Here is a 44,196-nt window from a genome sequence, read left to right as displayed (position 1 = left end):
TGGTTTTGGAAGCCGGTTTTGCTCCTGAAGAGGCTTACCGGATGGTGACGCTTAACCCGGCAACGTATTACGGGCTTGACCAGGAACTGGGCGGTATCGCTCCCGGGCGCCTGGCTCATTTTAATGTACTGAACGGCCTGGAAAATCCCCAGCCCATCCATGTGATGGTGGACGGAGAGTGGGTGGTGCGTGAAGGTAAGCGCTTGCATGCGGTATTCGCTGAATGGCTGACGCGCTATTTCCGGCCAGTGAGCAAAAATATCAGCTTGGAGGCAGAGGACTTAAAGCGGGGACAAGGTGAGGTCGGATTGGAACTTAGCAATGAGGTGATTACCAGGCCGTATACATATCATCCTCATGATCCTTTGCACGATGATGAGGCTTACTTGTCTCTTGTAGACCGGCAGGGCAAATGGGTGCTTAACACAAGAGTGAAAGGATTTGCGGGTTCCACCTTAAGTGGGCTGGCCAGCACCTATACCTCAGTGGAACATTATCTTTTAATCGGGCGCGATCATAAGCGTATGCTGCAGGCCCTTCATCAAGCGCTCGAGCAAGGCGGAGGGATTGCAGCCTGTTTTGACGGGGGGGAAGAGCTGAACATCCCGCTGCCTCTTGGCGGAGGCATGAGTCTTGCGCCCATGTCTGAACTGAAACGCTTGAACGAGCAGTTTATGCAGAAGATGAGAGCCCACGGACATCCCTACCAGGATCCCGTCTATTCCCTGTTATTCTTTACAGCAACGCACCTGCCCTTTGTCCGGGTGACCAGTGAAGGGGTTTATTTGGTCAAAGAACAGCAAGTCGTCACCCCTGTCACACGGTTAGTATGATGTCCGGGATGCAAACTTTGATCAGGTTCGATTGAGGCCAAAAGATTGCTGAGAAGGGATGGGACATGTGAAACACGTGCAGCTTTTTTTACTGGCCTTAACCGCTTGCATTGTTTTTTCTGCTTGTAGTCAAAAGGCTGGTGATACCCAAGATTCTGCGCAGCAGCCTGAAACAAACCAAACAGAGGAACAAGCGCAACAGGAACCCCCTGAACAAGGACTGCTGGCACCGCTCACCGGCCGCCAAGTGGATGAGCCTGTGGAGCAAAGGATCGTTGGGGTCATGATTGACAACCACCCGGCGGCACGGCCCCAATCTGGGCTGGTCCATGCTGATATTGTATACGAGATTCTGGCTGAGGGCCCTATTACCCGTTATCTGGCTTTATTTCACAGTCACATCCCTGATGTGATCGGCCCTGTGCGCAGCTTGCGTCCCTATTACCTTGACATTGCCCGGGGGTATGATGCCGTTGTGGCCCATGCCGGGGGATCGCCTGCAGCCAAAGAGGAGGTTATTCGTACAGGTTACCCGTCTTTTGACGATACCCGAAATGGGGGGTTCGTGTTTTACCGGTCCGATCATCGCCAGGCACCCCATAATTTGTATACGGGAAGGGCTTTATTAGAAGAAGGAGAAGCCCGTTTCGGCTATGATGAGAATTATGAGATACCTGCCCTGCTGTTTAAACCGGAAGCTGAAGCGATGAACGGCCAAGCAGCGGAATGGCTTGAGATTGTTTACGATTCCCGGTATTACCAGGTGGCCTATGAATATGAAACAGGCAGTGGCACTTACACCCGCTACATCAATGGCGAACAGCATACAGATGCAGAAAGCGGACAACCCTTGACGGCCAGCAATGTGCTGATCATTGAGACATCTCACCGAGTGCTGGATGATGCCGGGAGGCGGGATATTAAAGTACAGGGAGAAGGGAGGGGCTACCTCTGCCAACGCGGAAAATGGCAGGAAATCACCTGGAAGTATCAGGATGGGGTGATCCGGCCGTTTGTTGATGGAGTTGCAGTGGGCTTGTATCCCGGCAACACCTGGGTTAACATTATCCCGGATAACCCGGGTTTAGAGGAAAGTGTCAGTTTGATGCCCCACAAACCATAACACTGTGGGCAGCAGAAAGGAGGAGCTGTCATGCAACTGGATAAAATTCGGGGGCGGGAGCTGGATCAGCTGTTTCAGGCCATATTAAATCTTGAGACACTGGAAGAATGTTATATTTTCTTTGACGATTTATGCACAGTTAACGAAATTAAGGCCATGGCTGTCCGTCTGGAAGTGGCCCGCATGCTGCAAGAAGGGTATACCTATCATCAGATTGAGCAGGAGACGGGAGCCAGCACAGCAACGATCTCCCGGGTCAAACGCTGTCTTAATTACGGAACGCAGGGGTATCAATTGGCGCTGGACAAGTTGAAAAAAATGAAACGATATGACAAAGCGTAGGAAAATGGTCCACAGGGGTTGCAAGAGAAAAAATACCGGTCCATAGCCTTGCTCAGGTGTTTGACCAGGCTCTTCTCAAAAGAGAAGGGCTTTTCTTTTGGTGGCGTCCATAATCTGATATAATCTCAGTGAATAACAGAAAGGGCGGAGCGAAATGATCGACAGCCAATATTGGAGCCATGTGTTTAAACTGGATCCCGACAAACCGATCTCAGACGAGGCTTTGGAAGCCATATGTGAATCAGGCACAGATGCCGTGATCATTGGGGGCACTTATGGCATTACGTATGAAAAAGTGATTGATTTATTGGGCCGCATCCGGCGTTATGCCCTGCCCTGTGTGTTGGAAGTCTCCAACCAGGACGCGATCGTCCCGGGCTTTGACCATTATTTTGTGCCTTTAGTCCTGAATGCCACCAATCCCGAATGGATCCTGAAACCCCATCAGCGGGCGATTAAGGCCTTTGGCACCATGATTCCCTGGGAGGATGTGTCTGTCGTGGGATACTGTGTGCTTAATCCCGCGTCAGCCGTTAGTGAGCTGACCCGGAGTGAGACCAATTTGAGCCTGGATGATGTGGTCGCCTACGGCCGCCTGGCAGCCCATATGCTAAAACTGCCCTATTTTTATCTCGAATACAGCGGTACAGTGGGAGAGGCCTCATTTGTGCAGGCTGTCTATCAGCAACTGAAAAAGGAGACGGACCTGCATCTCTTTTACGGAGGGGGCATTTCCAACCGCACCCAGGCGGAAACCATGCTAAATGGAGCGGATACCATTGTGGTGGGCAATGTCATCTATGAGGACCTTCGCCAGGCTTTACAAACCGTACCAGAGGGCAAAAGGTAACAGGTGTGGCAGGTTTACGCTGCACCAGTCGTGGATCTGGCAGAAAGAACCGTCAGCTGTTGGAGGCAAGCCATCATGATACAAGACGATACAAGGAGGCAATATCATGGCAGCATCGGTCACGGAACGTCTGTTGGCCGGCCTGAATGAACAGCAGCGCCAGGCCGTGCTCACAACAGAAGGGCCTGTACTCATCATGGCGGGTGCAGGGAGCGGCAAAACCCGGGTGTTGACTCACCGTATCGCCTGCCTGTTGGCGGAAAAGGCAATAGCGCCGTACAACATTTTGGCGATTACGTTTACCAATAAAGCGGCCAGGGAAATGAAAGAGCGGGTGGCCCATCTGGTCGGTCCCGTGGCGGAGGACATTTGGATTTCTACTTTTCACGCCATGTGTGTGCGCATCTTGCGACGGGATATTGACCGCATTGGCTATAACCGCCATTTTTCCATCTTGGACACCCAGGACCAGCTGGCGGTCATCAAGGAGTGCATGAAGGAACTGAATATCGACAGCAAAAAATTTGATCCCAGAGCCGTGCTGGGCACGATTTCCGCTTATAAAAACGAGCTGAAAACACCGGAGCAGGTCAGCCAGATGGCAGGGAACTATTATGACCAGATCGTGGCCACCGTTTATGAAAAATACCAGCAAACCTTGCGCTCCAACCATGCCCTCGATTTTGATGACCTGATCATGCAAACCGTGCATTTGTTTCAACAGGTGCCTGATGTACTGGACTATTACCAGCGCAAATTTCAATATATCCATGTGGATGAGTACCAGGATACGAACCGGGCCCAATATCTCCTGGTGCGCATGCTGGCTGACTTTCACCGCAATATCTGTGTGGTTGGCGATTCTGACCAGAGTATTTACAAATGGCGCGGTGCAGATATTAGCATTATCTTGTCCTTCGAAGAAGACTACCAGGACGCGACCGTGATTAAACTTGAACAGAATTACCGTTCGACCAAACGCATCCTTGAAGCAGCCAATGAAGTGATCAAGCACAACGTGCAGCGCAAAGAGAAGAAACTGTGGACGGCCAATGAACAGGGCAGCAGGATTAAATATTACCGGGCGGAGAATGAACACGATGAAGCTTACTTTGTTACCAAACAAATCCAGGAGGCGGTCAAGGCAGGCCGTAATTACAGCGACTTTGCTATTCTGTACCGGACCAATGCCCAGTCCCGCGTATTGGAGGAAGTGTTTGTCAAAGCCAATATTCCGTATCAGATGGTCGGCGGAATCAAATTCTATGAACGGAAAGAAATAAAAGACATTTTGGCTTACTTGCGGCTCATTGCCAACCCCAACGATGACATCAGTTTTCGCCGCATTGTCAACGTGCCCAAACGGGGCATTGGCCAGGCCTCCCTCGATAAACTGGCTTCCTATGCGGCTGAAAAGAATATGTCCCTGTTTGAAGCGTTGGCTGAAGTGGATTTCATCGGCTTGAACAAACGGGCAGCCAACCAGCTGGCCCGCTTTTATGAATTGATCCACAACTGGAGCAGGCATGTAGAGTATCTCTCTGTCAGCGAATTGACCGGGGATGTATTGGAGAAGACGGGATACAAAGCAGCCTTGCTGCAGGAAGGGACACTGGAGGCCAAAGGACGCTTGGAAAACGTGGAGGAATTTCTCAGTGTCACTCAAGAATTTGAAAAGAAGAACGAGGATAAATCATTGCCTGCCTTTCTGGATGAGGTGGCCTTGGTCAGCGACATCGACCAGGTGGATGAGGATCAGGAAGGCAACGCCGTCATGCTGATGACCCTTCACGCAGCCAAGGGTTTGGAATTTCCCGTTGTTTTCCTGGTCGGCATGGAAAACAATCTCTTTCCCCACAGCCGCTCGGCTTTGGACGAGGAAGAGCTGGAAGAAGAGCGCCGCCTCGCCTATGTGGGTATCACCCGGGCTGAGGAGGAGCTGTATCTGACCAATGCCAAGATGCGGACCATATTTGGGCAAACGGTGATGAATCCTGAATCCTGTTTTATCGAGGAGATTCCCGACCATCTGTTGGAACCTGTGCATGGGGAGGAAAAAGCGCCATTGCGCTTAACCTCAACTGGCCGCAAGACCCCCGGACGGTCAAGTGGCAGGCGGTTGAGCCCGGACCGTTCCCAGGCCAGCACACTCAGCTGGCAGGTGGGTGAAAAAGTGCAGCATGCCAAATGGGGTGTGGGCACCATCGTCAGCCTTAAAGGGGAGGGGGATGACCTGGAATTGACCATCGCCTTTTCGCCCCCCGTTGGTCTTAAGCGGTTGCTGGCCACCTTTGCACCTATTTCCAAACTGGAAAAGAGGGATGACGAGTGAACAAAGAAGCGGCTCAAAAACGCCTTGAAGAATTGTACGAACAGATTGAAACCCATAACTATCACTACTTTGTACTGGACGATCCCCTCATTTCTGACCAGGAATATGATGCTTTAATGCAAGAGTTAATCAAACTGGAAGAACAGTTTCCTGAGTTAAAAAAACCTAACTCCCCTTCAGAGCGGGTTGGGGGCGAGCCGCTCCCCTACTTTGTAAAAGTGGAGCATGAAATTCCCATGCTTAGCCTGGCCAATGCTTTTAGCGAACAGGACTTGCGTGATTTTGACCGCCGGGTGCGGCAAGGGCTTGCCCCTGGTGAAGAAGTGGAGTATGTGTGTGAGCTGAAAATTGACGGCTTGGCTGTTTCCCTGCGCTATGAAAACGGCCAGTTTGTGCGCGGGGCTACCCGGGGAGACGGCACCACAGGGGAAGATATCACCCAAAACTTGAAGACGATCCGTTCCATCCCCCTTAGGTTGAAAGAACCGGTTGATTTAGAAGTGCGGGGCGAGGCGTATATGCCTAAAGCGGAATTTGAACGGATTAACAAACTGCGGGCTGAACAGGGGCTGGAGCTGTTTGCCAATCCCCGCAACTCAGCGGCCGGTTCCTTGCGCCAGCTGGACCCCAAGATTGCTGCGGAACGGAAGCTGGATATCTTCCTGTATGGGATCGCCCAGATTAAAGGAATCAACGTTGAGTCCCATAGCGAAGGTTTAGCTGTTCTGGAACGGTTGGGATTGAAAACAAACAAAGAGCGGACCGTAGTCAAAACGGTAGAAGAGATGCTGGACTTTATCCAGCATTGGACCGAGAACCGGGCCAAGCTGCCCTATGAAATTGATGGCATTGTCATCAAAGTGAACCGCTATGATCAGCAGCAAAAACTGGGCACAACGGCTAAAAGCCCCCGTTGGGCCATTGCCTACAAGTTTCCCGCTGAAGAAGCGGTCACCATTTTAAAAGGGATTGAAGTGAACGTAGGCCGGACAGGGGCGGTAACCCCAACGGCCCTTCTGGAACCGGTCACTTTGGCTGGCACAATTGTCAAGCGCGCTTCCTTGCACAATGAGGATTTGATCCATGAAAAAGATATTCGCATCGGTGATCATGTCGTCGTCAAAAAAGCGGGAGACATTATACCTGAAGTGGTTCGTTCCCTTAAAGAAAAACGGACCGGAGCGGAACAAGTGTACCATATGCCTGAGTCTTGCCCCGAGTGTGGAAGTGAACTGGTCCGGCTGGACGGGGAAGTGGCTGTCCGCTGCATCAATCCCCAGTGCCCGGCCCAGATCAAAGAAGGGCTGATCCACTTTGTATCCCGGCAGGCTATGAACATTGAAGGTTTGGGTGAACGGATTATAAACCAACTGTATGAACACGGGCTGATTCGTGATGTGGCCGATTTGTATGACCTGACTAAAGCAGACTTATTGCCCCTGGAACGCATGGGGGAAAAATCGGTCGAAAACCTTTTAAAGGCCATTAACAACAGCAAACAAAATTCACTGGAGAAATTGCTGTTTGGACTGGGGATTCGCTTTGTGGGGGCTAAAGCAGCCAAACTCCTGGCCCAGCATTTTGAAACAATGGACAGGCTGATGCAGGCGACTCAGGATGAATTGGAGGCCATCGATGAAATCGGGCCCAAAATGGCCCAAAGCATTGTGGAGTATTTTGCCAAACCGGAGGTTCATGAGACAATTAACCGGTTGAAACAGGCCGGCGTTAATATGACCTATAAGGGGCCCAAACCGGTTCAGGCTGAGGAAAACGAATCGCCGTTTGCCGGCAAAACCATTGTCCTGACCGGAAAATTGGAGCAGATGACCAGAGAAGAGGCCAAAGAGAAACTGGAAGCATTAGGGGCTAAAGTCACTGGCAGCGTATCCAAAAATACCGATCTGGTGATTGCCGGCGAAAAAGCGGGCTCCAAACTGGAAAAGGCTAAGCAACTGAATATTGAAGTGATTGATGAAGCAGAATTGATGAAACGGCTGGGGATGTAATACGACATGGATGAGATAGCCCCAGAAACAAATAAAAAATATAAAATAAAGCGGACCCTAACCTGGAGCAGGTGAGTCATGGTACAGGGTCCGCTTTTCTATATTCTTCCTTAACCGCCAGTTCGAATGCTTCCGTTATTGACGAGATAAACGGACCGGTTTATAATGAAGCATATCTATAAATTCAGATTATATTTATATGAATTATATATTTACTTCCAGCTTTGTGTTTGGCAACCAGCCCTTCAGGCGGCTGAAAGGGAATGGATCGGAGGTGTCAGAGTGGCCTTACAAATCAAGGGAGTGAGTAAAACCTTTTATAAACAGGATCAGCCATTTCAAGCGCTTGACAATATAAACCTGATCGTTAAAACGGGTCAGTTTGTCTCTTTACTGGGGCCTTCCGGGTGTGGAAAATCAACCTTGCTTAATATTATTGCAGGTTTGGAACAAGCCACTGCGGGAGAGGTGGTTTTGGACGGGAAGAAGGTGGAAGGCCCCGGGCCTGAACGGGGAGTGGTCTTTCAAGAGCCGGCGTTGATGCCGTGGCTCAATGTGCTTGAAAATGTCATGTTTGCCTTAAAAGGACGGCCTAAAGAAGAGCAGAAGAAGATTGCGCTGGAGCATCTGAAACTGGTCCATTTGAGTAAATTTATCCATTCGTATCCTCACGAATTGTCCGGAGGCATGCGTCAGCGGGTCGCCATCGCCCGGGCTTTGGCCATGAATCCACAGGTGCTGTTGATGGATGAACCGTTCGGGGCCTTGGATGAACAAACCAGAATGATGCTGCACCGGGAGCTTACCTATATTTGGATGCATACCAAGAAAACGATTGTGTTCGTGACCCATAATATCCGCGAAGCGGTCCAGCTTTCAGATCGCATTGTGCTGATGGGCACGCGCCCCGGCCGGATCATTAAAGAATTTGAAGTGAATCTGCCCCGTCCCCGGCAGGGAACTGACCCCCAGGTGGCTGAGCTTGAAGAGCAAATTATGGAACTGTTGGGGGTAGAGATCGAAAAGGTGATGAGAGAGGAGATGGGGGATGACTACAATTCTCAGAAAGCTGCTCTTCTTTATGGCACTCATCGTGATATGGGAAGTCACATATAGATTAAACTTGCACTTTGAATGGATGCCCACCCGGTCTTTTCCCGATTTGATGGGGGTTTTAGAGCAGCTCTATATCGGCTTTTTCGGGGAACACAAAATCTTATTGTATGCCATCTTTACCAGTCTTAAACGCCTGTTCACCGGTTTTGCCTTGGCACTGGTGATTGGCACAGTGTTAGGGATCTTGCTGGCCCGGTATAAAGCGGTGGATGACACGCTGGGCTCGCTGATCATTGCCCTGCAGAGTGTTCCCAGCATCGTTTGGCTGCCGCTAGCCATGATTTGGTTTGGCCGCAATGATATGGCTATCATTTTTATCATTGTCCTCGGCGGCACCTGGTCCATGGCGCTGAATACACGCATGGGCTTTAAGAACGTGCAGCCGCTGTTGTTACGGGCGGCCAGAACGATGGGGTATTCGGGGTTTGAACTGTTCCGCAAAGTCACTTTTCCCGCTTCCATTCCTTACGCCTTGACCGGGGCCCGATTGGCTTGGGCGTTTAACTGGCGAGCCTTGATTGCCGCCGAGCTCTTGGCTACCGGCGGTCTGGGCAGTACCTTGCTGTTTGCTGCTGATTTCTTCAATATGAATCTGGTTGTGGCTATCATGGTGATCATTTCTGTGATGGGCATCATTATGGACCAGCTGGTTTTCCAGCGCGTGGAGCAGCGCGTACTCACCCGTTGGGGGCTGGAGAGAGTTTGAACGTTCCCGCCACTTAGATCCTCACGAATCTTGTATCGAAAGGAGAGAGTGCATATGCGCAGATGGCTTTTGCCAATCATATTCATCTTAATCGTCAGTGTGGGATTAGTGGGCTGTGGCTCATCTGAAACCGGCAGTGGCGAAGTGGAGCAAATCCGCATTGGTTACTTTCCCAATTTGGACCATGCGGCAGCCATTGTGGGCATCGAGAAAGGGTTCTTTAAAGAAGAATTGGGTGACATCGAGCCGGAGTTTGTCCATTTTCCGAACGGCAATGACTTTATCAACGCCCTGGATGCTGGGGAGCTTGATATTGGTTATGTTGGGCCTGGTCCGGCCATTAACTACTTCCTCGGCGGAGGGGATGTGGTCATTCTCTCCTCTGCTGCTAATGGCGCCACGCTGATTGTGGCCCACAAAGATTCCGGCATTCGCACGCTGGAAGATTTTGCAGGTAAAAGTTTTGGCACTCCGGGAAATGGCTGCACCCATAACGTCCAGTTGGAAGAAATGCTGTTGGAAAAGGGTTTAAAATCTAACCGGGTGGGTGGCAATGTGGAGCACCAGCCCCGCATTCCGCCAGCCAGTGTGGCCAGCCTGTTTGAGGCCGGCCAGGTAGATGCCTATGCTGCACCGGAACCGTGGGGGACCTACCTGGTTGAGGAAGGCCTGGCCCATGTCGTGGTCGAGTGGGATGAAGTAGAGTGGGGCACCACATTGTCCAGTGTGGTGTTAGTCAGCACGAAAGCGTTTGTGGAGAAACATCCAGAAGTGGTGGAAAAAGTGTTGCGCGCCCATATTAAAAGCGTCCAGTTTGCCCAGGCCAATAAAGATCAAACCCTGGAGTTAGTCAATGACCGTATCTATGCTTTAACCCAGGAGCGTCTGCCTGAAAACGTGCTGGACAAAGCATGGGAACGCATGGTCGTCACTTACGAAACCCATGCCGATGCGTTGCAGGAATGGGCAGAGTCGTCCCACCGCTTAGGCTTTATTGACACCGAACCCAACCTGGACGGATTGGTTGACACATCATTGTTGGAAAAAGTATTAAATGGTGACGTGGCTGCCAAGTAAGGGAAGAATGACCCCGTTAGCAGACACTAAACGAAGCCAGTCTCACCGTGAAGGGAGACTGGCTTTAATATTGAAAACAACGAAGCTTTATTTGCATCAAACCAAATTCATTTGCCACAAGAGATACAAGATAAAAGGCAAAACAACGATTAAAGCCAAGACGAACAAGGCATTCTTCTTGACAATCAGCCAGGGGGAAACGCCGGTTAATCCGGCTGTCATCAGCACCGATCCTGAAAAAGGGGAAAGCTGTGTAGCCAGCGTCCAAGCCGTTACAAGTAAAACAGCCATAAAACCGGGACTCGTGCCAAACAATTCCGGTTTGAGGGCGCTGCCGATACCGATGACGACAATAACCGGATGGACCCCTGCCAAGGCCAGGAGTACTGTCAGCACGATAATGATGACCGACATCATATAGACCGATTCAAACGACAGGGCCAGAATCAGCTGTGATACACTGTCACCCAGATCAGTATAAGAGAGGGACACACCAAAATAGCCGGCGCTAATAAAGATGGCCAGCTCGTTTCTCAAGCGTTCAAAGGCATGGCACACATCCTGAACAATCGTTTGGATATATTCCCGCACTGAACCGATAGCAAGAGCCCAGAAAAGGGGAAAAGTAAGGGCCAAAACAGAAACAATGGTTAACATGCTGACCTCCAGCAGTATATCTAGGGTAAAAGACAAGCTTAATAATGCCAGCATCCAACAGCTTAAGGCAGCGATTGTACGTCCTGAGCGGCTGTTGTCAGGGGCTGGCTGTCTTTGTCTGTATACGGGTTGGTCATGATCAAAGTGCAGCCGGCGAAAAAAAATAAAGTCCATGATCATGTACACCACAGCCATGATCAATCCAGGGGCGGCGATGGACGTCCAGGAAACATCAAACAACACCAGTACCAGTCCTACGTTGACAAAGTAGGGTGACCAAAGCATGCAAAAACCGAACGCGCGCAGAAGTACCATGCCCATTTTTTTACGGGTAAAACCGGAAAAACTCTCCTCCGCAATGCGGTAGGTAATGGGCAGTGTTCCCAAATTAAGAATGACGCCCATACCAGCCGTAAGCAGTGTACTGAGGCGGTAGGGATGGGGTTTGTGCTGCTTTTCGCAGTGCTGAATATAATGTTTCAAGGCGGTTAAATACCCGCCGACTGACATGATAATGCCAAAATAAGGGACCAAAAGGAACAACGTTAACAGGTTCAGGTTGCGGCCCAAACTGAGAACCATGGTCTCCCACTCTGGAGCGTGGTGCCAAAAAATGAGGGTCCCAGCCACAATCAGAAGCAGGGCGGCTATTCGGTTGCCCCATCTGACAACCCATAAGGCGGCTGCGAGGAGGAGACCGGCCAGGCTGCTGTAAATCAAAGCCAGCAGAGCAGAAGGGCGGAATGCCTCAACTAAATAGATCAAGGCAGTCACAAATAAGATTAGTCCTAAACCAGCCCGCCAGCTTTGTGGATATTCATGAGACAAGTATGGTCCTCTCCCTCTGTTTTTGTTGTCATGATTTCTTTATCTGTTATATTATACACAAAAACTCACCCCCGGTTGTGTCATATGACCGGAGGTGAGCCACTGTTGAGATGGGAAGAAGTAGAGTCAGATTTAATTTATTTTAGCAAGGGGTCACGGAGCAGGCGCTCGATTTCTATCTTATGTCTGGTTTCATCGGCTATCAGGTCTTCCAGCTCAATTTTAAGTCCGATTTCACCGGCGGCTTCGGCTTGTTCCACCCGCTGGGTGTAACGTTTGATGGTATCAATTTCGGCTTGCAGCGTGTTTTCGAGCATCTGTTTGACATCGGTGGTGTGTTTGACCGGTTTGGGTTCAACCGTGGGCGTACCGCCCAGATAGACGATTTTTTCAGCCAGGAATTGGGCGTGGCCAATTTCGTCAGTCACCTCACCTTGGAAGAAGGGCTTTAATACTTGGCCGGCCAGTCCCTGCACATTGGCTGCATAGTGGTTGTACATAATGATGGCGGCATACTCGTTAGCCAAGTCTTCATTTAAGCCATCAATTAATGCTTTTCTCTTTTCATCCATGTTCATACCTCCTTTTGCGAAATAATTCATCACACCATTTAAAATAACCTGTTTATAAACCTTCTAATCCTATTTTAACACACAGGCAGGGAAAACATAGCCATCAATTGTCAGTCTAATGACAATTTGATGACAAAACGCTGATTTTCTCATGGTTGGCTTATGTATGGATGTGCCGGCTTGGGCGGGGGCCGTTTGTGCTATGATAGAATTAAACACTAAAGGGAGTGACGCTGGTATGCGTATCGTGTCCATCTGCCCCAGTAACACCGAGTTGTTAGGGTATCTGGGATTGGAGAGCGACATCGTCGGTGTGGACAATTATTCCGATTGGCCTGAAGAGGTTCACCACTTACCGCGCCTTGGCCCTGATTTGAACATCGATATGGATGCGGTTGAAAAGTTGAAACCTGACCTGGTGGTGGCCTCCTTAAGTGTGCCGGGGATGGAAAAAAATATAGAGGCCCTCAAGGCTCGTCAGCTGCCTTATATTGTGCTCAACCCCAACAGTTTGGAAGAGATCGGTCAGGATATCTTGGAATTGGGGAAACATACACATCGGGAGCAAGAAGCGCACAAGGTCTATCATGCTTATCAAAGGGTATTGGAAGCATACCGCAAGCTAAGCCAAAGGGTGCAGTACTGGCCGGCATTGTATTGGGAATGGTGGCCCAAGCCGGTATTTACACCAGGAAAAACAAATTGGCTGACGGAGATCAGTGAACTGGCCGGAGCGAGGAATGTGTTTGACGATATGCCCCAGGCTAGTGTGCAAACGGACTGGGATGAGGTTATAAGACGCAATCCCGACTATATTTGCCTGGCTTGGGTAGGGGTGGAGAAACGGCGCATCAAACCGGAACTGGTTCGGACGAGACCGGGCTGGACGGAAATGCCGGCTGTCCGCGAAAAGCGCATTCTTGTGCTGGACGAACCGCTATTTTGCCGCCCCTCGCCCCGCCTGTTGACCGGCCTGCAAAAATTGGCGGCTTTGCTTCATCCCGGCCATTTTCCGGCTGTTCAAGAAGGACGCGATGTGCTTAAAGACCATTTGGCAAGGGGGAAATAAGCATGTATGTGCTTGGTCAGGATGATATGCGCAAGATGGACCGCTATACGATTGAACAGCTTGGTTTACCTGGAGTGGTGTTGATGGAAAATGCGGGAGCCAGGGTCACAGAAGAGATCGTCCGCCTTGTGGCTGAAAAAGGGGACAACGGGACAAGGTATCCCATCATGATCCTGGCCGGCCATGGTCATAATGGGGGAGACGGGTTTGTCGTAGCCAGAAGGTTGTCCGACTTGGGGTATAAGGTCAAACTGTGCCTGTTGGCAGCCCCGGAGAAGCTGGCAGGGGATGCTAAAGTGCATTACGAGGTGTACCGCAGGCGGAATTTACCCTTCTGGTCGGTGCAAGATGCTTCACTTGAAGAACTGTTTATCCTGTTAGAGCCGGCCCCGGTTATTGTTGATGCGATGTTGGGCACAGGAATCAAGGGAGAGGTTCGTTCCCCTTACAGGGAAGTCATTGGCTGGTTAAACCGCCATAGGCAGGACAAAACAGTTGTCGCTGTTGATCTTCCCTCAGGATTGTGCGCCGAGACAGGCAAGGTGCAAGGAGAGGCTGTTAGGGCCACGCACACCATCACCTTTGTCTGCCCTAAAAAAGGTTTTTTCTTACAGGATGGCCCTCAATACATTGGGGAGTGGAAAGCTGTTGACATTTCTGTGCCGCCGTCACTGGCAGAAACCTTGCACCTCAATGTCCCTTTGCTCATTACGGATGACGATGTTCATGAGGCCTTGCCCCGGAGGAAGTCTCATGGTCACAAGGGAAGCTTTGGGCATGCACTGGTCATCGGGGGTTCATCTGCTTATGTTGGGGCTCCCCTCTTTGCTGCCCAGGCAGCTTTAAACAGTGGAGCAGGACTGGTTACACTGGCCGTGCCGGACATCATTTATCCCCAGCTGGCTGCCCAATCACCGGCCACCATTTTCTTGCCTCTGCCAACGGAAAATGGTTACTTAGCACAGGATGCACTTCAAGTGCTGGAAAATAAGTTGGAGACATACGACACACTGGTCGTGGGGCCGGGATTGGGGCGCTGGCCGGGAGGAAGTGAGTGGCTTGCCCGGCTGTTAAAACTGGCCCACATGCCCGTTGTGGTGGATGCAGATGGCTTGGCGATGCTCAAATCCCATCTCAGTCTGCTGCGTCTGCTGCCAAAAAGGGACCGTCCCGTGATCTTGACTCCTCATCCAGGAGAAATGGCCCGGTTGCTGGGTACCACGGTCGGAGAAGTGGAAAGTGACCGGCTGGGGATTGCCCAACGTTTTGCCCAGGAGCACGGCGTGTTTTTGGTGCTTAAAGGGCACCGCACTGTACTGGCTACACCGGAAGGGAAGGTATGGATTAATCCACTCGGTCATGATGCTTTGGCTAAAGGCGGATCGGGAGATATTTTGTCTGGAATCATCGCTGCTTTTGTTGCCCAGGGTGCTGCACCCGAGCAAGCTGTCATTGCGAGTGTTTATATTCATGCCTTGGCAGCAGAACGCTGTGCCGCGGAAAAATCAAGGTACAGTGTCCTGCCAACCGATGTGCTGGAAGCGCTTGGTCCTGCCATTTTGTCCATTGTGGACCCGGCCCGATCTGGTCAGTAAAGGGGAGATTGGCGGTCTCCCCGGCCACATGTTTCGTCACGAAACGACAAAATTGAGAAAAATCTCTTGATCTTTTAGTCCTATTGTTATATATTTAAACAGCAGATATTTTTTGTAAAGGATATGAACAATGTAAATATACCAAATTAACAAACAAAACAAAAATGTCAAATTGTCCCCTGTTTATTCAGTATACGCCACAAAAAAAGCAAGCATCATACTAAATGTAACGAAAAAAAGGAGGATAGGTATGGGACAACATCGTGAACAGTGGGCGTCACGCTGGGGGTTTATGTTGGCCGCCGTGGGATCTGCGGTTGGTCTCGGCAACATTTGGCGTTTTTCTTATGTTGCTGGGGAAAACGGGGGAGCCGCATTTTTACTCGTTTACGTATTGTGTGTGCTGCTGATTGGCTTTCCGGTTATGATGGCTGAATTTATGCTGGGGCGCCGCGCGCAAAGTGATGCGGTTGAGTCCTTTACTAAACTGGCACCCGGGAAGCCCTGGTTTATCGGGGGCGGGATTGCTGTAGCCGCAGCGTTTATTATTTTGACCTTCTACGGTGTCATTGCCGGCTGGTCCTTAAAATATTTTGTGGCTTATCTGACGGGCGGGCTGTGGGATCCCCCCGCTGTAGAAGATGGTTTTGCTGGTTACTTCACCAATTTTATTACCGACCCTGTGGAACCGGTTATTTGGCAAGCCATCTTTATGGCCTTGACCATCGGCATTGTGGTTTTGGGCATTAAAAAGGGAATTGAAAAAGCGAATAAGTTGCTCATGCCAACACTGGCTGTTTTGGTGGTGTTGCTCGCTGCTTACAGCTTGACACTGGGCGGGGCCCGGCAAGGGTTAGCTTTCCTGTTTGCTCCGGATTGGAGCGCCTTGACGGAGCCTGGGGTGTATCTGGCAGCTATGGGACAAGCTTTCTTCTCCTTAAGTTTGGGCATGGGTGTGATGATTACCTACAGCAGCTATTTGGCTGAACAGCATAAATTGCCGGGTGCTGCCGGTATGATTATCGGTTTTGACACGTTGTTTGCCATCATTGCCGGTATCATGATTTTCCCTGCTGTCTTTGCTTTTGGAGGAGAGGCAAATGCTGGGCCTGGACTGGTGTTTATTACTTTGCCCGGTATTTTCGAAAGCATCGGGGGATTCGGCGTTATTGTCGGCCTGCTGTTCTTCTTCCTGTTTACGTCAGCCGCATTATCTTCGGCCATCTCCCTGCTTGAAGCACCTGTGGCTTATGTGATGCGCAGGTTTAACCTGAGTCGAAAAGCAGCCACTTGGATGGTTGGCATCCTGGTCTTTTTAGGTGGTATTCCCTCTTCTTTAGGTATGGGTGTGTTATCTGGCATTACGCCACTACCGGGACGGGATATTCTGGATTCCCTAGATTACATTTCTGGCAACATTATGTTGCCTTTGGCCGGTCTCATTACGGTCTTGTTTGTCGGCTGGGCTTGGAGCCGCACCGAGATCCTGAAGCAATCCGATTTGGGTGATACCAGCCTTGGCCGGGCATTCTTTTGGCTTTTACGCATTCCGGTGCCTATCTTTATTGCCATTGTCTTTATCTGGATGGCCTCGCAACTGTAAACTAATAAACTAACTCCATAGAGTAAGCCCTCAGTGCACAAGCTGTGTACAGAGGGCTTAGAAATAATATAGAAAAAACGAAATTCGCAAAAAAGAAGGAATATTTATTTAGAGTGTCGTATATCATGGGTATAAACAAATGTGCATGCTTTTTAATTTAATAGTCATGTGCATTTGTTTATCATAATAATCTGAAAAAGGAGGAAAAAGCATGGTGAACAATCGTGAACATTGGGCGACACGATGGGGGTTTATCCTTGCAGCAGCTGGTTCAGCCGTCGGGTTGGGTAACATTTGGCGGTTCTCCTATGTCGCAGGGGAAAACGGCGGCGCCGCTTTTTTGATTATTTATGTGTTATGCGTCATTTTCATTGGTTTTCCTGTTATGATGGCTGAATTTATGATTGGGCGGCGCGGGCAAAGCGATGCTGTTGGATCTTTTCAAAAACTGGCTCCCGGAAAACCTTGGTTTATTGCCGGTGGATTAGGTGTTGCTGCAGCATTTATTATTTTGTCCTTCTATGGTGTGATTGCCGGCTGGTCACTCAAATACTTCTTCTCCTACTTAACGGGTGGATTGTGGAGCACTCCAGCCGGTGAAGATGGTTATGCTGGATATTTTGTCAACTTTATTACCGACCCTGTGGAACCGATTATTTGGCAAGCGATCTTTATGGCCATTACCATTGGTATCGTTATATTTGGGGTTAAAAAGGGGATTGAAAAAGCCAATAACATTCTCATGCCAGCCCTGGCGATTCTGGTAGTTTTACTGGCCCTCTATAGCTTGACGCTGGGAGGTGCCCGGGAAGGATTAGCCTTTTTATTCAGCCCGGATTGGAGTGCGTTTACTGAACCAAGCGTCTATTTAGCCGCCATGGGGCAAGCGTTTTTCTCCTTAAGCCTGGGCATGGGCGCCATGATCACCTACAGCAGTTACTTGGAGCAACATCACAAACTGCCCGGTTCAGCAGGTACAATCATCGGATTTGATACTTTGTTTGCCATTTTTGCAGGCGTCATGATTTTCCCAGCTGTGTTTGCCTTCGGTGGAGAGCCCAACGCCGGACCTGGACTGGTCTTTATCACGCTGCCAGAAATTTTTGAAAGCATTGGCGGATTTGGCATTATCGTTGGTATTTTGTTTTTCTTCCTGCTCACGTCAGCTGCCTTGTCCTCTGCCCTTTCATTGCTGGAGGTTGCAGTGGCTTACTTTATCCGTAAGTTGTCCATAGACCGCCGGACCACCACTTTATTGATTGGTACGATCATCTTCCTGCTGGGAATTCCTTCTTCCCTCGGCATTGGGGTTCTTTCCGGCTTCACGCCATTGGGGGAACGTGATATATTGGACTCTCTGGACTACATTTCCGGAAATATTATGTTGCCGCTGGGCGGTCTTATCATTGCCCTGTTTGTGGGCTGGGCCTGGAGTAAGGAGGAGATTTACAAGGAATCTGACCTGGGTGACACGCCGCTGGCCAATGCCTTCCTGTGGATTTTACGGATCCCTGTTCCTATTTTCATCGCCATTGTCTTTATCTGGATGGCTTTCCAGCTGTAACGCTTTAATATTTTAAAGTATTAATGGAATAAGGATCAAAAGGCTCTTCCAAAACAAGTTCTGACTCTTTTGGAAGAGCCCTTTTTCATTTAAAATGGAGATATGCCTGAGTGAATCTAGCTCTGTTAAAATAAAAACGGGTATGTTCTGTGAGGAGAGAGAAGCGTGGCCCAAGAACGTTCGTCTCAGAAGGGAGACCAAGCGGAGCAAGTACCAGATGTTTCACAGCAAAACAAACGTCATTTGGTCCTGATTTCCATTATTTTTGCCATGTTTATGGTGGCGATTAATGCCTTGATCGTGGCCACCGCCATGCCCAGTATTGTTGGGGATTTGGGCGGTTTTTCACTGTTTACTTGGGTTTTTTCTTCTTATTTGCTGATTCAAGCGGTTACTGTTCCCATTTATGGCAAGCTGGCCGATTTGTTTGGCCGAAAGCCGGTTTTCACGTTTGGGATCGTGGTGTTCATGATTGGTTCATTGCTGTGCGGCTTCGCCCATTCCATGCTGGCGCTGATTATCTACCGTTTTATCCAGGGTTTCGGAGCTGGAGCAGTGCAACCGATTGCCACGACGATTGTGGGGGATATGTATACCTTGGAGGAACGGGCCAAAATCCAAGGTTACCTGGCCAGTGTTTGGGGGATTTCCTCAGTATTGGGGCCTTTATTAGGCGGCATTTTTGTCCAGTACATGGATTGGTCCTGGGTGTTCTGGATCAACATCCCTTTAGGGCTTCTTGCTTTGGGGGGCGTGCTGTTCTTTTTTCAGGAAAAAGTGGAACAGAAGCAACAAGCCATTGATTATACCGGGGCCATGCTGTTGTTGGTTTCTGTATCAGCCCTGATGATTGTGTTTATTCAGGGCGGTGTTTCCTGGCCCTGGACGTCTGTGCCTGTATTGGTTTTATTGGCCGTATCTGTGGCCGGGTTCATTGCTTTTTTCTATTACGAAAAGCGGGCTCCCGAACCGCTGATGCCGCTTGTGCTGTGGAAAGACCGCTTGCTGGTCACTGCCAACACAGGCGCCCTGACCACAGGCGTCGTTCTTATTGGTGTATCAACATTCTTGCCGACCTATGTGCAGGGGGTAATGGAACAATCTCCTACGGTGGCCGGACTCAGTTTGACGGTGATGTCGGTTGGCTGGCCCCTTGCCTCGACCCTGGCCGGACGGCTGGTGCTTAAGATCGGATTCCGCAACACCGCTGTGCTGGGAGGCCTGGCGTTAATGGTCGGTTCGGTGCTGTTTGTTTTGCTTGACCCAGATAAGGGGCCGCTATGGGCTGGAGCAGGCTCGTTCTTCATTGGTTTGGGTATGGGTTTTACGACCACGACTTTCATTGTTTCTGTACAAAGCCATGTCAACTGGAAAACAAGGGGAGTCGCCACTTCAGCCAACATGTTTATGAGACTGTTGGGCAGTACGATCGGGGCGGCCTTGCTCGGGGGGATACTGAACAGCCGCATGATTCGCTATCTGGAAATGCAAGAAGCGGCTGAAGCGCTGCCTGCGATGGATATTAATTTTACCAGTGTGTTGTTGAACCCGGAAGCAACTGAAGCTCTGTCACCGGAGAGCATTGCCGTGTTGCAATCCGGCTTGACCATTGCCCTGAATGATGTGTATTGGAGCGTGTCTCTTTTTGCTCTGGCCAGTTTCATCCTAGTCTTTTATCTGCCCAATAAAGTGAGGGAATGAAGTAAGAAGGGAGAGCGGTGAACATGTTGAGATTAAGGGCCTTAATAGGGATCGTGCTCCTAATGATGCTTCTTGTTGCTTTAGGTGGTTGTTTGCCAAACCAGGAGCAGGAAGAGATTACCGAACCGGACGATCCTGCTGAACAGGCGCAGCGGGTGACCCCGACTGTCCAAATTGAAGAGACCCATTACGCCGGGGTATCCCCCATGCAGGAGAGCCCGACAGCCAATTTACTAAATGATCGGCTGCAAGGGTTCCGGCTGGACCGGGACCGTTTGGAGCAGGGACTCATTGAAATCGCCAAAGAATTCTTTCCCCCTGATAACCATTTGTTTGTGGGGGGACAACTGATTTCCCGCACTGAGGGGGAAGCGTGGCTAAGTAAAGATGGACCTGAGAGTCTCAATCCTGCCGATGCCCCCAGCCCTGTTTTGCAACATATTTTGGAACACAACTATCTGGCTCTGAACGGCCAAGATTTGCAAGGGGTGGTCATTGGTGTGTCGCTGGCTTCCACATATGAGAGCAAACTGGAGGATGGAACGGAACAAACATTATATTACACGGCCGATCAATTGCGCAATTATGGGTTTGAGATCGCGGATGAACTCGCCCAGCGATTACGGGCCAAAGTACAAGATGCTCCTATTGTCATAGCGTTGTATCAGCTGGAGGAAAGACAGTCCTACCGGCCGGGAAACTTCTTGTCAGTGGGCTATGTAAAGCCCAATGCTCAAGAGGTATCTGAATGGCGGACCATTGATGAAGTTTATCTCCTGTTTCCATCCCCCGAGTTGAATCGCTTGAACAGCGAGTTATCCAGTGACTTTAGCGGTTATGTTAGACGCATTCAGGATTTCTTTCCCCGCTATGTGGGTGTCGTGGGGACTGGCCGGTTTGTCAATGAAGAGCTGGTTGAGCTTAACCTGGATATAACCACGGAATTTGCCAGCATTGCCGAAGTGATTCAGCTCACACAGTATGTGGGGTCGGAAGCGATGGAAACATTCCCTGAGGATATCTATTTAAATATTTACATTGGCAGCGTCAATGAACAAAAAGCGTTCTTTAGCCGGCCGCCTGGTCGTGAACCAGTGATGCACGTCAAGCGTTAGGCTTGTCAGGCCAAACATGTTCAGCCGGGCACCGGGCCATTGTGCTGGAAGAAGTGTAAAAGGGAGCGTCATGCTCCCTTGTTTCATTTTAGGCAACTGCCGATGTTTACCTGCCGGGAAATACAGCTTCAGAGGCTCGCCGTTTGCTTGAATCTGCCTATTTTCTCTGTTATTATCATGTTTATGGACAAACTTCCTGGGGGTGTAGCAATGAGCACGATTAGCAAACAAGAAGTGGAGCATGTGGCCCACTTGGCCCGGTTAAATTTGACGGAAGAAGAGAAGGAGCAGTTTACTAAACAGCTGGACAGTATTCTTAATTTTGCCCAAAAGTTAAACGAGTTGGATACGGAGAACGTGGAACCGACCAGCCATGTCCTGCCGCTTGTCAATGTGATGAGAGATGATGTGCCCCATGAATCCTTGCCGGTTGAAGAAGCGCTGCAAAATACGGCTGAACATCAAGATGGACAGGTGAAAGTGCCAAGCGTCTTGGAAGAATAGAGAGGGGGAAGACGATGTCCGTTTTTGATCTGCGAATTCAGGAGATTCATGAGCAATTACGCCGCAAGCAGCTGAGTGTCAGCGAGCTTGTCGATGAGTCATTCAAACGGATTAAGGAAGTAGACAGCCAGCTTAACGCTTTTATTACCCTTGACGAAGAAGGAGCACGGGCCAAAGCTGAAGAGCTGGACAACTTATCAAATACAGACGAAACTGGTCTCTTGTTTGGCTTGCCCGTGGGAATCAAGGATAATATCTCTACCAGGGGGGTCAAAACCACCTGTGCCAGCAAAATCTTGGCCAACTTTGTCCCTGTGTACAATGCCACGGTCGTGGACAAGCTGAATGAGGCCCAGGCTGTCATGGTGGGCAAGATGAACATGGACGAGTTTGCCATGGGTTCATCCAATGAAAACTCTGCCTTTAGGGCGGTGCGCAACCCGTGGAACACTGACCATGTGCCAGGCGGCTCCAGCGGCGGTTCAGCGGCCAGTGTGGCAGCGGGTGAAGTTTTCTTTGCCCTCGGTTCCGATACGGGAGGATCCATCCGCCAGCCTGCTGCCTTTTGCGGTGTAGTGGGTCTGAAGCCCACTTACGGACGCGTTTCCCGCTTCGGTTTGGTGGCTTACGCCTCCTCACTGGATCAAATCGGGCCGATCACCAAAAACGTGGAAGATGCGGCTTACGTCCTGCAAGTGATTGCCGGCTATGACCAGCATGATTCCACCTCGGCTAACGTGGATGTGCCTGATTATCTGTCTGCTTTAACCGGCGATGTCTCCGGGTTAAAAATAGCGGTACCCAAAGAATATATTGGCGAGGGTATTCACCCTGAAGTGCGTGAAAAAGTGCTGGAGGCACTCAAGGTCTTGGAAAGTCTGGGTGCCACATGGGAAGAAGTGTCCCTGCCCCATTCCGACTACGTGATTCCCGCCTATTATATTATTGCTTCATCTGAAGCTTCTTCTAATCTGGCCCGTTATGACGGTGTGCGCTATGGGGTACGGGCTGACCAGGCGGACAATTTACTCGAGATGTACAAAGAAACCCGCAGCCAAGGCTTTGGTGCCGAAGTGAAACGGCGCATTATGCTGGGTACATATTCGTTAAGCTCGGGATATTATGACGCCTATTATAAAAAAGCACAGCAAGTGCGCACCCTGATCAAGCAAGATTTTGAGCAGCTGTTTGAGAAGTACGATGTGATTATCGGTCCTACCACTCCAACCACCGCCTGGAAAATCGGGGAGAAAATTGATGATCCGCTGACCATGTATGTGGAGGACATCCTCACTTGTCCAGTGAACTTGGCCGGCGTACCAGCCATCAGCGTCCCGTGCGGATTTGATCAAAAAGGCTTGCCAGTTGGTCTGCAGATTATCGGCAAAGCGTTTGATGAAGCGACCATTTTGCGCGTGGCCCATGCCTATGAACAACATACGGACCATCACAAAGCACGTCCACAACTGTAATGGGGGGGTTGAAATATGAAGTTTGAAACCGTCATTGGCTTGGAAGTGCATGCCGAACTGTCAACGGAAACCAAGATTTTTTGCGGCTGCCGGACCTCATTTGGCGCACCCCCGAACACGCATACATGTCCCATTTGTTTAGGACATCCAGGGGTATTGCCTGTCTTAAACCAAAAAGCATTGGAGTATGCCATTAAAGCGGCTTTGGCGTTGAACTGTGAAATTGCCACCGAAACCAAGTTTGACCGTAAAAACTATTTTTATCCAGACTTGCCCAAAGCGTATCAAATTTCCCAGTATGACCAGCCCATTGGGAAGAACGGCTGGCTAGAGATAGAGGTGAATGGGCAGAAAAAACGGATCGGCATCAAACGGCTGCACTTAGAAGAAGACGCCGGTAAACTGACCCACGTTTCAGGTGAGAATTACTCCCTGGTGGACTATAACCGGGTGGGCACTCCTCTGATTGAAATTGTCTCCGAACCGGATATCCGTTCTCCTGAGGAAGGCTATGCCTATCTGGAAAAACTGAAGGCCATTCTGCAATATACCGAAGTCTCCGACTGTAAAATGGAGCAGGGCTCCTTGCGTTGTGATGCCAACATTTCCATTCGCCCTGTCGGCCAAAAAGAATTTGGCACCCGCACCGAGTTGAAAAACATGAACACTTTCCGCGGGGTACAAAAGGCGCTGGAATATGAAGCCCGCCGCCAGGAAGAAATCATCCGCGCCGGAGGCCAGGTTGAACAGGAGACCCGCCGCTGGAACGAAGCGACAGGTGAAACGGTCAAAATGCGCGGCAAAGAAGAAGCCCATGACTACCGCTACTTCCCTGAACCTGACCTGGTGAAGGTGGAGATCACCCAGGAGCTCCTGGAAAAAATAAAAGCGACTCTCCCGGAGCTGCCTGATGCCAAGAAAGTACGCTATATGGAACAATACGGTTTGTCTGACTATGATGCGGGTGTTTTGACCTCTCAAAAATCGCTGGCTGATTTCTTTGAAGAAGCCACCAAATACTGTGAGGATCCCAAGCTGGTCGCTAACTGGATGATGGGCGATGTACTGGGCTATTTGAACGCCCATCACAAAGAACTGGATGAAACGGCTCTTAAACCAGATCAATTGGGTAAAATGATCGCCTTGATTGAGAAAGGCACCATCAGCAGCAAAATTGCCAAGAAAGTCTTTGCCGAACTTGTGGAAAAGGGTGGCGATCCGGAAACGATTGTCAAAGAAAAAGGCCTGGTGCAAATCTCAGATGAAGGCGAGCTGAGAAAGATCGTCATCGCGGTCATTGAAAACAATCCCCAGTCCGTTTCAGACTTTAAAAACGGTAAGGACCGGGCTATCGGCCATTTGGTTGGCCAGGTGATGAAAGAGACCAAAGGCAAAGCCAACCCGCAATTAGTGAATAAACTGTTGCGTGAGGAGATTGCTAAACGGTAGACGTGTTTGTGTCTAGTTGCTTTGGCCCGATTTGCGCCCTGCAAAAATAAATGATATATACGATATAACCCTCAAACTGACAGGCTTGGGGTCACTATTCCGTCAGTTGAGGGTTTTTTCTTTGAAGCGGGGGATATAAACAGACAAAGCTGTTAGTTATATGATTGCTTCCGGCAGAAGCCCCAGCTCCCGTGCCTTAACAATGAGTTCAGCTCTGGAGTTGACATTCATCTTTCTAAACATTTCAGTTAAATGTCTCTCTATGCTTCGTTGGCTTACAAGCAGTTCATCAGCAATTGCTCTGTTGCTTTTTCCTTGCGCAATTTTGACAAGGATCTCTTCTTCTTTTTGTGTCAGGCGTATCTCACCCATGTTCTTTTGTGTTGGTTTGATTTCTGTCCGCCGCAATTGGGGTAAGAGGCTGAGCGGAAGCACTACTTCATCATCAATGGCACATCTGATCGCCCGTATCAGTTGTTGTCGGGATGCTGTTTTGCTGATAAAACCTGACACACCTGCTTCAACCAAATAGTTGAAATGGGGAGAAATCTCATGACCGGTCAAAATCAACACTTTTGCTTCGGGATGAATTTTTTTGATCTCCCTGGTTAACTCCATTCCATTAACACCAGGCATTTGCAAATCTAACAAATAGATGTCATAAGCTCCAGTGTGTATCAGTTGTTTGGCATCTTGACTTGAGGTGACCGCATCGGCTGTTAGTCCAGGTTCCTGATTAATTATGGCCTTTGTCTCTTCGGCGACAACTTTATGGTCATCCACGACAAGGATCCTCACTTTTCCCCACCTCCAGACCACTCGTTTTCATTGTAAGGAAGGTGAATATGAACGGTGAACCCCTGCCCCGGTGCAGATTCATACTCAATCTTTCCATCAAGGCTGAGTACGCGCGCTTTGATGCCAAATAATCCTATGTTTCCTTTGATTGCATTGATGTTTTCCATATCCATGCCTATGCCGTCATCCACATAATGCAACTGAATCTGGTTTTGATCACTGCTTAAGTAGAGGGTGACGTGAGAGGCTTTGGAATGTTTTTGGGCGTTATTTAATAATTCCTGTATAATCCGGTACAGGACCAGCTCCACTTCCTGAGGGCATTGGTTTGCCAGTTTATCAACGTTTAACTCTAACAAAATGTTAGAACGCAATTGAAACTTTTCCTGCAGATGTAAAAGTGCTTCCTTCAATCCCATTTCTGCCAAGAAGGGTGGCCGTAATTGATGGCACGTTTCTCTGGTAAGATAAATCGTGTCTAGCAGTTGTTCTTCGATGTCATGGAACATTTGCGTTAATTCGTCAGATGACTGTAAACGAAGCTTTTCTGTTTTTCTCTTGAGCAATAACAACTCTTGCAGAATCGTATCGTGCAGGTCAATGGCTAATTGTTGTCTTTCCTTTTCTGACCATTTGAATAGCAAACGGGATGCCCAGCGGGAGGTGGGTTTTTCAGCTATAGCAGCTAATTCTTTCATGATGTCTTCCATTTTTAATAAGTTTTCGATGACCAGGCTGGTATAATAGGCAATAGTGGACAGCCAGTCCTTTTGTTCTCCGTTTAATGGTCCATAAGACTGACCTAGTAATAAATGGTAGCTGTGTTGAGACTCGCCTATGACGACAGCGAAATAAAGTTTATGTTGAAGGATCGTTCCAATCTGCAACGGTGACTGTCTCACTTTCTCCAGAAAGTCAAGCCATGTGGTGTCTCCTTGGTGGCCATGTTGACTGACAGCATGACCGTCTTTGGCCAATTCCGCATGAAAGATATTTTTTGTACCGATGACATCTTTTACCTCGTGCTTGATGCTCTCCACAACCTGATCCAGGCGATGGTGCTTTTTGAGCCGTTCACTCACTCTGTACAAACTTTCTTGGTAATATTTTTTTTCCGGAAACAGCTTGGCCCTTAGTTTTCGGTCTAAGTACGCTTTCACAAACAAAAGCAAACATGAGGCCGCGTAAATCAAGAAGAAAAACTGCAGAATATCAATCAGCTGATTGTTATTCTGCATAAACCAAAAGTCAATAAGGGTCACGATTAGCGCTGGGAAGAAGGCAAGACTGCCATAATAACTGAGCCGGTGAATGGTGAACTGTAATTGGAATAAACGGTCGGTACACAGCAAATACAAAAAGATGGCAGGAAGCACAAAAATAAATACAATAGCCAACTCGGCGGGGATGATGCTTTTTTCGATTAAAGCCATAGGCAATGCATACAGGAAGACAAAAGGAGCCAGTGACACACCCAGAGCCCACAAGATTCCTTTTATTGTTTTCTGTTTCAGATCTCTCTGGAGAGAACGAAGTCCTTTACCTAACAAAAAGAGCAGGATGGCGATGAGAAGCAAAAACGTTGCTAACAATAATCGCCTGTCATCAATATGAATGTCTAACCAAGGATGAACAACCGTTGTTAGAAAGGAAGCCAAACTGACTGCATAGAGGGCAAAGAGTAGTTTTTTATTAAACCAAACTTTGTGATCAGCCTGAAAGTTTAGGTAAATAAAATGCAAAAACACGACAGGGGTGAGCAAAAAGGTTAAAGATAAGACATGCTGACCAAGCACATCTAATTTGGCTGATAAGCTGGCACTTAAATAACAAAGGCCCAAGAGCAGAAGGAAATAGATCAGTATCCTCACACGTTTTTCATGCCCCTGGGATCGATACAGGAACAGGCTCAGGCCCAGCATACAAACCAGAAAGGTGGTGGGTAAAAACACATAAAATAGGTACTGTTCCGCAAGCTGAGGAGAATGTGAGATGATGAAATGCTTAATTTCGCTTCCCCGTTGGATGGTCAGCGTGTGAGCTTGCTCAATCTCTTGATATTGAGGGACCGTAAAGTGGGATAACGGATCTTTTCCATCTACTTCAATAATCACATCATTGATATTGATATCATGGTGCATGGCCCAGCCAAAGTTATAAATATCGCTGACAATCACTTTACCATCGTTTGTTTCTAGGACAAAGATTCCCACCAATGGCTGGTTGATATTTTTAACGATTAAAAACAAAGAGAACAAGGCAAAGAAGATCATCATGAGAATGATGACTTTCCCCTTTAAGCTGCCACTCATCTTTTCCTCCTAACTCATGTCCAATATTTGCTAATTACAGTTCCCTCTTGGCTAAAAACTTCTATTATTGCCTTGATTTCTTCCTCATTTAATCCAATCAAACAGGTTGAGCCATTTTTCAGTTTCTCTAATATCTCAGGATGTTGTATTAAAAATTGAATGATTTCATGCATCTCCATCACCTCTACGTTTTTAAATTAATTTTTTTAATAGTGACTTATATTTAGCAGAAACGTTCAACTTTTCGATATACTGATAGGCCTTTCCTTTATGTATTTCTATCATGACCCTGGCATAATGGATGGCCCCTTTATGTTCCACCTCCTGGATAACGGTTTCTTTTTTCTCGTACAGCTCACGGTAATCGAGCTGGCCGGAGTAATAACTTTTCAACAGATTATCAGTTTTGTCGTTAAGCATGTACCATACTGGCAGCGATATTTTCTTTAACCTGATGTCACTCTTTCTATCCCAGTCATACAAGTCTTGAAGGTCGTTTTTGATTTGAGCCACAATGCCCATGTTCAGGGCATAATTTTCAATGATAGAGAAGTGTTCCTCTGCATCTGCCAAAATGGCGCCCAACATACAGGCTAAGCATATCAAGGAACCTGATTTGCGCTTGATCATATATAAGAGATCTTCCTCTGTTTCAATCGCGTGGGTTAAGTCTATATGCTGTCCACTCAGACTGTTTAACAATTTGGAGGAGACGTAGGACAGCAGTTTCACTTTTCTTTCCTCTTCGATTTTCAGATCCGTGATCATTTTTTGTCCTAACAGCAAAAGACTTATAGCCAAGTGCAAGGAATATAGTAGCTCGGTTTGGGTCCAAGGTGCTTCTGGCTGATCCTGGTCTTCTACATCATCCAAAATGTCGCCAGCAAGAACCAAAATCTCTACCGCCGCTGCAGCTTTTACCACTTCCTTTGAACGTTTGGCAAACATGTCATGGTGTATGAGGGTTAGACGGCCGAATGAAAAGTTGCTTTGGCTTTGGTGGTATTTCAGTGCCTCCAAGGCCATGTTTTTTAGTGATGGAACGGACAAATCTGTTTCAATAGACGTGATCATTTTGTTAAAAATCAATTCCATTTCCTTCATCAGCACAACGTTCTTATTTACTAATTTATTCCCTTATTAAACATAATACTACTACATATGTACTAATATTGCTATACCAAATGGGCAAATATTCCCTTTTTTCATTCATTTTCAACGCAGGCCACAAAAAAATGCGGAATACTGCCACAATTTGGCGGTATTCCGCAACATATTTACGGTGAAAAATTTCAAAATTTACTTTAATATGTAATTGAAGTCACCACCAAACTAATTTGCAGAGTAACCGGTGGTGACTAGTTACGACCCACTGCAAAGAATCTACATGTGTTCAGTCTATTAATTCCTAAAATACAGATTCTTTGTGAATGGGTCAGTTTGTAAGGAAAGGGGGAGTAAATTGTAAAGAAGCACTACATTTGTACGGAACTTCACCAAAACAATATTACATAAAATCATTATATCAAGGAGGGTTTGATATGTTAAGAAAAAAATGCATTCTAACTTTTGCAATGTTTGTTATTGCCTTAACACTTTCAGGTTTTTCTTTAAACAAAGCTGCAGCAGAAGAATTCAATGTTTCTCCGATGATTATAGAAGATAAAAATAAAAATAACAAGGATATTGGGACACTTGGTACAGTAGTAGGTTCTGCCGGAGAATCCTGGGTATATTTAAATCGGGTAAGTACACTAAGATCTCAAGCTTCATTTGGAGCCCGATCTTTCGTTGGTACAATGGTAAATGTTACTTGGACACTTACCTACTCTGACGGAAACCGGAAATCAGGGACTAACTTCCCAATGAGTACTGTTTGGACAAACACCCATTACCAAAGTCATTCTCGAAGTGGTATTATTACAGTTACACTAAGTGGTACAGCTATAACCTCTGATGGCAAGGTATTAGTACTACTTAATCCAACTGATGCTGCTTATATTTATTAATAGGTTTATTTTGAAGACCCTCTATATACAAATACTATGCAATAAAATTAGGCTCAGGAGACGTGATATTCTCCTGAGCCAAAAATACTAGACAATTCTGCAGTAGGTGTCGATCATGATACAGATAAAGAATTTAGCCAAATCATTTAGAAAGCATCGTGTTCTCCTCCCTATTGATGACCTTCACATTGAACAGGGAGTTTGTGTCATTCTCGGCCTGAATGGTATGGGGAAGACTACATTAATGAAAATTTTGGTCGGGATTCTCCCCCCAGATCAAGGAATCGTATTATATAACAATAAAAAAGTGCAAGAGTCGGTTTCACAAATTGGTGTTGTGTTTGATCAGCCGCTAGTCTACCCTCATTTGTCAGGGCTTGAAAATTTGGAGTACTTTAACCATTTCCGGGAACAGCCGGTTTCCAAACAAAGGATATTGGGCTTAGCTGTTGAATGGAATATTCCCCAAGATAATCGGCCAGTTTCAACATACTCACTAGGTATGAAGAAAAGGTTAGGCATCGCTTTATCCTTACTGGGTGATCCAGACTTTTTATTTTTAGATGAGCCCTTTAATGGTCTAGATTTTGACTCACAGGAAAAACTCCTCCAATTGATAAACTGTTATGATGAACAGGGAAAAACTGTGATACTGATTTCTCATGACTTTGATTTAGCATTAAAGTTGGCCGATCATATTCTTTTACTTCATCAAGGACAATTAATCCAGATTAATGACATTGCTCAAAGCCTGTACCCTTTCATTCAGGTACATATCCATATCAATGGGCGGATGGTTCCGGATGAACTGAATCCATACATTAATCAATCCCGTGTGTTGAAGGAAAAAATGGAGATTGTTGTTTCAAAGCAGAATGAAGAGATGGTTGTTAATAAATTGATTTCTAGTGGTTTGATCATTAACAGTATAGAGAATAAATGTCCTTCACTAGACAGGATGATAGAACATCTGGCAAAAGGGGTAAGGAAATGAAACTGTTGAAGGCCGAATGGATCCGTCTAAAAAAGAAAAAAGCAATTTATATTTTGCCAATGATACCAATGATAAGGGGATTTTCCTTCATCTTTAGTCACTATGTATTCGCTAATGAGCTTCATCAAATGGAACCGGATCCACAGGTTCCCTTTTCAGGGGAATCTTTTACGATTCTGCTTCATTGGCTACGCTTTGATCATATTTTTGTCTATACAATGGAAGATATTCTTTCTACAATCTACTTTTTTCCACTTGTATTGGTGGGAGTGTTGTGGATCTATGACGATTTGAAACACAACATTTTACCCCGGGTATCAGTTCTACACAGACAAAAAGCCCGTTATTTTGGAAACAAAATCATATCTTTAGTACTCTATTATGCAGTTGTGTTGCTGTTCTATTTATTGACATTTACTATGACATCTCTACTTATACCTAACGTCCCCGCAGGAGAGCTATCGGTCCTTTTATCGGCGGATACGGCTAAGGCGTTTTTCATTTATTATATTGCGTGTGTTTTTTGGGGAATAGCCGCCATGTTGATCACATTTGTTTTTAATTCTGCGATTGCGGGAGCCACCATCGTCCCTTTTTACCTGCTGGTAGAAAGGGTATTTACTGCTGCAACATCACATACTTTTCAACTTCCATGGCTGATGTACGTTAACAGCTACTTACCTTGGGCTAACTTTCAGTCCTTATTTGTTTACGCATTTACAGACAATTGGTTTTGGAATGACCTGTCAGAACCCGGTCCATGGCTTGTGTTATCATATCCACAGCCTGGCATGTACCGGCTTGAAGAAGTGACCCAAGGTTTTATGCTTCCGGTTCCTTATCTGGCTTCAATATGGTTTCTCATTACTGTCATCGCTGTTTATTTGGCTGCCATAATCTATTTATGTTGGCGGTTGTATCTGTACAGAATGGCTAAGTCATAAAGGAGACTGATAAGGTGAGATTAAGCAAATGGTTTCTTTTGTCCTTTTTTGTCATGGTCCTTGTGTTAGGTATGGGATATATGTGGCTTGGTTTAAGAACTGAAGCAAATCCCCATGTTGTGCAAGATTATCTGGAGTGGTTTGAAGTCATGTTAGAACAGCAGGATCCATCGTTGGCTCCTCAAGTGATTGCCTATGTGGGAAGTGAAAGTCTCACCCATCAGGAACTGTGGACAGAAACCGCAACTCAAAAAATACGAACGATGGAATATGAACGAAAGCGAGGCGGGCTTGAGATAGAAACAACGCTTAGTGAAGTTGATTATCAAGCCGCATTTACATCATTACTGACAGATTTAACATTAGTCTGTATAGCAAAACATGATAAGAATATTTTAATTGAGAAAGAACAAGCATGGGAATGGAATCAAAGGATTATTGAAGCCGAGCTTACAGCCGATGATGGTGACAATCCCGATATCGTCGCCATTGCTAAACTTCAACGGCAATATCCTCAGTTATTTGAAGACAAATGGCTTCGTTCCTATGTCAAGAAAGAGCTGTTTGAAATGCTGAATGAAGAGCACGGACTGAACGAATCGAAATCAGAGGAAGCGGCCAATAAGATTAGTCAACTCATCCAGGAATTGTTGCGTGATGGAAAGGAAAAGTGTGCTATCAAATTGACATCTGATGCTCCTGACTTTCTGGTTGTTCCCGATGACCTTCCTTATGAAGAGTAAATCTAGTACTTGCGATCCAAAAGTTGTAATTAAAAATGACACAAAATGGCGGGTTTCCGCCAAAAATATGCGGTGCAATATGCATAGATTTGTTATAGGATAGGAATGGGATGTTAATACTGCATTACTTTTGTAGAATTGGTAGCTAGTTAATCCCCTCTTTCATTCATAAATTGTGGTGGCTTGTACTTGCCATTAATTTGTGACAAGTACAAGTCATTTCGTTTTTGAATAAAAAATATTAAAAAAACTTAAATTGCAAGATTAAATGCAACGACCCCACAGTAATCAGCATATGGTTATGATAAAGCCAAGTTTCGTAACTCTTCATTAAACGCATTGTTTGGGGAACGATAGGCTAAAATCTTCCTGGGGAGGGTATTACACCAGTTCTCTACATAGATAATGAGCGATGGATCGATATCATCAATGGACTTGCCTTTTGGAATAAAGCGACGAATGGGTCCGTTGTGACGTTCATTGGTTCCACGTTCCCATGAGGTGTAAGGATGGGTGTAATACACCTGGGATTCAAGCGCTTGACTGAGTTCACTGAATTCAGCTCCATTGCCTAAGACGGTATCGATTTCCCAGTGACCGAATTCCAGACGTTCATCGATATGCCGGGGTCGCTGTTCAATGCTTGTGCCGAGCATCTTCTTATGTTGCCGTGTTCGCTTCTTCTTAGTGTTTCGGGACACTTTCAACGGCAGATCAATGTTCTTGATTGGAAGCAGACCAAGGTCGATATAGCGGTACAGGGTCTTCGTGCAAACCGATTCACCATCGAACAAGTGCTGGGTCTTGGCATAGCCGCAAACAGCATCCGGAGACCAGTGATCCTCACGGATCTTCTGCACGGCGAAATGAATGAAATCCATGGTCTTGGCCAGCTTATACTTCGCCCCGCAGCGGGAACGGTTCGATTCATAGACCCGTTGACCCACATCGGCAAAGTAGGCTTGATACTCGGTCAGATCAGACCGTCACTGCGTCACGGTTCCTCGTTTCAACTCACGGGAGATCGTCGACTTATGACAGCCGATGATGTCTGCGATTTCTTGCAGTGACTTTCCCTGATTGCGAAGCGCTTGAATCTGCCCCCGGTCAAAAACGGATAGATGCGAAAATGTACGAGTTGTGTTATGATGAGTGCGAGCCATGGTATTCCTCCTGTTATGTATGGGTTTTCGTCGACTTCATCATAACGGAATTACCGTGGCTCTTGTATATTTATTTTGTTGCATTTAATTTTACAATGAACGAATATTAAAAAAATAATTAATATTGAAATGTAGTTATATTATGGATAAAGGATATGAATAAAGGACGTCTGCATGATGAGGGAGGCCTCTCGATGAAACCTTCCTTAAAATGTTTATTTATTCGTCCTCTTGTAGAGCTTGATTGATCTACACAAAAACATTTATATGATCCTACGTGTAAAGGGGATTAGGGGAAAGTCCAATTTAAAAATAAAGTGAAAGAAGACTTTCGAGATGACATGAAACGGACCGTTTGATGAAATGGTGATCCTGTTGCCAGGCCCAGTGAGCATACTGCCCGCATACAATGATGACAAGGCTTACCAATTCGAGTATGATAAGGATAAATAGTGTTGTGCAAATATTTTTCTATTTATTTATTTTGCGTGCTGGGGGAGCACCGAAACCTTGTGAACAAGAGGAGCGTCTGCTATGTTTAAACGGGCACGCATTATTTACAATCCTTCGGCCGGACGGGAACTGTTTCGTAAACATATACCAAGCATACTGGAGAAGCTGGAAAGAGCCGGGTACGAGACCTCCTGTCATGCCACTACCGGTGCGGGAGATGCCATGCGGGCGGCGGAGACCGCCGTAGAACGTCGCTGTGATCTGGTGGTGGCTGCAGGGGGAGACGGGACTGTCAATGAAGTGGTCAATGGCTTGGCAGAAAAAAAATACCGTCCCCAGTTAGGCATTATCCCTGCCGGTACCACGAACGATTTTGCCCGGGCACTGGGTATTCCCAAAGATTTTGAAGCGGCTTGTGATGTGATTATTAACGGCAAGACGACCAGCATTGACGTGGGCAAAGTGAACCGGCAATATTTTATTAATATTGCCGGCGGAGGGACGCTCACGGAGCTCACTTATGAAGTGCCCAGCCGGCTCAAAACAATGTTTGGCCAATTGGCTTACTATGTCAAGGGTATCGAAAAACTAGCCTGGTTGAAGCCCACCCGGGTTACCATCACTTCTCCCAAACGAGTCATTGATGAAGAGATCATGCTGTTTCTGGTGGCCAACAGCCATTCGGTGGGTGGCTTTGAGAAACTGGCTCCCAAGGCAGTGATGAACGACGGCTACTTTGATGTGCTGGTGGTACGCAAAACAACCATGCCTGAGTTTCTGAAGATTGCCACGCAGGTCATCAAGGGAGACCATATTCATGATCCCCGTGTGATCTATTTTCAAACGGCTGAACTGAAAGTCACCTCCGCTTACCCGGTTCAGCTGAATTTGGACGGCGAACGGGGAGGAACACTACCCAGCCATTTTAAAGTGCTGCATAAACACCTGGTTTTGCGCACACCGCCTAACTAATAAACTAATAGGAGACAAGTCGTCATAATTGAATCAAAAAGTTAATAGACATAGATTATAAAAGCAATTTAGTGGGAATAATAGAATGGGAGGGTGGTTGTGGCAGGATTTTTCCCCCATAAAGAAAAGAAAACGGGGCGAATATAATAGATTAGACAAGGGCAGAAAAACATTAAGCATATGTTTAATTGACTGGAATTAAGGAGGGACAACCCATGTTATGGATGACGGAAAAGCCGTACAAAAAATGGATTGCTGGTTTGGCTTTATGGACTTTGCTAGTATTCAGTTTTGCCCTGCCGGTTTCCGCTGATGCCATCACCGGCGAAACGGTGGTGACCCTTGGTGAGAACCTGACCCAGGAACAACGCGAGCGAATTTTGGCTGAAATGGGTGTTGGTGAAGATGTGGAAATTATCTATGTGTCCAACCAGGAGGAGCATCAATATCTGGGTCAGTATATTGATGCATCCAAGATCGGTACGCGGGCGATTTCTTCTGCCAGAATTACCCTGTTGGAAGAAGGGGCTGGCCTTACGGTAACCACCAATAATATTGACTGGGTAACAGAAGAAATGTATGCCAATGCCATGGCCACGGCTGGCATCCAGGATGCAGATGTGTATGTGACCGCTCCTTTCAGAGTCAGCGGCACGGCCGGTCTGACAGGGATCATCAAAGCCTTTGAGGCAGCAGCCGATATAGAGATTGACGAAGAACAAAAGCAAGTGGCCAACGAGGAAATGGTCAAAACGGCTGAACTGGCCGATAAAATCGGCTCAGAAGAAGCGGCTGAACTGATGAGACGGCTCAAAGAAAGATTGGCTGATACCAAGCTTGAAACCGATGAAGATTACCGCAACTTAATCCGGGAGATTGCTGCTGAACTGGGTATTGAACTGACAGAAGAAGATATTGATGCCCTGGTTCACTTGTTAAAACGCCTGAAAAATTTAGACATCAACTGGGAGCAAGTTAGCAACCAGTTGAAAAATATCCGGGATAACTTAAATGAGATTCTGGACCGGGAAGAAACCCGCAATTTCTTGCGTAAAGTTCTCGATGTGATCATTGCCTTCTTTGAAAGATTAAAAGATGTCTTTTCAAGTTAAGCTGCTCGACTCCTGATAGTCCCGTTCCCCGAACAGGAGGCCCGTGACGGGAAACGTTTGTATATTTCGGCTGCAGTGATTAATAATGACGGGGCAGTGTTGGGCGGGCAGCTTAAATAAGTAATAATTCCCATGTGTTCCAGCCTCTGGGCTGGCTTTTTTGTTCTATTGGTAAACTTTTGTCCATAAAAAAGTATTGAGAAAATGCTTGTTCTATGGTTAAATCTAGTTGTGGCATAGATATAAACATAGTCTTTTAAATATACAGTTCTTATACATTTTGGATTGTTAATACATTTAATACTATATTATATAGACATAGGCAAAAATACAGAAGAGATGAGCGTGAGCAGAGCCGGAGATTAAAAGAATGGTACAAGGGGGAAATGAGATGAAAAAATCGTTATGGTTGGGCTTGGTGCTTTTGCTTATGACGATCCTGTTGGCCGCTTGCGGCTCAGGACAGCCGGCAGATACCGATGAACAAGCGGGAGAGAATAATAGTGAAACGGAAGCGGCCGGGAAACAGAAACTTATTGTCGGCACAGAAGCTTCTTTTGCCCCGTTTGAATTCTTGGACAAAGGAGAAATTGTCGGTTTTGACATTGATTTGTTAGCGGCTGTCATGGAGGAAGCGGGATTTGAGCATGAAGTGCGCAATTTGGGTTGGGATCCGCTCTTTGTTGCCGTGCAAAATGGAGAAGTGGACCTGGCTATCTCAGGTATTACCATTACCGATGACCGCCTAGAAAGCTATGATTTTACCCGTCCCTATTATGAATCCACCCACATGATTCTCGTCCCTGAAGGTTCCGATATCAAAAGCGCCACTGACTTAGTCGGTAAAAAAGTGGGAGTGCAAAACGGGACGACGGGACAATTTGCCGTGGAAAAAATCCTCGGTGAAAACCATCCCGATATTTTGAAGTATGAAAGCTCTGCTGTGGCGATTATGGCCTTGAAAAACGGAGATGTGGAAGCCGTTGTCACTGACAACGCCGTGGTGAACGAATACCTGAAGAACAATCCCAATGATAACTTAGTAGGCCTTGAAGACCCCGAGAACTTCGAATCTGAATTTTATGGCATCATGTTCCCTAAAGGCAGCGAACTGACAGAGATTTTCAATGAGGCCTTAACTACCGTGATTGAAAACGGGACTTATGCTGAAATCTATGAAAAATGGTTTGGTACAACGCCAGATGTTGAAACACTCTTAAATGCGGAATAGGGCAAGGCAAACGGATGTTGGTTAATTATGCTGTTTGGCGTAACGTGTATGCGTTACGCTCTTTTTCTACCTGGACTTTATTTTGTGTTTTATAAATTATTTTATAAATCGAGTGACTAAAAAGGAGTATTATGCTTATGTCGCCGGAAACTGTTCTAATGTCTGTGGAAGCCTTTTTAACCGAAATGTTTAATTTTCGTCTGCATGTGATCAGTGCTTATCTTCCGTTTTTTATCAAAGGCACTTTGCTGACGATTGGGATTTCCCTGGCAGGGGTGATATTCGGAACCATCTTAGGCTTGTTTATTGGCTTAGGCAAAATGGCCTCCAATCGATTACTCCGTCTTCCCTTTGTATGGTATATCAACTTCTTTAGAGGAACACCACTCTTAGTTCAGATCTTGCTGATCCATTTTGGTCTGATGCCCATGCTGATGAATCCTGTTAATGCCGTTGCTTCGATCATTGTCGCTCTTGCTTTGAACTCTGCTGCATATATTGCTGAAATCTTCCGGGCCGGGATCCAATCCATTGACCGGGGACAGATGGAAGCTGCCCGTTCACTGGGCATGACACACACCCAGGCCATGCGTTATATCATTTTGCCTCAGGCGTTTAAGCGCATGGTGCCTCCTCTGGGGAACGAATTTATCATCTTATTAAAAGAATCGTCCTTGGGTGCCATCATTGCCGTCCCTGAGCTGATGTACTGGGGAAGGGCAGCCCAAGCCCAATACTTTGCAGTATGGGAACCTTATCTTATGGTGGCCCTTATCTATCTTGTTTTAACGCTCAGCTTAACGCACCTGCTGAACTATGTTGAACGGAGGCTTAAGACAGAATGATCAAGGTGACCAATCTGAAAAAGTCGTTTGGTGATCTGGAGGTTTTGAAGGGAATCGACATCGAGATTAAACCGCAGGAAGTGGTGGTTGTTATCGGTCCGTCCGGGTCGGGAAAATCAACGTTTTTGCGCTGCTTAAACCTTTTGGAATCGATTACGGATGGACATGTGTATATCAACGGGGTGGACCTGGCAGACAAGAAAACCGATATTAATCAAGTGCGCAAAGAAGTGGGGATGGTTTTTCAACAATTTAACCTATTCCCCCACATGACGGTTTTGGAAAACATTACGCTGGCGCCGGTGAAGGTGAGAAACTGGCCGAGGACCAAGGCAGAGGAAAAAGCCATGGCCCTTTTAAACAAGGTTGGTTTAGCGGAGAAAGCGGGAGTTTATCCCGACTCCCTGTCTGGGGGACAAAAACAGCGTGTGGCCATTGCCCGAGCGTTGGCCATGGAACCAAAAGTGATGCTGTTTGATGAGCCCACGTCAGCCTTGGACCCTGAGATGGTCGGGGAAGTCCTGGCGGTAATGAAACAATTAGCCCAGGAAGGCATGACCATGGTTGTGGTCACCCATGAAATGGGTTTTGCCCGTGAAGTGGCTGACCGGGTTGTGTTTATGGATGAAGGGGTCATTGTGGAGGAAGGCAAACCCCAGCAACTGTTTAACAATCCACAACATCCCCGTACACAGGCATTTTTAAGCAAGGTGTTGTAGAAAAGCGCTTGTTGTTCAAACCTATACGGACCTAACGAACAAAGAGCTGTCGCAGGGACAGCTCTTTTGCATGGGAGAGGCTCAGCTGTTTTTAAGATCGGCTGAAAGCTGGTTTATGAAGAATGGACTTGTTGGCTGTGGGACTTTTGCATCACTCTTTGTTCCCACTTTTCTTCGATCTGTTCCAGCCACTCCTTGTTGCTCAGGATATCCGCTTTATACTGGTCAATCAGCTGGGCAATGGAATGAGCCGCTTTTTTTCTGGCCATGAGTATTTCCTCCTTCAAATTGTCTTGTTCTGTTAATTGGTTGCATTATCATCGTATTATTAGTCTGACCATTGTGCTAAATTTTTAAACTATTTAAAATGAAATTTTTGAGGCGGTTTTTATACAAATGCTTGATTGCTTGAGTAAGTATGCTAAAATCCGTGGAGGATAATAGTGGATGTATGTCCAATGTGGGAAGACAATTGAAAGAGGGAACAGTCTATGTCTAAAAAAATACAGCTTCCGGTACAGAAAAATGATGAAGTAGAGCTAAAGATACATGATCTCAATCACGAAGCAATGGGTGTAGGCCGTTATGAAGGATATACCTTGTTTGTCAAAGATGCCTTGCCCGGCGAAGTGGTAAAAGCAAAGGTCCTGAAGACAAAGAAAAACTTCGGCTATGCCAAAGTGTTGGAGATTCTAGAGCAAAGCCCGGCGCGCATGAAACCGCCCTGTCCGGTCTTTGCCCGTTGCGGGGGCTGCCAGCTGCAACATTTAGCCTATGAGGAGCAGCTGAAATATAAGCAACAGCTGGTGAAGAACGACCTTGAACGGATTGGCGGTTTGGATTTAAACAAGGTTAACGTTTACCCGGTGATAGGCATGGAGAAACCGTGGCGTTACCGGAACAAAACGCAGGTGCCGATCGGGGAAGAAGAAGGGGGACTGATTGGTGGATTTTACCGCCCGCGCAGTCATGACATTATCGATATGGAAGCCTGTCTGATTCAGCATGAACAGCACGATCAAGTCATTCAAAAGGTAAAGGAAATCGGCACACGCCTCGGGATCCCGGCGTATAACGAAGATAAGCACAGCGGCTTGTTGCGGCATGTGGTAGCCAAGTACGGCTTTGCCACTGGTCAATTGATGATTGTTCTGGTCACCAATGGAGAGCACATCCCTGCCAAGAATAAGTTAGTAGATGAACTGGTGTCCGCTTTTCCCAATCTGAAAAGCATCGTTCAAAATATTAACACCAAGCGGACCAATGTGATTTTTGGCGACGAGAGCAAAGTTTTGTGGGGAGAGCCTTATATCTATGACAAAATTGGCGATATCCGTTTTGCCATTTCAGCCCGCTCCTTCTTTCAGGTCAATCCGGTGCAAACCAAGGTATTGTACGAAAAAGCCATGGCCTTTGCCGGTTTAGAAGGGCATGAAACGGTGATTGATGCTTATTGCGGCATCGGCACCATCTCTCTGTTCTTGGCCCAAAAAGCAAAGCAGGTGTTGGGGGTGGAAGTGGTTCCCGAAGCTGTGGCCGATGCCAAGCGGAACGCCCGGCTGAATGGGATGACCAACGTGCAGTTTGCCGTAGGCGAGGCAGAGAAGATCATCCCTTGGTGGCGGGCGCAAGGCATTAAAGCCGATGTCATTGTCGTTGATCCCCCGCGCAAGGGCTGTGATGAGTCTCTATTAAAAACAATCATTGAGATGAAACCGGAGCGGGTCGTGTATATCTCTTGCAATCCATCCACATTAGCGAGAGATATCAAAATCTTAGAGGCTGGCGGCTTTGAAACCAGAGAGGTTCAACCAGTAGACATGTTTCCGCATACCAGCCACGTTGAGGTGGCAGCCAAACTTGTTGTGACATACTCCCACCACCTGCGCTAACGCTTAGAGGTGGAGGCTTCTCGGGTAATCCCATCTCATGATGGGAAGTTGACCGAGCGATCCCCGTGTGCCCCACGGTTCGAGATCCATTCAGGCAGTCCCTAACTTTTTCAGACCTTCCTTTTTGATATTGATGGCGGCGTTGGTGTCTCTGTCTGCCACAAAAATACGAACGTTTGTTTGATTTTATTTTACCACACTCATCATATTGAGGCTACATCAAACCGACACTCATCTCCCACTTTCGCTTCGCTTAGAAGTGGGAGACGTCTGTCGGAGGTAAGTTAAACACTTTTGTATCAAGTTAAACGATTCATACTTCATTCACTATAAGTCACTCCACAGTTAATGCCGGGAAGTGCGGAACAACTTCTTCCCCTAATTCTTCAACCACTTCTTCAACAGGACGTTGGCCATATTTTAAGTTAATAATCACATGGTTCACACCCGCGATTTTAAGACTTTCTATAAATTCAATGAGTGGATTGCGCCCGATTCGGAACCCTAAATGGATAGGGACTGGCGGATGATTCGGATCCTCGGTCAAATCTACATATAAGGATTGACTGAACGGTTTAAACTGACCGGTCTGAGCACGCCAATTTTTAATCAGCTCCGCTTGGAATCTTAAGTTTCTGGGATAATACAGCCAACCATCACTGTTTTCGGCAATCCATTCCACGGATTGAGAGCTGTGACCAGTCACCAACACCGGAATGTCCAACAAGCGCGGTTTAGGCAAAAGATCCCCGTTCGTCAGCTGGACCCGTGGTGACTGGATCGCAGGAAAGTTTTCCTTCCACACTTTTTTCATGACCATGATGGCTTCTTGAAACAAAGTACTACGCTGTTCAGGATCAACGGAGAAGGCAGGAAATTCGATAGGGCGATCTCCTGTTGCCACCCCGAGAACCAGGCGTTCGCCGGAAATTTTGTCGATGGAAGCAGCTGCTTTGGCCACATGCAAAGGGTGACGCAAGGTTAGAATAATACTTCCCGTGCCCAAAGCAATGTTGTCTGTATGGGCGGCGATATATCCTAAAAAGACCCAAGGATCATAAATTTGGCCCACATCCCCAAAATAAGGATCATGTAACGGAACATCTCTAACGAACAATGCAGCAAAATTGAGCTCTTCTGCTCTTTTGGCCAGTTTCATTTGCTGGTCAATGTCCATTTTTGGAATGCTGCCCTCGTATGATTCAATGGGAAAGAACAACCCAAGAGTAAGATGATTTTCTTTAAACATGCGTGAATATCCTTTATGCTTATCAAACGGGTTCATCATCATCCCTCCACATCTTTATCATAAATTTCCGAGAAGACCCCCACTTCTAAACGAAGTGTAAGTGGGGGATGAATCGGGACAAACATATGTTTTCCTTCTGAAACAGAAATGGTATATTAAAACCGGGAGGGAAAATCTATGCAGAAAGCGTATCGTTTTTGGTATTAAGGAGCTAATTGCGATGTTTGGGAAGCCAGACGGGACAAGGGATAAAAGACAAGTCAAAATAAATTTTCCCCCATCCTGGTATGATTAAATCAACATTTGACGGACAGGTCAGCGCTAATAAAGAGAAATCGACCCCAACAAAAAGCAGAAATAAAAAACAGGCCACCCCGCCTATGGTAAAATAGAGGTAACCACACCCAATATAGGAGGGATGCCTGTATGGCCATTATACCACAACTCACCCTGTTTGCGTGGGAAGACATTGAAGAATTGGGGGACTTAGAACGTCTATCTTTGGTCATGGAAACCATGCCCGATGAGGCATTGATGCAGACTCTGGAAGCCGAACGTGGTCGGGGGCGCAACGACTATCCCATCCGGGCCATGTGGAATTCCGTGTTAGCCGGGATCGTCTTTCAGCATGAAAGCATTGAAAAACTGCGCAGGGAACTGGCCCGCAATGGGCAACTGAGACACCTGTGCGGTTTTCAGGGGCAAGTGCCGCCAGCCTGGGCATACACCCGGTTTTTCCAAAAACTCCTCCACCATGCCGATCTCATCCAAGACATGTTTAACCAACTCGTTCAGGAACTGCGGCAGCTGCTTCCGGACTTTGGGAAGCACTTGGCCATGGACTCCAAAGCTATCGCCTCCTATGCCCGGCACAAAAACAAAAATGGTGCACGTGACGGGCGACGGGACACCGAGGCCACTTATGGCGTCAAAACCTACCGGGGGCAAAACGAAGATGGGACGACGTGGGAGAAAGTGGTGCGCTGGTTCGGCTACAAGCTGCATCTGATCGTCGATGCCGTCTATGAACTGCCCATTCACTACAGCCTCACCCAAGCCCATGAAGCAGACATCACCGAAGCCCACCGGATGATCGACCACCTGGAAGAGAGCCACCCCGAGATGTTAGAGAACGCGGAGACCCTGGCGGCCGACAAAGCCTATGACGACACCAAACTGATCCGGCGCCTGTGGGACGACCATCAGATTAAGCCCGTCATTGACATTCGCAACAGCTGGAAAGACGGCGAACAAACCCGTCTTTTAGACCCATGGGAGAACGTGGTGTATACCTACAGAGGCCAGGTGTGCTGTGTCTGTCCGGAAACAGGAACCGAGCGTCAGATGGCGCATGGCGGCTTTGAGAAAGACCGGAACACCTTAAAAAAACGCTGTCCAGCCAAGCAATACGGCATCCAATGTCAGGGGATGAGCCAATGTCCAGTGGCCCAGGGGATACGCATTCCCTTATCCAAGGATCGCAGAATCTTCACGCCCATCGACCGGTCCAGTTATGCCTGGGAAAAAGCCTACCGTAGACGGACAGCGGCAGAGCGAGTCAACAGCCGGTTGGACGGCTCATTTGGTTTGGAGAAGCACACCATCCGTGGAGAGCAGAAAATGAGAGTCCGCTGTGGCTTAGCCTTATGCGTCATGCTGGCGATAGCAGTGGGACGGATCAAAGCGAACCAGGCGGAGAAGATGCGCAGCCTGGTGGCCTAAGATTAAACCAGGACAGGCAAACTTATGCCCATGTGAATCAATGAGACAAAAAAGTCATCCACAAGTGAATCATTGTGGATAACAGGATACGTCTGCCCTTTTTTAGGGAGGATCTGGGGATAACGACCGTCCGGTTATTCAAAAGCCGCGCCATGTGGTCTTAGGCAGGCGACAATTTGCTCTATGGGTTTGTTACGTTTGTTTTGACTACAAAAGGAAAAGGGTACATCGCAAAAAGCTCGTATTAAGTCAATAGAGTAGACACAAAAAGTAGAGAGTTTAGGCCACTTTTTTACTAGATTCATAGTACATGCGTTGGTATTCAGTGGGAGTGTGATACCCTATCGAAGAATGAATTCTCTTTCGGTTGTAGAAAAATTCTATATACTCATATATCCGCTTGATGGCTTCTTCACGAGTCTTAAACTTTTCTAAGTAAATCAACTCTTTTTTGATGATGCTATGAAAGGATTCAATACAGGCGTTGTCATAGCAGTTCCCCTTTCGGCTCATGCTTCCGA

Annotated in this window: 38 protein-coding genes and 1 pseudogene; 29 read left to right on the top strand and 10 right to left on the bottom strand. The window is 47.2% G+C overall.

The features are described from left to right. The 9 genes from IEW48_RS11175 to IEW48_RS11135 all read left to right on the top strand — a co-directional run. On the top strand, positions 1–833 hold an 833-nt coding region (locus tag IEW48_RS11175; RefSeq protein ID WP_188623825.1), incomplete at its 5' end, for an adenine deaminase C-terminal domain-containing protein. A gap of 67 nt (positions 834–900) precedes the next feature. After that, the gene (locus IEW48_RS11170; RefSeq protein ID WP_188623824.1) at positions 901–1,956 is read left to right on the top strand and encodes a DUF3048 domain-containing protein; all 1,056 of its coding nucleotides are present in this window, start codon (positions 901–903) and stop codon (positions 1,954–1,956) included. A gap of 30 nt (positions 1,957–1,986) precedes the next feature. After that, complete coding sequence (locus tag IEW48_RS11165; RefSeq protein WP_188623823.1) at positions 1,987–2,298, top strand: YerC/YecD family TrpR-related protein; 312 nt, start codon at positions 1,987–1,989, stop codon at positions 2,296–2,298. A gap of 154 nt (positions 2,299–2,452) precedes the next feature. Continuing rightward, the gene (pcrB, locus tag IEW48_RS11160; RefSeq protein ID WP_188623822.1) at positions 2,453–3,148 is read left to right on the top strand and encodes a heptaprenylglyceryl phosphate synthase; all 696 of its coding nucleotides are present in this window, start codon (positions 2,453–2,455) and stop codon (positions 3,146–3,148) included. A 106-nt stretch (positions 3,149–3,254) separates the two neighbouring features. Continuing rightward, positions 3,255–5,480: a DNA helicase PcrA gene (gene pcrA, locus IEW48_RS11155; protein WP_188623821.1), complete on the top strand. Its 2,226-nt coding sequence runs from the start codon at positions 3,255–3,257 to the stop codon at positions 5,478–5,480. Next, positions 5,477–7,489 (top strand): NAD-dependent DNA ligase LigA, encoded by a 2,013-nt coding sequence (gene ligA / locus IEW48_RS11150; RefSeq protein WP_188623820.1) that lies wholly within the window; start codon positions 5,477–5,479, stop codon positions 7,487–7,489. Before pcrA ends, ligA begins: the two co-directional genes overlap by 4 nt. Before the next feature lie 282 nt (positions 7,490–7,771). Beyond that, the gene (locus IEW48_RS11145; RefSeq protein WP_188623819.1) at positions 7,772–8,605 is read left to right on the top strand and encodes an ABC transporter ATP-binding protein; all 834 of its coding nucleotides are present in this window, start codon (positions 7,772–7,774) and stop codon (positions 8,603–8,605) included. Continuing rightward, positions 8,538–9,311, top strand: coding sequence for an ABC transporter permease (locus IEW48_RS11140; RefSeq protein WP_188623818.1), 774 nt, complete (start codon positions 8,538–8,540; stop codon positions 9,309–9,311). The genes IEW48_RS11145 and IEW48_RS11140 overlap by 68 nt, the downstream gene beginning before the upstream one ends. A 54-nt stretch (positions 9,312–9,365) precedes the next feature. Further along, entirely contained in the window at positions 9,366–10,388 is a 1,023-nt protein-coding gene (locus IEW48_RS11135; RefSeq protein ID WP_188623817.1) for an aliphatic sulfonate ABC transporter substrate-binding protein, read from the top strand. A gap of 96 nt (positions 10,389–10,484) precedes the next feature. Here the strand turns inward: IEW48_RS11135 and IEW48_RS11130 are convergent, their stop codons facing one another. Both IEW48_RS11130 and IEW48_RS11125 read right to left on the bottom strand, forming a co-directional pair. Then, positions 10,485–11,873 carry a transporter permease gene (locus IEW48_RS11130; RefSeq protein ID WP_188623816.1) on the bottom strand — a complete coding sequence of 463 codons (1,389 nt, stop codon included), beginning with the start codon at positions 11,871–11,873 and terminating at the stop codon, positions 10,485–10,487. Between the two features lie 137 nt (positions 11,874–12,010). After that, positions 12,011–12,445 carry a ferritin-like domain-containing protein gene (locus IEW48_RS11125; RefSeq protein WP_188623815.1) on the bottom strand — a complete coding sequence of 145 codons (435 nt, stop codon included), beginning with the start codon at positions 12,443–12,445 and terminating at the stop codon, positions 12,011–12,013. Positions 12,446–12,683: 238 nt separating this feature from the next. Between IEW48_RS11125 and IEW48_RS11120 the strand changes: the two genes are divergently transcribed. The 9 genes from IEW48_RS11120 (at position 12,684) to gatB (ending at position 24,517) form a co-directional block, all read left to right on the top strand. Beyond that, the gene (locus IEW48_RS11120; RefSeq protein WP_188623814.1) at positions 12,684–13,514 is read left to right on the top strand and encodes a cobalamin-binding protein; all 831 of its coding nucleotides are present in this window, start codon (positions 12,684–12,686) and stop codon (positions 13,512–13,514) included. Between the two features lie 2 nt (positions 13,515–13,516). Then, positions 13,517–15,109: an NAD(P)H-hydrate dehydratase gene (locus IEW48_RS11115; RefSeq protein ID WP_188623813.1), complete on the top strand. Its 1,593-nt coding sequence runs from the start codon at positions 13,517–13,519 to the stop codon at positions 15,107–15,109. Positions 15,110–15,359: 250 nt separating this feature from the next. After that, positions 15,360–16,712, top strand: coding sequence for a sodium-dependent transporter (locus IEW48_RS11110; RefSeq protein ID WP_188623812.1), 1,353 nt, complete (start codon positions 15,360–15,362; stop codon positions 16,710–16,712). Positions 16,713–16,923: 211 nt separating this feature from the next. After that, on the top strand, positions 16,924–18,276 hold the full coding sequence (locus tag IEW48_RS11105; protein WP_188623811.1) for a sodium-dependent transporter: 1,353 nt from the start codon (positions 16,924–16,926) through the stop codon (positions 18,274–18,276). Positions 18,277–18,441: 165 nt separating this feature from the next. Then, entirely contained in the window at positions 18,442–19,977 is a 1,536-nt protein-coding gene (locus IEW48_RS11100) for an MDR family MFS transporter (RefSeq protein ID WP_188623810.1), read from the top strand. 23 nt (positions 19,978–20,000) lie between these two features. After that, complete coding sequence (locus IEW48_RS11095) at positions 20,001–21,092, top strand: CamS family sex pheromone protein (protein WP_188623809.1); 1,092 nt, start codon at positions 20,001–20,003, stop codon at positions 21,090–21,092. Between the two features lie 210 nt (positions 21,093–21,302). Beyond that, a complete protein-coding gene (gatC, locus tag IEW48_RS11090; protein ID WP_007502910.1) occupies positions 21,303–21,596 on the top strand; it encodes an Asp-tRNA(Asn)/Glu-tRNA(Gln) amidotransferase subunit GatC in 294 nt (97 codons plus the stop codon). Between the two features lie 14 nt (positions 21,597–21,610). Next, positions 21,611–23,068 (top strand): Asp-tRNA(Asn)/Glu-tRNA(Gln) amidotransferase subunit GatA, encoded by a 1,458-nt coding sequence (gene gatA / locus IEW48_RS11085; protein WP_188623808.1) that lies wholly within the window; start codon positions 21,611–21,613, stop codon positions 23,066–23,068. 15 nt (positions 23,069–23,083) lie between these two features. Next, complete coding sequence (gene gatB, locus IEW48_RS11080) at positions 23,084–24,517, top strand: Asp-tRNA(Asn)/Glu-tRNA(Gln) amidotransferase subunit GatB (RefSeq protein ID WP_188623807.1); 1,434 nt, start codon at positions 23,084–23,086, stop codon at positions 24,515–24,517. A gap of 156 nt (positions 24,518–24,673) precedes the next feature. Here the strand turns inward: gatB and IEW48_RS11075 are convergent, their stop codons facing one another. Genes IEW48_RS11075 through IEW48_RS11060 form a run of 4 tightly spaced genes read right to left on the bottom strand, consistent with a single transcriptional unit; the run spans position 24,674 to position 28,731 of the window. Beyond that, positions 24,674–25,315, bottom strand: coding sequence for a response regulator transcription factor (locus IEW48_RS11075; protein ID WP_188623806.1), 642 nt, complete (start codon positions 25,313–25,315; stop codon positions 24,674–24,676). Then, positions 25,312–27,627 carry a sensor histidine kinase gene (locus IEW48_RS11070; protein WP_188623805.1) on the bottom strand — a complete coding sequence of 772 codons (2,316 nt, stop codon included), beginning with the start codon at positions 27,625–27,627 and terminating at the stop codon, positions 25,312–25,314. The genes IEW48_RS11075 and IEW48_RS11070 overlap by 4 nt, the downstream gene beginning before the upstream one ends. Before the next feature lie 14 nt (positions 27,628–27,641). Further along, a complete protein-coding gene (comX, locus tag IEW48_RS11065) occupies positions 27,642–27,800 on the bottom strand; it encodes a competence pheromone ComX (RefSeq protein WP_188623804.1) in 159 nt (52 codons plus the stop codon). A gap of 19 nt (positions 27,801–27,819) precedes the next feature. Next, a complete protein-coding gene (locus IEW48_RS11060; protein ID WP_188623803.1) occupies positions 27,820–28,731 on the bottom strand; it encodes a polyprenyl synthetase family protein in 912 nt (303 codons plus the stop codon). Between the two features lie 437 nt (positions 28,732–29,168). Here IEW48_RS11060 and IEW48_RS11055 point away from each other — a divergent pair, with 437 nt between their 5' ends. The 4 genes from IEW48_RS11055 (at position 29,169) to IEW48_RS11040 (ending at position 32,317) form a co-directional block, all read left to right on the top strand. Then, a complete protein-coding gene (locus IEW48_RS11055; RefSeq protein WP_188623802.1) occupies positions 29,169–29,636 on the top strand; it encodes a hypothetical protein in 468 nt (155 codons plus the stop codon). A 115-nt stretch (positions 29,637–29,751) separates the two neighbouring features. Continuing rightward, positions 29,752–30,630: an ABC transporter ATP-binding protein gene (locus IEW48_RS11050; RefSeq protein ID WP_188623801.1), complete on the top strand. Its 879-nt coding sequence runs from the start codon at positions 29,752–29,754 to the stop codon at positions 30,628–30,630. Next, entirely contained in the window at positions 30,627–31,574 is a 948-nt protein-coding gene (locus IEW48_RS11045; protein WP_188623800.1) for a hypothetical protein, read from the top strand. The genes IEW48_RS11050 and IEW48_RS11045 overlap by 4 nt, the downstream gene beginning before the upstream one ends. Before the next feature lie 14 nt (positions 31,575–31,588). Further along, positions 31,589–32,317: a hypothetical protein gene (locus IEW48_RS11040; protein WP_188623799.1), complete on the top strand. Its 729-nt coding sequence runs from the start codon at positions 31,589–31,591 to the stop codon at positions 32,315–32,317. 299 nt (positions 32,318–32,616) lie between these two features. On the opposite strand, the pseudogene IEW48_RS11035 reads toward IEW48_RS11040, so the two are convergent. After that, positions 32,617–33,480 (bottom strand): annotated as a pseudogene (locus tag IEW48_RS11035) (IS30 family transposase). Between the two features lie 534 nt (positions 33,481–34,014). Here IEW48_RS11035 and IEW48_RS11030 point away from each other — a divergent pair. The 5 genes from IEW48_RS11030 (at position 34,015) to IEW48_RS11010 (ending at position 38,812) form a co-directional block, all read left to right on the top strand. After that, positions 34,015–34,905, top strand: coding sequence for a diacylglycerol kinase (locus tag IEW48_RS11030; protein ID WP_188623798.1), 891 nt, complete (start codon positions 34,015–34,017; stop codon positions 34,903–34,905). Positions 34,906–35,120: 215 nt separating this feature from the next. Beyond that, positions 35,121–36,017, top strand: coding sequence for a DUF1002 domain-containing protein (locus IEW48_RS11025; protein ID WP_188623797.1), 897 nt, complete (start codon positions 35,121–35,123; stop codon positions 36,015–36,017). A 391-nt stretch (positions 36,018–36,408) separates the two neighbouring features. Further along, on the top strand, positions 36,409–37,248 hold the full coding sequence (locus tag IEW48_RS11020) for a basic amino acid ABC transporter substrate-binding protein (RefSeq protein WP_188623796.1): 840 nt from the start codon (positions 36,409–36,411) through the stop codon (positions 37,246–37,248). Positions 37,249–37,433: 185 nt separating this feature from the next. After that, positions 37,434–38,093: an amino acid ABC transporter permease gene (locus IEW48_RS11015; protein WP_042684109.1), complete on the top strand. Its 660-nt coding sequence runs from the start codon at positions 37,434–37,436 to the stop codon at positions 38,091–38,093. Then, positions 38,090–38,812: an amino acid ABC transporter ATP-binding protein gene (locus IEW48_RS11010; protein ID WP_007502895.1), complete on the top strand. Its 723-nt coding sequence runs from the start codon at positions 38,090–38,092 to the stop codon at positions 38,810–38,812. The genes IEW48_RS11015 and IEW48_RS11010 overlap by 4 nt, the downstream gene beginning before the upstream one ends. Before the next feature lie 113 nt (positions 38,813–38,925). On the opposite strand, the gene IEW48_RS11005 is transcribed toward IEW48_RS11010, so the two are convergent. After that, positions 38,926–39,081 carry an FbpB family small basic protein gene (locus IEW48_RS11005; RefSeq protein ID WP_007502894.1) on the bottom strand — a complete coding sequence of 52 codons (156 nt, stop codon included), beginning with the start codon at positions 39,079–39,081 and terminating at the stop codon, positions 38,926–38,928. 222 nt (positions 39,082–39,303) lie between these two features. On the opposite strand from IEW48_RS11005, the gene rlmD reads away from it, so the two are divergent. Then, a complete protein-coding gene (rlmD, locus tag IEW48_RS11000) occupies positions 39,304–40,704 on the top strand; it encodes a 23S rRNA (uracil(1939)-C(5))-methyltransferase RlmD (protein ID WP_188623795.1) in 1,401 nt (466 codons plus the stop codon). A 334-nt stretch (positions 40,705–41,038) separates the two neighbouring features. On the opposite strand, the gene IEW48_RS10995 is transcribed toward rlmD, so the two are convergent. After that, on the bottom strand, positions 41,039–41,989 hold the full coding sequence (locus tag IEW48_RS10995; protein ID WP_188623794.1) for an LLM class oxidoreductase: 951 nt from the start codon (positions 41,987–41,989) through the stop codon (positions 41,039–41,041). Positions 41,990–42,379: 390 nt separating this feature from the next. Here IEW48_RS10995 and IEW48_RS10990 point away from each other — a divergent pair, with 390 nt between their 5' ends. Then, on the top strand, positions 42,380–43,675 hold the full coding sequence (locus tag IEW48_RS10990; RefSeq protein WP_007505391.1) for a transposase: 1,296 nt from the start codon (positions 42,380–42,382) through the stop codon (positions 43,673–43,675). Positions 43,676–43,954: 279 nt separating this feature from the next. On the opposite strand, the gene IEW48_RS10985 is transcribed toward IEW48_RS10990, so the two are convergent. Further along, positions 43,955–44,196 (bottom strand): integrase core domain-containing protein (locus IEW48_RS10985; protein ID WP_188623793.1); only part of this gene is annotated, 242 nt, incomplete at its 5' end.

Source organism: Caldalkalibacillus thermarum (genome assembly GCF_014644735.1).
Lineage (GTDB): Bacteria > Bacillota > Bacilli > Caldalkalibacillales > Caldalkalibacillaceae > Caldalkalibacillus > Caldalkalibacillus thermarum.
Note: the sequence above shows the minus strand (reverse complement) of the source record. Positions and strands in the feature narration are given on the sequence as shown.

What these genes read in the sequence shown, in the direction of transcription:
- pcrB (WP_188623822.1), top strand. Translation starts at nt 2,453, where the DNA reads ATGATCGACAGCCAATATTGGAGCCATGTGTTTAAACTGGATCCCGAC.
- IEW48_RS11055 (WP_188623802.1), top strand. Translation starts at nt 29,169, where the DNA reads ATGTTAAGAAAAAAATGCATTCTAACTTTTGCAATGTTTGTTATTGCC.
- IEW48_RS11095 (WP_188623809.1), top strand. Translation starts at nt 20,001, where the DNA reads ATGTTGAGATTAAGGGCCTTAATAGGGATCGTGCTCCTAATGATGCTT.
- IEW48_RS10995 (WP_188623794.1), bottom strand. Translation starts at nt 41,989, where the DNA reads ATGAACCCGTTTGATAAGCATAAAGGATATTCACGCATGTTTAAAGAA.
- pcrA (WP_188623821.1), top strand. Translation starts at nt 3,255, where the DNA reads ATGGCAGCATCGGTCACGGAACGTCTGTTGGCCGGCCTGAATGAACAG.
- IEW48_RS11140 (WP_188623818.1), top strand. Translation starts at nt 8,538, where the DNA reads ATGACTACAATTCTCAGAAAGCTGCTCTTCTTTATGGCACTCATCGTG.
- gatA (WP_188623808.1), top strand. Translation starts at nt 21,611, where the DNA reads ATGTCCGTTTTTGATCTGCGAATTCAGGAGATTCATGAGCAATTACGC.
- rlmD (WP_188623795.1), top strand. Translation starts at nt 39,304, where the DNA reads ATGTCTAAAAAAATACAGCTTCCGGTACAGAAAAATGATGAAGTAGAG.
- IEW48_RS11060 (WP_188623803.1), bottom strand. Translation starts at nt 28,731, where the DNA reads ATGAAGGAAATGGAATTGATTTTTAACAAAATGATCACGTCTATTGAA.
- IEW48_RS11045 (WP_188623800.1), top strand. Translation starts at nt 30,627, where the DNA reads ATGAAACTGTTGAAGGCCGAATGGATCCGTCTAAAAAAGAAAAAAGCA.
- IEW48_RS11105 (WP_188623811.1), top strand. Translation starts at nt 16,924, where the DNA reads ATGGTGAACAATCGTGAACATTGGGCGACACGATGGGGGTTTATCCTT.
- IEW48_RS11120 (WP_188623814.1), top strand. Translation starts at nt 12,684, where the DNA reads ATGCGTATCGTGTCCATCTGCCCCAGTAACACCGAGTTGTTAGGGTAT.
- gatC (WP_007502910.1), top strand. Translation starts at nt 21,303, where the DNA reads ATGAGCACGATTAGCAAACAAGAAGTGGAGCATGTGGCCCACTTGGCC.
- IEW48_RS11005 (WP_007502894.1), bottom strand. Translation starts at nt 39,081, where the DNA reads ATGGCCAGAAAAAAAGCGGCTCATTCCATTGCCCAGCTGATTGACCAG.
- comX (WP_188623804.1), bottom strand. Translation starts at nt 27,800, where the DNA reads ATGCATGAAATCATTCAATTTTTAATACAACATCCTGAGATATTAGAG.
- IEW48_RS11165 (WP_188623823.1), top strand. Translation starts at nt 1,987, where the DNA reads ATGCAACTGGATAAAATTCGGGGGCGGGAGCTGGATCAGCTGTTTCAG.
- IEW48_RS11070 (WP_188623805.1), bottom strand. Translation starts at nt 27,627, where the DNA reads ATGAGTGGCAGCTTAAAGGGGAAAGTCATCATTCTCATGATGATCTTC.
- IEW48_RS11135 (WP_188623817.1), top strand. Translation starts at nt 9,366, where the DNA reads ATGCGCAGATGGCTTTTGCCAATCATATTCATCTTAATCGTCAGTGTG.
- IEW48_RS11110 (WP_188623812.1), top strand. Translation starts at nt 15,360, where the DNA reads ATGGGACAACATCGTGAACAGTGGGCGTCACGCTGGGGGTTTATGTTG.
- IEW48_RS11025 (WP_188623797.1), top strand. Translation starts at nt 35,121, where the DNA reads ATGTTATGGATGACGGAAAAGCCGTACAAAAAATGGATTGCTGGTTTG.
- gatB (WP_188623807.1), top strand. Translation starts at nt 23,084, where the DNA reads ATGAAGTTTGAAACCGTCATTGGCTTGGAAGTGCATGCCGAACTGTCA.
- IEW48_RS11050 (WP_188623801.1), top strand. Translation starts at nt 29,752, where the DNA reads ATGATACAGATAAAGAATTTAGCCAAATCATTTAGAAAGCATCGTGTT.
- IEW48_RS11010 (WP_007502895.1), top strand. Translation starts at nt 38,090, where the DNA reads ATGATCAAGGTGACCAATCTGAAAAAGTCGTTTGGTGATCTGGAGGTT.
- IEW48_RS11030 (WP_188623798.1), top strand. Translation starts at nt 34,015, where the DNA reads ATGTTTAAACGGGCACGCATTATTTACAATCCTTCGGCCGGACGGGAA.
- IEW48_RS11015 (WP_042684109.1), top strand. Translation starts at nt 37,434, where the DNA reads ATGTTTAATTTTCGTCTGCATGTGATCAGTGCTTATCTTCCGTTTTTT.
- IEW48_RS11125 (WP_188623815.1), bottom strand. Translation starts at nt 12,445, where the DNA reads ATGGATGAAAAGAGAAAAGCATTAATTGATGGCTTAAATGAAGACTTG.
- IEW48_RS11020 (WP_188623796.1), top strand. Translation starts at nt 36,409, where the DNA reads ATGAAAAAATCGTTATGGTTGGGCTTGGTGCTTTTGCTTATGACGATC.
- IEW48_RS11115 (WP_188623813.1), top strand. Translation starts at nt 13,517, where the DNA reads ATGTATGTGCTTGGTCAGGATGATATGCGCAAGATGGACCGCTATACG.
- IEW48_RS10990 (WP_007505391.1), top strand. Translation starts at nt 42,380, where the DNA reads ATGGCCATTATACCACAACTCACCCTGTTTGCGTGGGAAGACATTGAA.